At 70.1% G+C, this 56876-nt stretch carries 47 protein-coding genes and 1 pseudogene (1 of these 48 cut by a window edge); 19 read left to right on the top strand and 29 right to left on the bottom strand.

Going from position 1 to position 56876, the window contains the following annotated elements; translation table 11 throughout:
- The first annotated feature begins 475 nt into the window (after positions 1–475).
- Positions 476–1516, top strand: coding sequence for an ABC transporter substrate-binding protein (locus QM782_RS14950; protein ID WP_415203695.1), 1041 nt, complete (start codon positions 476–478; stop codon positions 1514–1516).
- A 110-nt stretch (positions 1517–1626) separates the two neighbouring features.
- On the opposite strand, the gene QM782_RS14945 is transcribed toward QM782_RS14950, so the two are convergent.
- A complete protein-coding gene (locus QM782_RS14945) occupies positions 1627–2481 on the bottom strand; it encodes a LysR family transcriptional regulator (protein WP_415203694.1) in 855 nt (284 codons plus the stop codon).
- Positions 2482–2609: 128 nt separating this feature from the next.
- Here QM782_RS14945 and QM782_RS14940 point away from each other — a divergent pair, with 128 nt between their 5' ends.
- The gene (locus QM782_RS14940; protein WP_415203693.1) at positions 2610–3302 is read left to right on the top strand and encodes a CBS domain-containing protein; all 693 of its coding nucleotides are present in this window, start codon (positions 2610–2612) and stop codon (positions 3300–3302) included.
- Entirely contained in the window at positions 3302–4462 is a 1161-nt protein-coding gene (locus tag QM782_RS14935) for a DUF6306 domain-containing protein (RefSeq protein WP_415203692.1), read from the top strand. Before QM782_RS14940 ends, QM782_RS14935 begins: the two co-directional genes overlap by 1 nt.
- Positions 4463–5034: 572 nt before the next feature.
- Here QM782_RS14935 and QM782_RS14930 read toward each other — a convergent pair.
- The 3 genes from QM782_RS14930 to QM782_RS14920 are packed head-to-tail and all read right to left on the bottom strand — an operon-like array spanning position 5035 to position 10090.
- Positions 5035–5922: a hypothetical protein gene (locus tag QM782_RS14930; protein ID WP_415203691.1), complete on the bottom strand. Its 888-nt coding sequence runs from the start codon at positions 5920–5922 to the stop codon at positions 5035–5037.
- A gap of 25 nt (positions 5923–5947) precedes the next feature.
- Complete coding sequence (locus QM782_RS14925) at positions 5948–7798, bottom strand: hypothetical protein (RefSeq protein ID WP_415203690.1); 1851 nt, start codon at positions 7796–7798, stop codon at positions 5948–5950.
- A gap of 39 nt (positions 7799–7837) precedes the next feature.
- Positions 7838–10090, bottom strand: coding sequence for a hypothetical protein (locus tag QM782_RS14920; protein ID WP_415203689.1), 2253 nt, complete (start codon positions 10088–10090; stop codon positions 7838–7840).
- Positions 10091–10369: 279 nt separating this feature from the next.
- On the opposite strand from QM782_RS14920, the gene QM782_RS14915 reads away from it, so the two are divergent.
- Positions 10370–11257, top strand: coding sequence for a transposase DNA-binding-containing protein (locus QM782_RS14915; RefSeq protein WP_415205654.1), 888 nt, complete (start codon positions 10370–10372; stop codon positions 11255–11257).
- An 11-nt stretch (positions 11258–11268) separates the two neighbouring features.
- On the opposite strand, the pseudogene QM782_RS14910 reads toward QM782_RS14915, so the two are convergent.
- The 6 genes and pseudogenes from QM782_RS14910 to QM782_RS14885 form a co-directional block, all read right to left on the bottom strand.
- Positions 11269–11754: pseudogene (locus QM782_RS14910) on the bottom strand (transposase zinc-binding domain-containing protein); the annotation flags it as partial.
- A gap of 8 nt (positions 11755–11762) precedes the next feature.
- On the bottom strand, positions 11763–12020 hold the full coding sequence (locus QM782_RS14905) for a tyrosine-type recombinase/integrase (protein WP_415203688.1): 258 nt from the start codon (positions 12018–12020) through the stop codon (positions 11763–11765).
- A 20-nt stretch (positions 12021–12040) separates the two neighbouring features.
- Positions 12041–13420 carry a virulence factor family protein gene (locus QM782_RS14900; protein WP_415203687.1) on the bottom strand — a complete coding sequence of 460 codons (1380 nt, stop codon included), beginning with the start codon at positions 13418–13420 and terminating at the stop codon, positions 12041–12043.
- The gene (mprF, locus tag QM782_RS14895; RefSeq protein WP_415203686.1) at positions 13417–16050 is read right to left on the bottom strand and encodes a bifunctional lysylphosphatidylglycerol flippase/synthetase MprF; all 2634 of its coding nucleotides are present in this window, start codon (positions 16048–16050) and stop codon (positions 13417–13419) included. Before mprF ends, QM782_RS14900 begins: the two co-directional genes overlap by 4 nt.
- A 102-nt stretch (positions 16051–16152) precedes the next feature.
- On the bottom strand, positions 16153–17043 hold the full coding sequence (locus QM782_RS14890) for an N-formylglutamate amidohydrolase (RefSeq protein WP_415205653.1): 891 nt from the start codon (positions 17041–17043) through the stop codon (positions 16153–16155).
- Positions 17044–17063: 20 nt separating this feature from the next.
- Positions 17064–18032 carry a Bug family tripartite tricarboxylate transporter substrate binding protein gene (locus QM782_RS14885; protein ID WP_415203685.1) on the bottom strand — a complete coding sequence of 323 codons (969 nt, stop codon included), beginning with the start codon at positions 18030–18032 and terminating at the stop codon, positions 17064–17066.
- A gap of 269 nt (positions 18033–18301) precedes the next feature.
- On the opposite strand from QM782_RS14885, the gene QM782_RS14880 reads away from it, so the two are divergent.
- Positions 18302–19114, top strand: a complete 813-nt coding sequence (locus QM782_RS14880) for a transglutaminase-like domain-containing protein (RefSeq protein WP_415203684.1) — start codon at positions 18302–18304, stop codon at positions 19112–19114.
- On the opposite strand, the gene QM782_RS14875 is transcribed toward QM782_RS14880, so the two are convergent.
- The 5 genes from QM782_RS14875 to purN all read right to left on the bottom strand — a co-directional run bounded on the left by QM782_RS14875 (position 19111) and on the right by purN (position 24161).
- The gene (locus tag QM782_RS14875; protein ID WP_415203683.1) at positions 19111–20067 is read right to left on the bottom strand and encodes a succinylglutamate desuccinylase/aspartoacylase family protein; all 957 of its coding nucleotides are present in this window, start codon (positions 20065–20067) and stop codon (positions 19111–19113) included. The two genes, QM782_RS14880 and QM782_RS14875, sit on opposite strands and share 4 nt — an antisense overlap.
- 345 nt (positions 20068–20412) lie before the next feature.
- Positions 20413–20751: a hypothetical protein gene (locus QM782_RS14870; RefSeq protein ID WP_415203682.1), complete on the bottom strand. Its 339-nt coding sequence runs from the start codon at positions 20749–20751 to the stop codon at positions 20413–20415.
- 189 nt (positions 20752–20940) lie between these two features.
- Positions 20941–22164 (bottom strand): fatty acid desaturase, encoded by a 1224-nt coding sequence (locus tag QM782_RS14865; protein ID WP_415203681.1) that lies wholly within the window; start codon positions 22162–22164, stop codon positions 20941–20943.
- 123 nt (positions 22165–22287) lie between these two features.
- The gene (locus tag QM782_RS14860) at positions 22288–23556 is read right to left on the bottom strand and encodes an RsmB/NOP family class I SAM-dependent RNA methyltransferase (RefSeq protein ID WP_415203680.1); all 1269 of its coding nucleotides are present in this window, start codon (positions 23554–23556) and stop codon (positions 22288–22290) included.
- Between the two features lie 11 nt (positions 23557–23567).
- Positions 23568–24161: a phosphoribosylglycinamide formyltransferase gene (gene purN / locus QM782_RS14855; RefSeq protein ID WP_415205652.1), complete on the bottom strand. Its 594-nt coding sequence runs from the start codon at positions 24159–24161 to the stop codon at positions 23568–23570.
- Positions 24162–24269: 108 nt separating this feature from the next.
- Here purN and QM782_RS14850 point away from each other — a divergent pair, with 108 nt between their 5' ends.
- Together QM782_RS14850 and QM782_RS14845 are read left to right on the top strand one after the other, a co-directional pair.
- Positions 24270–25448 carry an acyl-CoA dehydrogenase family protein gene (locus QM782_RS14850; RefSeq protein ID WP_415203679.1) on the top strand — a complete coding sequence of 393 codons (1179 nt, stop codon included), beginning with the start codon at positions 24270–24272 and terminating at the stop codon, positions 25446–25448.
- 18 nt (positions 25449–25466) lie between these two features.
- Positions 25467–26582, top strand: a complete 1116-nt coding sequence (locus tag QM782_RS14845) for an acyl-CoA dehydrogenase family protein (RefSeq protein WP_415203678.1) — start codon at positions 25467–25469, stop codon at positions 26580–26582.
- A 31-nt stretch (positions 26583–26613) separates the two neighbouring features.
- On the opposite strand, the gene QM782_RS14840 is transcribed toward QM782_RS14845, so the two are convergent.
- Positions 26614–27171: an HNH endonuclease gene (locus tag QM782_RS14840; RefSeq protein WP_415203677.1), complete on the bottom strand. Its 558-nt coding sequence runs from the start codon at positions 27169–27171 to the stop codon at positions 26614–26616.
- Between the two features lie 169 nt (positions 27172–27340).
- Here QM782_RS14840 and QM782_RS14835 point away from each other — a divergent pair, with 169 nt between their 5' ends.
- From QM782_RS14835 to QM782_RS14820, 4 genes are all read left to right on the top strand, one after another.
- A complete protein-coding gene (locus QM782_RS14835) occupies positions 27341–28387 on the top strand; it encodes a bifunctional riboflavin kinase/FAD synthetase (RefSeq protein WP_415203676.1) in 1047 nt (348 codons plus the stop codon).
- A 107-nt stretch (positions 28388–28494) separates the two neighbouring features.
- On the top strand, positions 28495–31323 hold the full coding sequence (ileS, locus tag QM782_RS14830; RefSeq protein ID WP_415203675.1) for an isoleucine--tRNA ligase: 2829 nt from the start codon (positions 28495–28497) through the stop codon (positions 31321–31323).
- Positions 31323–31826 (top strand): signal peptidase II, encoded by a 504-nt coding sequence (gene lspA / locus QM782_RS14825; RefSeq protein WP_415203674.1) that lies wholly within the window; start codon positions 31323–31325, stop codon positions 31824–31826. Before ileS ends, lspA begins: the two co-directional genes overlap by 1 nt.
- A 44-nt stretch (positions 31827–31870) precedes the next feature.
- Positions 31871–33523 carry a Na/Pi cotransporter family protein gene (locus QM782_RS14820; protein ID WP_415203673.1) on the top strand — a complete coding sequence of 551 codons (1653 nt, stop codon included), beginning with the start codon at positions 31871–31873 and terminating at the stop codon, positions 33521–33523.
- A 14-nt stretch (positions 33524–33537) separates the two neighbouring features.
- Here the strand turns inward: QM782_RS14820 and QM782_RS14815 are convergent, their stop codons facing one another.
- Both QM782_RS14815 and QM782_RS14810 read right to left on the bottom strand, forming a co-directional pair.
- Positions 33538–34320: an NUDIX hydrolase gene (locus tag QM782_RS14815; protein WP_415203672.1), complete on the bottom strand. Its 783-nt coding sequence runs from the start codon at positions 34318–34320 to the stop codon at positions 33538–33540.
- Positions 34317–35306 (bottom strand): quinone oxidoreductase family protein, encoded by a 990-nt coding sequence (locus tag QM782_RS14810; RefSeq protein WP_415203671.1) that lies wholly within the window; start codon positions 35304–35306, stop codon positions 34317–34319. The genes QM782_RS14815 and QM782_RS14810 overlap by 4 nt, the downstream gene beginning before the upstream one ends.
- Before the next feature lie 83 nt (positions 35307–35389).
- Here QM782_RS14810 and QM782_RS14805 point away from each other — a divergent pair, with 83 nt between their 5' ends.
- Positions 35390–36301, top strand: coding sequence for a DMT family transporter (locus tag QM782_RS14805; protein ID WP_415203670.1), 912 nt, complete (start codon positions 35390–35392; stop codon positions 36299–36301).
- A gap of 43 nt (positions 36302–36344) precedes the next feature.
- Here QM782_RS14805 and QM782_RS14800 read toward each other — a convergent pair whose 3' ends face one another.
- The 6 genes from QM782_RS14800 to QM782_RS14775 all read right to left on the bottom strand — a co-directional run bounded on the left by QM782_RS14800 (position 36345) and on the right by QM782_RS14775 (position 42824).
- Entirely contained in the window at positions 36345–37142 is a 798-nt protein-coding gene (locus tag QM782_RS14800) for an SDR family oxidoreductase (protein WP_415203669.1), read from the bottom strand.
- An 82-nt stretch (positions 37143–37224) separates the two neighbouring features.
- A complete protein-coding gene (locus QM782_RS14795; RefSeq protein WP_415203668.1) occupies positions 37225–38736 on the bottom strand; it encodes a tripartite tricarboxylate transporter permease in 1512 nt (503 codons plus the stop codon).
- A gap of 15 nt (positions 38737–38751) precedes the next feature.
- Positions 38752–39240 (bottom strand): tripartite tricarboxylate transporter TctB family protein, encoded by a 489-nt coding sequence (locus QM782_RS14790; RefSeq protein WP_415203667.1) that lies wholly within the window; start codon positions 39238–39240, stop codon positions 38752–38754.
- 143 nt (positions 39241–39383) lie between these two features.
- Positions 39384–41174 (bottom strand): GspE/PulE family protein, encoded by a 1791-nt coding sequence (locus tag QM782_RS14785; protein WP_415203666.1) that lies wholly within the window; start codon positions 41172–41174, stop codon positions 39384–39386.
- Positions 41171–41953 carry a spermidine synthase gene (locus tag QM782_RS14780; RefSeq protein ID WP_415203665.1) on the bottom strand — a complete coding sequence of 261 codons (783 nt, stop codon included), beginning with the start codon at positions 41951–41953 and terminating at the stop codon, positions 41171–41173. Before QM782_RS14780 ends, QM782_RS14785 begins: the two co-directional genes overlap by 4 nt.
- Positions 41937–42824, bottom strand: coding sequence for a TatD family hydrolase (locus QM782_RS14775; RefSeq protein ID WP_415203664.1), 888 nt, complete (start codon positions 42822–42824; stop codon positions 41937–41939). The genes QM782_RS14780 and QM782_RS14775 overlap by 17 nt, the downstream gene beginning before the upstream one ends.
- Before the next feature lie 130 nt (positions 42825–42954).
- On the opposite strand from QM782_RS14775, the gene QM782_RS14770 reads away from it, so the two are divergent.
- The 5 genes from QM782_RS14770 to QM782_RS14750 all read left to right on the top strand — a co-directional run bounded on the left by QM782_RS14770 (position 42955) and on the right by QM782_RS14750 (position 47694).
- Complete coding sequence (locus QM782_RS14770) at positions 42955–43863, top strand: S1C family serine protease (RefSeq protein WP_415203663.1); 909 nt, start codon at positions 42955–42957, stop codon at positions 43861–43863.
- A gap of 30 nt (positions 43864–43893) precedes the next feature.
- On the top strand, positions 43894–44901 hold the full coding sequence (locus QM782_RS14765) for an AAA family ATPase (protein ID WP_415203662.1): 1008 nt from the start codon (positions 43894–43896) through the stop codon (positions 44899–44901).
- Positions 44882–45862 (top strand): DUF58 domain-containing protein, encoded by a 981-nt coding sequence (locus QM782_RS14760; RefSeq protein WP_415203661.1) that lies wholly within the window; start codon positions 44882–44884, stop codon positions 45860–45862. The genes QM782_RS14765 and QM782_RS14760 overlap by 20 nt, the downstream gene beginning before the upstream one ends.
- Positions 45863–45882: 20 nt before the next feature.
- A complete protein-coding gene (locus QM782_RS14755) occupies positions 45883–46932 on the top strand; it encodes a VWA domain-containing protein (RefSeq protein ID WP_415203660.1) in 1050 nt (349 codons plus the stop codon).
- Between the two features lie 201 nt (positions 46933–47133).
- Positions 47134–47694, top strand: a complete 561-nt coding sequence (locus QM782_RS14750) for a hypothetical protein (protein WP_415203659.1) — start codon at positions 47134–47136, stop codon at positions 47692–47694.
- A 231-nt stretch (positions 47695–47925) separates the two neighbouring features.
- Here the strand turns inward: QM782_RS14750 and ugpQ are convergent, their stop codons facing one another.
- Genes ugpQ through ugpB form a run of 5 tightly spaced genes read right to left on the bottom strand, consistent with a single transcriptional unit; the run spans position 47926 to position 52780 of the window.
- The gene (gene ugpQ, locus QM782_RS14745; RefSeq protein ID WP_415203658.1) at positions 47926–48684 is read right to left on the bottom strand and encodes a glycerophosphodiester phosphodiesterase; all 759 of its coding nucleotides are present in this window, start codon (positions 48682–48684) and stop codon (positions 47926–47928) included.
- A complete protein-coding gene (ugpC, locus tag QM782_RS14740; protein ID WP_415203657.1) occupies positions 48681–49688 on the bottom strand; it encodes a sn-glycerol-3-phosphate ABC transporter ATP-binding protein UgpC in 1008 nt (335 codons plus the stop codon). The genes ugpQ and ugpC overlap by 4 nt, the downstream gene beginning before the upstream one ends.
- Positions 49689–49694: 6 nt before the next feature.
- Positions 49695–50546 (bottom strand): sn-glycerol-3-phosphate ABC transporter permease UgpE, encoded by an 852-nt coding sequence (ugpE, locus tag QM782_RS14735; RefSeq protein ID WP_415203656.1) that lies wholly within the window; start codon positions 50544–50546, stop codon positions 49695–49697.
- Between the two features lie 3 nt (positions 50547–50549).
- A complete protein-coding gene (gene ugpA / locus QM782_RS14730; protein WP_415203655.1) occupies positions 50550–51431 on the bottom strand; it encodes a sn-glycerol-3-phosphate ABC transporter permease UgpA in 882 nt (293 codons plus the stop codon).
- A 41-nt stretch (positions 51432–51472) separates the two neighbouring features.
- Positions 51473–52780: a sn-glycerol-3-phosphate ABC transporter substrate-binding protein UgpB gene (gene ugpB / locus QM782_RS14725; protein WP_415203654.1), complete on the bottom strand. Its 1308-nt coding sequence runs from the start codon at positions 52778–52780 to the stop codon at positions 51473–51475.
- A gap of 185 nt (positions 52781–52965) precedes the next feature.
- Between ugpB and QM782_RS14720 the strand changes: the two genes are divergently transcribed.
- Positions 52966–56817: a DUF3683 domain-containing protein gene (locus tag QM782_RS14720; RefSeq protein ID WP_415203653.1), complete on the top strand. Its 3852-nt coding sequence runs from the start codon at positions 52966–52968 to the stop codon at positions 56815–56817.
- 2 nt (positions 56818–56819) lie between these two features.
- Positions 56820–56876 carry the 5' end (the start) of a gamma-butyrobetaine hydroxylase-like domain-containing protein gene (locus QM782_RS14715; RefSeq protein WP_415203652.1) on the top strand. Its footprint extends 345 nt past the window's final position, so 57 of the gene's 402 nt are visible here — the first part of the coding sequence; it begins with the start codon at positions 56820–56822; its stop codon lies off the right edge, out of view.

Raw genomic sequence — 56876 nt, 5'->3', positions numbered from 1 at the left:
CAGGGGGAAGTGTGGAACGGAAGAACCGTGCTTGGCGCCAGCCGGCCCAAGCGGCTCATTCGGCCTTTCCTGCCGTTGGATCCACGGCCACAGAGGCCAGCAGGTCGTTCATCAGCTTGAGCACGAGCTCGGACCGGTGCCTGTTCAGGAACCATTGGGCGTACCACTGCGTGGGTAGTGCGGGTCAGCCCCGGGCTCCGGCGACCTCGGCCATGCGCCTGCCGTGCAGCAGTTGCCGGGAGAAGCGCCTTTGTGGATGCACTCCGACGGATGGACTGCGCAAAAAGGATATGACGGTGAGGCAGGTCATCGTCGGCTCCCTGCCAGGCATTCCGGGCATGGCGAGGTCGATGGCCGAGCCCCCCGTCGCGGCCCATTCCATTGCAGCCTCGCACCGGCAGCGCGAGGCATGAACCCCCTCGCGCGCGCCGCACCACAATCCCCGCTTCCACAACCCACAACAGGAGACCCGCCCATGCCCTCGCCCACCCCTCTGCGCCACGCGCTGCTGGCCGCCCTCGCCACCGCCACCGCCGCCGGCATCGGCGCCGCCCACGCCCAGGGTGTCGTCAACGCCCTGTGCAGCACCGACGCCCCCTGGTGCGAGGCCGCCGCGGCCGAGTTCACGCGCCAGACCGGCATCAAGGTCAACCAGGCCCACAAGGGCACCGGCGAGATCGGCGCCCAGCTGCGCGCGGAGGCGCAGAACCCCAAGACCGACATCTGGTGGGGCGGCACCGGCGATCCGTTCCTGCAGGCGGCCGAGAACGGCCTGCTGGAGGCCTACCGGCCCGCGTACATCAACGACCTGCATCCCTGGGCCGTGCGCCAGTACGCGATGAGCGGCAACATGGTCGGCGGCTTCTATACCAGCACGATCGGCTTCGGCTTCAACACCGAGCTGCTGAAGAAGAAGGGCCTGCCCGAGCCCCGGTGCTGGGCCGACCTGATCAAGCCCGAGTACAAGGGCGAGGTCGAGATCTCGCACCCGGCCTCCAGCGGCACGGCCTACACGGTGATCGCCGGTCTGGTGCAGCAGATGGGCGAGGAGCCGGCCTTCGACTACCTGAAGCAGCTGCACCGCAACATCACCAGCTACACGCGCAGCGGCCAGGCCCAGGCGCCCAACGTGGCCAAGGGCGAGGTGGCGATCGGCGTGACCTTCGCGTTCAACTTCGAGAAGTGGAAGCTGGAGAAGTACCCGGTCAAGACCGTGGCGCCGTGCGAGGGCACGAGCTACGAGATCGGCGGCATCGCGCTGGTCAAGGGCGCGCGCAACCGGGCCAATGCGCAGAAGTACTACGACTGGCTGATGAGCCCGGCCGGCCAAGCCATCGGCGCCAAGGTCGGCAGCTTCCAGACGCCGGCCAACCGGACCTTCAAGCCCGATCCGCGCATTCCGCCGATCGACGGCGTCAAGCTGATCAGGTACGACTTCGAGAAATACGGCAAGGCGGCCGAGCGCAAGCGGCTGATCGACCGCTGGACGCGCGAGGTGGAGTCGCTGCCGCGCTGAGCGCCGGCGCCTCCACCCCGCCCCACCCGCCTGCATGCGCAACGCCGTCGCCAAACATGGCGCGACGTGGGACTCCGATATGCATGTCGCGTGACGGCCAAGACAGCTGCTCAGCCGTGCCCGTGCCGGCCGGCGACCTCGCGCAGGCCGGCCAGGCCGGGTTCGACGACGGCGGCGTCGCCCTGCGCGGCATGCACGGCGTAGGCGGGGTACAGGAATTCGGGCGCGCCCGGCACGCGGTGCAGCCGGCCGCTGGCCAGGTGGCTGCGCACGACCGCGAGCCGGCAGTAGCCGGTGCCGCCGGCGGCCAGCAGGTATTCGCGGCCCAGCGGGCCCAGGCCGATGGTGACGCCGGGGTTGGACAGCGCCGGGAACGCCAGGCCGTGCTGCTGCGCGAAGCCGGGGCCCCAGTCGACGTAGACGTAGTCCTGCGGCTGGGGCAGCGCGGCGCCGGGCGTGGACGAGACCATGACCAGCTTTTCCTCGATCAGCAGCTCGATGCGCAGGTCGGGCCGCTGCTGCGGCGCGTAGACGACGGCGATGTCCAGCACGCCGGCGGCCACCTGGTCCAGCAGCTCGCCGGGCGCCAGCACGGCGGTGCGGATCGCCAGCTGCGGCGCGGCGGCGCGCATCCACAGCAGCCAGTCCAGCAGCAGCGGGTCCCACAGGCTCAGCTCGCAGCCGGCCGACAGCACGGCGCGGCGACCGGGCGGCACGGCGACCTGGTGGCGCGCGCGCTCCCAGACCTGCACCAGCGCCCGGGCATGCGGCAGGAACTGCTCGCCGGCCGCCGTCAGCACGGCGCCGGCCTTGTTGCGCACGAACAGCGGGCGGCCGAGCTGGGCCTCCAGCGCGCGCACGCGGGCGCTGACGGCGGTGGGCGTCAGGTGCAACTGCTCGGCCGCGCGCAGGAAGCTGCCGCTGCGCGCGATCTCCAGGAAGGTCGAGGCCAGGGCGAGGTCCATGGCGGGCACTCCCGGTGGCGTGGATGAATGCAGGATTCTTGCATTCATCTGGCAATAAATCTCGTTTTACTTGCCGTCAAACGCCCGGCATCATGGCTGGCACCCATTCGGCAGAAAGGAGTGCAGCCATGCAGGCCCGCGATGTCATGACACGGCAGGTGATTTCGGTGGCGCCCGACGCCAGCTTGCGCGAGGTGGTGGATCTGCTGCTGGCGCACCGCATCAGCGGCATGCCGGTGGTCGAGCGCGGCACGGTGGTGGGGCTCGTCGGCGTCGGCGAGCTGATGCACCGCCACGAGATCGGCACCGACGATCCCGGCGCCGAGCGCAGCTGGTGGCAGCGGCTGCTGGTGGGCGATCCGTCCGCGGCGTCCTACGTGCGCAGCCACGGCACGCACGTGCGCGACGTGATGACGCAGGAGGTGGTCGGCGTGCCGGAAGACGCGCCGCTGGCCCGGCTGGCGCAGATCTTCGAGCAGCGCCGCATCCGCCGCGTGCCGGTGCTGCGCGACGGGCGCATGGTCGGCCTGGTCACGCGGGCCGACCTGGTGCGGGCGCTGGCCCGGGCCTGCACGCCGTCCGCGCCGGCGCTGGACGATGCGCAGATCTGCCAGCGGCTGGCGCGCGAGCTGGAGCGGCAGAGCTGGTGGGACGGCACCTGGTCCACCTTCCAGGTGAGCGGCGGCGTGGTGCGCTTCGCCGGCTACGTGCAGCGCCAGGCCGACAAGGACGCCGCGCGCATCGCGGCCGAGAACATCCCCGGCGTGCGCGCCGTGGAGGACGAGCGCGCGCTGTACGGCGAACTCCAGCCGCTGCTGTGATGCCGCCCGGCGCCGCCACCGCCCGCGTGCTGCACCAGCCGGTGTGCGCGATGCTGGGCTGCCACTACCCGCTGGTGCTGGCCGGCCGCGGCGCGCCGGCCCTGGCCGGCGCCTGGATCGACGCCGCCGCGGGCGCCGGCTGCTTCGCCCTGCTGGCGCCGGATGCGCTGGCGCTCGACCCGTTCGCGCTGCCGGCGCTGCGCGGTGCGCTGGCGCGGCTGTCCACGGCCACCGAGGCGCGCTTCGGCCTGGATCTCGCAGCCTGCGCCGACCCCGATGCGCTGCGCGAACTGCTGGCCCTGGCCGCCACGCTGCGCACCGCGGCCGTGTGCCTGCCGGCCGGCGCACCGGCCGCGCTGTGGGCGCACTGCCAGGCCGCCGGCCTGCCGGCGCTGTGCCGGGTGGCGCGGCCGGACCAGGCGCGCGCGGCGCAACAGGCCGGCGCCGCCATCCTGCTCGCCGAGGGCGTGGAACCGGCGCAGCTGCCCGAACTGGTGGCCGCCGCCGGGCTGCCGCTGCTGGCCGCGCTCGACGACGCATCCGGCGCCGGACTGGCCTCGGCACTCTCGCTCGGCGCGCAGGGCGGCGTACTGGCACTGCACGCGGCGCCGCCGGACCTGAAGCCAGCGCTGGGCGCGCTGCTGGCCGAGGCGGCCAGGCGGCTCGGCGCCGGCCAGTGGCCCGCGCCGCGGCCGCAGCTGTCGTCCCCGGTTTGCTACGCCGAGGAATTCGAGCGCGCCCACCGCGACAGCATCGCCCGCCAGCCGCTGCTGAACGTGCTGGACACGCTGCTGGAGGCCGAGCGCGCCGGCGCCCGCACCGCGCTGGCGCTACTGCGCGGCATGGACGCCGCCGACCCGCTGGCCGCCACGCTGCACACGGTGCACCGCGACGAGGTGCACTGGTGCGGCATGCTGATGTCCGCCATCCGCCACCTGGGTGCCACGCCCGGCACGCGCACCGGCGACTTCTACGCCAAGGTCATGGCCGTGCCCAGCCTGCCGGGCCGGCTGGCGCTGCTGAACCGCGGCCAGGCCTGGGTCGTGCGCAAGCTGCAGGAACTGGCCCCGCGCGTGGACGACGAGGTGCTGCGCGAAGCCCTGCAGAACATGCTGGCCGCGCACCAGCGCAACATCGCGCAGATGGAGGGGCAGCTGTGAGGCCGTGACCTCGGATCCGCATTGCTATCGGCTCTCTCCAATGACCGCTGCCCGCTTGGCCGAACTGGCGCTGCGAGCCCGATGCAGTAGGTCATCTCACGAGTTTCTACGGCAGCAGTAAAGCGGCAATGCCGGTCAGTGCGCCTGCGCCAACGTTGAGCTTCGGCCGGAACTCGTCAGCTGTTAGCGCCGGCCAATGTGTCGGGTTGGTCGCAATCCGAGAGCAACGCCCGGCTGCGACTGTGCTGGAATGTGCTGCGCGAGAGCTTGCCGAGTTCGTGCACACGCTCACCGACTTCAAGCGAACTGTCGTACGCGACAAGGTAGTGCCCCCGTACGACTAGACAATCCATCCCTTACGCCATGGCGCGGTCACGCCCCTCCGGACTGATGTCGCCCAGATGGCTGCGTTTGACCACAGGCTCACGTCCATAAAACCTGGTTGTTTGCCGTCAGTCGGCCCCGGTGTTGCACGGGCACCTTGCTGCGCCGACCAATATTGCGCCACGAAACTTCTTGCTGGCCAAGTGACTTTCAAAATGTCCTGCCGCCAGGCACGTCCGTTCGCGCCTTCAGGGAGCCGTCAATGCATCGTAGATCCGCTTGGCAACCTCTTTGTCGTCCAAATAGCCCACAATCCCATGCTGGTTGTCAGTCCAGTTGTCGACCCGCTCGTGATTGTCGATCGACTTCCCAGTGTTGAAATGCTTGGGGATCAGCGGATAAAGCGCCACCACATCGTCGGGATCCATGGCGTTGTACCAGCTGCCGACCATTGGCGGGAAACCATGGGGGCGCAACCGGCTTCTCACGGCATTGACAGCGAGAGGAGAGCCAAGCGTCACGAACAGGGGCACCTTCGTATCCGGGAATGCGCCCGTGCGCGATGTCAGCACGCTGTACGCCACCACCGTGCCCAGCGAATGCGAGACGATTACGGCGTCCTCGCCAGGCTGTATTGCACTGCGAACGCCATCGTCGATCTTCTTCCTGGTATCCGGGTGAGTGAGATACTTGGCAACATCGGCCGTGACCAGGGAAACAATCGCCTTGGACAGCGGCCTGATTCCGTCCAAGGCCGTAAGGATACCCTGCACCCAACCCCAATTCGCAGGACCCATCTCGATGACATCCTCGGACAACTGCGCGCGGATGTCCATCTCGGCCACACCTTCATGCGCAGCTATCTCGGCAATCATTTCTCTCATCACGGCCTGCTCGGCCGCAGCAGGGGCCGGGCCTTTGACGATCACCTCAGCGGCCTCGTCCGATGACTTGCCTCCGAGCATGTCGATCAGCGTGTTGCCATAATAGGGGAAGCGGATGTCGCCCTCACTCAATGGGTTCCTCAGTCCGTTGGCCTGCAAACCCTTTTCCCAGGCCTCGATCCACTGCTTCTTTAGCACCGCGCCATCCTTGTCTTGTTGCGAACGTCCATGAACGAAGATCAGTTGTCGCATACATCTACCTCCAGGTTGATTCCAATTAGCAAAAGTGAGCCACGAGCCGCTCGTACGCACCAGGCGCGAAATGGGTCCACAACGAAGGCCTGAGCTGACTACGCAGCGGCGCAAGGTGCTCGGGAAGCTTCACCTCCATCGCCGATAGCAGTGACCACCCTTGCGTGAGCATCGGAACACAGGGATACCGCTCGGTGGGAGCCCCGTCGGCCGGCTTGCTGCCGAGCGTGAAAGAGAGCATGGCCACATCGAACAACCGCAGGCCTAGCGCCCGATCCAGATGCTGCTGCATCGCGACGATCTGAGCGCGCATTCGCCTGTCGTGAAAGGCCCAGGCGACATAGACGGCCATGATTGGATCCATGAGCTGCAGGGCTTGCATGCGCGCAAGCATCGCGGCGCCGTGCGATGGGTCATCGAATCGAAAAACTCCGAACGACGAAGCGGCCCCGACGAGCGCACGAAGCTGGTTGGCCTCCTTCGCGACAAGTTGCCATTCTCGATACAGCGCAGCGTTAGCCGATGGCTCGCAGGAGAGATCATCCAGATTGCCTTCGGCGTCGAAAGTGAGGCTCGTGATATAGCCCTTGATCACGGGCACGACGACGGCTGTACGATCCTCAAGGCGAATGAGTACATCCGCGCCTGCGTAGCCGCTCTTCACCTTGATCTGGATGACGTCGGAGCGCCCGCCGATGTTCACTTCCGCCTGCCTGGAGACTGCGTCGTCCATACGCGCGCCGCGAATCTTGAGGCCACATTGGGTTTCGAAGTGATCTGGACCGAATGCTGTTCTTCGCTCGGCGATCGCCCGGTCCAACAGCGCAGACGCTCCAAGGCCGTTGGTGCCGCGCATGGCCGATCGTTTGGAGCTTGAAGGGATCGGCGTCAAGATCTCCGCTAGCTTGTCCCTGGCTTGCAACTCGAGGTCAGCGCCTCTGAAACTCATGCTGCCCAACACGCGGGGAGGGGGTAGAGATGCGTCTTCGTCAACTGCCGCTGCATCGCCGACTCCGGCGCCACGAACTACCGTACGCCGGGGCGCACCTGCGCGTTTCGCCGCAACGTGCACCGGGCGGGTCATAGATGGTGCAGCCGACTTCAACTCGCTGATCCAAGCCATTTCATCAGATACGATGCGAGCATCGGGCTGTTGCGTCAGCCCTCCCTCTAGGCCAAGCGAACTCATGTACTCGGGAACGGCCTGCGCCAAGTACCTCTTAAGTGGCCTCGGCCGTATGAGTCGCAGCCCGCCTCGATCCTCGACGAGGGAAGGCGCCTCGCCCTTCAGGGCTTTCATGAGGACCGTGGAATAGGCCGCACGGTAGCTCTTCACTGCATCTTCGACCAACTTCACTTCGTAGGCGGGGTTACCCACTAGCGTGGCGAAGTATTGGTCCACCGGGTTCTCTGGCCCGCGCCAACTCGGACTTGAGAAGATCTCCCCGCCCGTAATACTCTGAGCTTGGATACTGTCGGCAGCCGTGCGGCACGCATCGGAAACAAAAACCACATGACTGACGCCACAGAAGCGCGCGAGCGCTTCGCTTCCCCGCACATTCACTGCGGCGCCCGGGTCGTCCGGTGCGCGCGACAGAAGCCACTGCTCGTAATGCCCTGAGTTGATGCCATGGCCGGAGAAGTAGATTATTAGCTGCTCCACGAAGCCCAGTTGTAGGAGCTGATCGACCTCGTCGAAGATCCGCTCGCGGCCTACTTTTCCCTTTTCGTCAGTGATGAGCTTGATTCGATCGGCGGGGATCTCTTGGTCTTTCTCCGCCCATTCGGCGAAGCTTGCAGCGCTGCTTTGGGCTGCCATCAATTCCGGCAGGCCCCCGGTCTTGCGGATACCGATGGAGACAACGGCCCTTTGCATAGTTCCTCGACGGTTTGGCTGAGGTGATGAGGTGAATGGCTACTGCCTGAGCCGAGCGCCCAGCGGAAGTGGCGTTACTCCCTGTTCCCGCGCAGTCTTCAGATCAATCATTGAAAGAAAGCGCTCAGACTGTTCGTTGCTGAAGTACTTGCGTGCGTGGACGATAGCCTCCGAAAGGCTCCATCGTCCGCTCAGACCCACCGCCTCCACCGGGATCAGGTGAAAGTTGTCGATAGCATGCCGGATCTGCTTCAGCAGCGCTTCACCCTCGAAGGACCAGGGGACGCCGGGACGCTCGTAGGCGGTGGCAGCCGCCGCGGGCGCCACCCCTTCCGTCCCGTTGATCGATTCGGTGACACTGCGCAGGAACCTAAGGCGTGCCGAATCGGTTCGCCAGTAACCAGGGAATGCATGGTCGTTCAATAGGAAAACTACCGCATGGATCTCCACGGCCTCAAGGCACGCAGCCAGCATCAGTGCGAGGTCGATGCAAGTACCGTACCCGCCACCGGTGACCTCGCTCGGAGTCCGAATACGCTGTGAAGCGAGGGCATAGGTCGGAGGGGGGTTGATATACGAGGCCGGGACCTTGTAGACGATCGAATACCAAAGGGCCTGGACCTGAAAATCAACGTTGGCGGCTGGATCGGTCGCATCCTGGTCGATCGATTGATAACCGTCGAAACCAGCGCGGGGATCGTCGCGTAGCGCGGTTACGAAGTGCTCGCCGTGGCGCAGTACCGCAGCGATCGCGCCATCCCTCGGAAACACAAAAGAGGGCAGAAACATCCGATCTGCATTCGTGTCTGCCCACTGGTCCACTGGTGCCATGGTGACCGGAAATGTCTCGCTAAAGACCTCGTGGGGACCCCATTTCACGCGCACGTAAAGACTGGTACGCAAAACCTCGTCCAGCGTGCGAGCCAGATTTGAAGTGAGAGCAAGCCTAACCTTGCGCGACAGGTCAAGCACGGGGTCATTCAGCGAGAAGGTCTGACGCCACGGGTAGGTTCCTTCGTTCGAATGCAGCTCCACGAAGACCTCAAGCCCGCGCAACGGGGCATTTTTGAGGTTCATGATGAGGAAACGACGAAACAGATCTCGGTTGTTGTGTAGCAGCCCATAGCTGAACTGCGGCTCGGGATCGACAGCAACCGAGATGAAGCTGGCTAGCTCGTGTGCACCAATGTTTGCTGCCAGCGGCACCTCGCAAGCCTGTGAGGCTAGCTGCTTTCCAGAGCTTTGTCGCTGAATGTGCAGGCGGTCACTCTTGCCTCCGCTCCACAACACAATGCCAGTGCCACGAAGGGGCTTGCGCTGCGGTTGCAATGCGCTCCAGCCCGCGTCGAAACCGGCCTGGAGATCGCCCGCTGCGCCGAAAGACCGATAAAAGCTACCCAGGAATATCTCGGCAAGTGCATCATCCATGCCGTCTTGAAAGCCGATGGCCGCAGACGCACCTGCAGCGGTGATCGCCGAGGCCAGGCGGGCAGCCGAGTTCCAGAAGTTGAAGAAGACGAACGTCGGCGCGTAGCCCTTCAAAGTCACTGCTTCAACGAGCCGTGTGGCATTGACCGGATCGACACCGCTTGTGGAAGAGAGGAGGTAGCCATCCGCCTGCTCTTCGTTCCGGGAGTCCTTCAACAGTTCCAGGCCCTGGTGAGTATCAAATCCGGCTAGGTGGATGATCGCAGGCTTGAACCGGATCACGGTCTCCCGCAGCTGGTCTAGCGTCGGCGATTTCAGATGCTCAAACTTCTTTGCATTGGAATAGGTTCTGACGAGCCGGCATTCGTCCGTGAAGTCCCATTCATGCGCGAGTCGTCCAGGTGCGCTCTCGACGAACAGCAGCTTGCTAAGGTCCGTCATCACCCGGTTCCCACCGCGTTCAAGCCACCGCGTGACCGTAAGCGGCCCAGCGCGCAAGGAGCGCGTCGCAGCCGACAAGATGAATTCCCAAGGCAGGATACGCGCCTCCCAACCGAACTCCTCGTTCACGAACGAGATGTTGACCCGAACCTTACCGGCCTGCGCAATCTGGCTGAGCTGCGTCTGGTCGAGGCCCCGAGCGATCAGGAAGTCGTGCACCTTAGCGTCTTGATCTGCTGCACCTGCCGCCGACCGGATCCAGCGGGTTCGGTTGCGAAGCACGTGGGTCCAGGCGATGGCTTCGCGCTGGACTTCGCGGAGCTCACGAGATCCGAGAAGCGGCCATGCGAGGGGAAAGAGGCCCGCGCGGGTTTCCAGCGAAACCTTGAAGAACTTTACAGGTTCAGCTACTCGGCTCGGCACGGCATCCTCTTCTAGGCGCTCTTGCAGATGAACTGAATGAAAGCCATCTTCTCCCCATCCTCGGCAAGCTGGTTACAGACGTCTACGCGACTTGTGGACTGACGCAAACCATTGGATGGCATCTGCGGCACACAGTCAACCTCAAATCGAAGGATGCACCAGATCGAATTGAGCCTTGCCAGGAAAGGGCGCAGTGCAAAAAACTGCGGCCAGCCTTGAGCGCATCCCATTACACACAAGTTGAAGTGGATTCCACAACCTATTGAATCGATTGAGATTGTGGGTGAAGAGTGGGCTGAGCTGCAGAGGAATAAGACGCTGGACCTGGGCGATAGGCGGTTGGACGCACGCGCGGTGTTGCTGGTCGAGCGGCTGGCCGGTAAGCCCACGGAGAGCATTCCGAGTGCCTGCAGCGGCTGGGCCGAGACGCAGGGAGCCTACCGGCTCCTGTCCAACACCAAGACCGACTGGCAGGCGCTGCTCGAGCCGCACTGGGCGTGCAGCGAAGAGCGCATGCGCGCGCACGCGGTGGTGCTGAACATCCAGGACACCACGGAACTGGACTTCAACGGCCGCACCACGGCGGGGCTGGGCCCGCTGAGCTATGAAGCGCAGCGCGGGATGTACCTGCACCCGACCTACGCGGTGAGCCCGGCGCGCGAGCCGCTGGGCGTGCTCGACGCGTGGATGTGGGCGCGCGAAGCGAAAGGCAAACACGGCAAACGCGGCAGGATCGTGGAGAGCGCGCGCTGGATCGAAGGCTACGAACGCGTGGCCGAACGGGCGTTGGCGCTGCCGCAGGTGCGCCAGGTGTGCGTGGCCGACCGGGAGGCCGACATCCTTGCCTTGCCGCGTCGGGCCCAGGAACTGCAGCATGCGGCCGACTACCTGATCGCTGCCAGCACAACCGGGTACTGCCCAACGATGGCAAGCTGTGGGAGCAAGTGGCGCAGGCGCCGGTGCTGGGCAAAGTGCGTTCGAGCTGCCGGGCGGACGCGGCAGAGTAACCCGGCCGGTCACGCAGAGCCTGCGGGCACAGGTCGTCGAACTGTCCGATGGCAAAGCAGGCAGCTTGCACGTGACCTGCCTGCTGGCGCAGGAGATCGACCCGCCGGCCGGCGTCAAGCCTGTCGTATGGCGTCAAGCCTGTCGTATGGCGGCTGCTGAGCAACCGGCCGGTGCACACGCTGCAGCCGGGCGAGGTCCTGCGTCCAGGTGTGCAGCACCAGGCTGAAGGCCGGCGTGCCGCCGGCGATTCCCATCCCGCGCGCGTTGGCGGCGACCGCATGCAGCGTGGCGGCGGTGCTGGCGAACAAGGTGTCGATGACCCAGCGCGGGTGCGCGCCGTACAGCGCGTCGAGCTCGTGCGGCAGCGTGAAGACCAGGTGCACGTAGGGCACCGGCAGCAGTTCGGCCAGCCGGCCCTGCAGCCAGGCGTCCCTGGCGCGCGCGCCGCACTGCGGGCAGTGGCGGTTGCGGCAGGAGTGGTACTGCCAGTAGTGGCTGTGGCCGCAGGCGTCGCAGGCCATCTGCTGGCCGCCCAGGGCCGCGGTGCGGCAGGCCACGATGGCGCGCCAGGCCTTGGCCTGCGGCACGCTCAGGGCGTGGCGTGCCAGGTGCGCCGGCCCATGGCGGCGCAGCACCTCGGCCAGCGTGGCGACCATGGCGGGGATCAGGCCAGGCGCAGCGCGGCCAGCAGGTCCAGCGGTTCGGTGTCCTTCGGGGGGCGCAACTGCGGGCTGACCAGGTGCAGGTAGCGCGCCGTGGTGCTGATGTGGCCGTGGCCGAGCAGCTTGCCGATGGTGTACAGGTCCACCCCGCCTTCGAGCAGATGGGTGGCGAAACAGTGGCGCAGGGCGGATGCTGGTCCAGGGGGCCGTGCCGGTGGCAACCTGGCGGCGTGTACGCGGGCCGAAACGATGGAGGTCACGCAACGGCTGACCAGCAGCCTCAGCGCGGCACGGCCTGCAGGATGCGCCGGGCCAGGGCCGGGTAGTCGCCGTCGAAGTGGTGCTCGCCCGGCAGCGGCAGCAGTTGCGCGTGCTGCGCGCCGAGCTGCGGGCACAGCGAGGCGCGCTCGCGCGTGCCGTAGACGCACAGCGTGCGCTGCGGGTCGAGCCGGCGCGCCTCGGGCAGCACCGGGCGGTCGCCGCTGGGGCCGAGCCAGTTGGTGACGTGGAATTCGAACGAGGCTTTCTCGCCCGGCGCCAGCAGCGCGGCCAGGCGCACGCTGGTGCGCGTGCGCTCGGGCAACCGGTTCAGCGCGAACGGCAGCACGTCGGCGCCCTGCGAGTAGCCGATCAGGAGGACCTCGGGCCGCTGCCAGCGCGCGGCGTAGAAGCGCACGATGCGGTCCAGGTCGGCCGCCAGGCCCTCGGGCGTGCGCGCACGCCAGAAGTAGCGCAGCGAGTCGAAGCCGACCACCGGCACGCCGTGGCCGGCCAGCGCGGCGGCGAGGTCCTTGTCGATGCCGGCCCAGCCGCCGTCGCCGGACAGCAGCACGGCCAGGCGCGTGCCCTGCTGCCCTTTGGCCGTCCCGTCCACCGGCACCTCGACCAGCGGCAGGTCGGCCAGGCTGGCGGGCGGCGGCGCCAGCGCCAGGGGCTGGGCGGCCAGGCGGGCGACGGCATCGTCCAGGCGCGCCGCCCACTGCGCCTGCGGCACCTGGCCGGCGAAGGCGCGCGCGGCATCGGCACCGCAGGCCGGCGCCGGGCCGGGCGCCGGCGCGGCGACCCAGGGCACGCCGGGGTCGGCCGGCTGCAGGGCCACGGTGCGGCCGTCGTCCGGCCCCAGGGCCAGGCGGTTCAGCGCGCAAAGCGGCGGGCGCAGCGCCATGCGCGGGCACAGGCCGCCCGTCAGCAGCGCGCCGAAGGACTGCGGCGGCGACTGCGCGACCAGCCCGTAGGCGTAGGCCGCGGCCTCGCCCAGGCCGGCGACCACCGGCTCGAAGTAGCCGGGCAGCTGCAGCCGCGCCTGCACGTGGCGCGCCAGGTTGTCGAAGTCGCCGGCCGCATAGCCGCACTTGGCGCCCTGGGCCCGCACCTTGGCCTGGTAGTCGGCCAGCGGCACCTCGGCCACCATGGCGCCGCGCGCCAGGAAGTCGCGGCGCAGCGCCTGCTCCTCGTCCGACGGCGCGCGGCCCTGCACCAGCAGCAGCACGAACTGGCGCACCGGGCCGGACGGCGCGTGCACCTGCACGGCGTCGAATAGGCCGTGCGCGACGGTCTGCACCGCCGCCAGCGGCGGTGCGCCGGTCTGCGCCTGCGCGCCCGGCAGCGGCAGCGCCAGCGCCGCGGCCAGCAGCAGGCCGCGCCAGTCGATCGCCCTCATTTGCCCACCATGCCTTTCACACCGCCGCCGATCAGCGTGGCCACGTCGGCCAGCACGAACAGCGGCTCCACGCCGCCGGCGGCGGCGAGGTAGCGCGCCTCCCAGACCGGCTGGAACTTGTCCTTGAAGCTGTACAGCCCGCGGAAGTTGTAGAAGCGCTCGCCGTGCTCGAACAGCAGCCGGCCGATGCGCTGCCAGCGCGGCGCGCGGCGGCGCTCGGCCATGCCGGCCATCGGCGCCATGCCCAGGCCGAAGCGCGCGTAGCCCTCGGCCTGCAGGTGCAGCATGGTCTTGGCGAACAGGTAGTCCATGGTGCCGGGCGGGGCCTCGGGCCCGTAGCGCATCAGGTCGATGGCGGCCTCCTCCTTGGCGGCGGTGGTCTGCAGGTTGGCGAAAGCGATGATCCGGCCCTCGCGCCGCACCACGGCCAGCGGCAGGCGCTGCAGGTAGGCCTCGTCGAAGCGGCCGACCGAGAAGCCCTTCTCGCGCGCCTGCTGGCGGCGCAGCCAGGCGTCGGACACGGCGCGCAGCTGCGGCAGCAGCGGCGCCACGTCGGCGGGCGCCAGCACCTCGAACTGCAGGCCCTCGCGCTCGCCGCGGTTGACGCCGGAGCGCAGGTCGGCCCGCCGGGCGCCCTTGAGGCTGAACTCCGGCAGCGGCACGTGGGCGTATTCGCCGAGCTTGAAGGCCTGCAGCCCGCAGTCCAGGTACAGCGGCAGCGCGGCCGGGCGCACCTGGTAGAACGCGGCGCGCCCGCCGTGCGCCTGCGCGTGCTCGATGAAGCGCCAGACCAGGTCGGCCCACTCGCGCCGCTCGCCGAACGGGCCGAACAGCGAGATCCACGAGCGGCCCTGCTTGCCGTACATCAGGAAGCTCCTGCCCGAGGGCGAGAACATCAGTTGCTTGTCGCCGACGAGCGCGTAGCAGCCCTCGGCGCTGGCGCCGGCCTGCACGATGGCGGCGGCGCGCGCCAGCTCCTCGGCCGTGGCGGGCGCCACCTCGCCGGCAGGCGGGCGCAGCAGCTGCCACAGGCCGACGGCCAGCGCCGCCAGCGCGATGCCCAGCAGCGCACGCAGCGAGCGCGGGGCCTGGGCGTCGAGCTCGAACTGCCACCACAGCCGGTGGCTGTAGGCCACCTCCCGGTAGGCGAAGAACAGGATCCACAGGCAGGCCGCCAGCACGCTGGCGAGCGCCAGCAGCCAGCCGGGCTCCAGCCGCAGCGCGAACAGCGAGGAGCGCCGGTCGAACTGCCGGCGCGAGAGCGCCAGCAGCAGCGCCAGCACCGACAGGAAGGCCGCCTCGTTCCAGGCGATGCCCTTGGGCAGCGCCAGCAGCGCGGCCAGCACCGACAGGCCGATGCCGGCCCACCAGGCGCCGTCGAGCCGGTGCAGCAGCCCGCGCGCCACCAGCAGCAGGCCGAGCCCCGCCACGCTGCCGAGGAAGTGCGCCGCCTCCACCAGTGGCAGCGGCACGTTCAGCGCCTGCAGCAGCAGCTGCGCGTCTTCCGTGAACGGGGTGACGCCCGAGACCATCAGCCAGATGCCGGCGACCAGCGTCAGCGCGGCCAGCAGCCGCGGCGCCAGCCGGCCGGCGGCGCGCACCGCCGGCGCGGCAGCCCGGCCGACCGAGACGCCGACGCCGGCACGCAGCTCGAAGCCGGCCAGCAGCAGCGCCGCCACCGCCAGCGGCACCACGTAGTACAGGCCGCGGTACAGCAGCAGCGCGCCCAGCATGTCCTGGGCGCCCAGCGCCGGGCCGGCGGCCAGCAGCATCACCGCCTCGAACACCCCGAGGCCGCCGGGCACGTGGCTCAGCAGGCTGGCGCTGATGGCGATCGCGTAGAACGCCAGGAAGCCGGGCAGCGGCAGCCGCTCGCCCGGCAGCAGCACCCACAGCGCCAGCGCGGAGGCCGTCAGCTCCACGGCCGAGATCAGCAGCTGGCGCAGCGCCAGCTGCAGGGGCGGCAGCCGCAGCGTCCAGCGGCCCGCCAGCCGCAGCACGCGCCGGTGGCGGCACTGCCACAGCAGCGCGCACACGCCGGCCAGCACCAGCGCCGACGCGGCGCGCAGCAGCGCGGCCGGCAGGTGCAGCGGCGCGGCGACCTGGGGCGCCGCCCACAGCAGCGCCGCCGCGCCGAACACCGCCATGCCCAGCATGAAGGCCGCCGCGTTGAAGGCCGTCACCCGGGCCACCTGCTGCGGCGCGACGCCGGCCGCGGCGTACAGCCGCATGCGCACCGCGCCGCCGGTCAGCATGCCCAGGCCGACGGTGTTGGCCAGCGCATAGGCGACGAACGAGGTCAGCAGCAGCATGCCGCGCGAGACGCTGGCCTGCGCGTAGCGCAGCGCGGAGGCGTCGTAACCCGCCAGCGCCAGGTAGCTCAGCGCCGTGGCCAGCAGGGCCAGCCCGATCTGCCAGGCCGAGGTGCGCCCGGCCGCCTGCATGACATCGGCGTACCGCACCTCGCGCAGCAGGCCGTGCAGCACCAGGCCGACCGCCAGGATCAGCAGCGCCGCCAGCGCGCCGGTGGCCCAGGGCTGCCAGCGCGGCCAGGCTTCGCGCACCCAGCGCGCCGGCACGGCCGGACCGGCCTGCTGCGCGGGATCGGTGGAGGAAGAGGCAGGCTGCATGGGCGCGGGTGGCGATGCTCGGGCGGCCGACTATAGGCGCGTGCGCCACCCGCGCCGAACGCCGGCCCTCCCCTCGCCCATGCCGGCCGTGGCCGGCGACCCTCAGCGCCGCGGGTCGACGGCCAGCAGCAGGCCGGCCAGGTCCCGCAGGTCGCGCTGCAGGCGCTCGAAGCCGCGGGGCTCGATTGCCAGCGTCTGCTCGTCCATGTAGAGCTTGCGGTTGATCTCGACCTGGATGCTGTGGCGGTGCTGCGCCGGGTGGCCGTAGCGGCGCACGAGTTCCACGCCCTTGTAGGGGTGGTTGTAGTCCACGCTGTAGCCCCGCGCCCGCAGGAAGTCGCAGATCCGGCGCGACAACGCCGGGTCGGCCGTGCTGCCGTCGCGGTCGCCGACCACGAAGTCCGCATGGTGCAGGCCCGGATGCAGCGTGGCGTGGCTCGCCGCCACCGCGGGCATGGAATGGCAATTCACGTGGATGCTGTAGCCGTGCCGCGCGTGGGCCGCATCGATCTCGGCGGCCACGGCCGCGTGGTACGGGCGCCAGCAGCGCTCGATGCGCGCCTGGACCTCGGCCACGGACAGCAGGCGGTCGTAGATGGACGCCCCCTCGTCGGTGAACTTCCAGATCAGGCCCTTGCCCAGGCGCACCTTCTGCAGCACCACGGGGTCGGTGGTGATGGGGCCGGGCCAGGGCGCGTCCAGCAGGGTGTCGTCGAGTTCGGTGGTGTCGCGGTTGGCGTCCAGGTAGATGCGCGGGAAATGCGCCTCGACCCAGCCCGCGCCCAGCTCGGACGCGAAGCCGTAGAGCTTCTCGACGTGGGTGTCCTCGGCACGGCGCAGCACCGGCAGCGGCAGGGCGGCACCGAAATCCTCCGGGTAGACCGTCCCGCTGTGCGGCGAGTCCAGCACCAGCGCCGTGCGCCCCGGCACGCGGGTGACCATGGGCTGGGCCGGCGCATACTGGCCGTGGATCAGTTGCAGCACTGTCTGCATGGGCACGTCACTCCTGGTAGTCAGTCGAGCTTGATCTGCGCGTAGGCCGCCACGCGCTTCATCTTCTCGACCTCGCGCTCGATCTGCGCCGAGAACTCGGCCGGCGTGGTGCCCGAAGCGTACAGCCCCTGCGCGGCCAGGCGCTCGCGCACGGCGGGCTCGGCCAGCGCCTGGGCGATGGCCTGCTGCACGCGCTGCACCTGGGCGGCCGGCGTGGACTTCGGCGCCACGAGGCCGAACCAGGACGCATCGTTGGCCTGCGGGTAGCCCAGTTCCGCATAGGTGGGCACGTCGGGCAGCACGTCGAGCCGCTCGTGCCAGGACACGGCCAGCGCCTTGAGCTTGCCGGCCTTCACGTGCGGCAGCGACGAGGCGACCTGGTCGAAGTAGACCGGCACCTGCCCGCCGAGCACGTCGTTGATGGCCGGGCCCGCACCGCGGTAGGGAATGTGCACGAGCGTGGTGCCGGTGGAGATCTTGAACAGCTCGCCCCACATGTGGCCGATCGTGCCGTTGCCGGGCGTCGCGTACTCCACCTTGTTGGGATGGGCCTTGAGGTACGCGACGAGGTCGGCGAAGTTCTGGACCGGCAGCGACTTGGGATTGACCGCGATGAGGCCGGGCGCCTTGACGATCTCGGTCACGCCGGCGAAGTCCTTGACCGGGTCGTAGGGCAGCTTGGCGAACACGGCGGGGTTGACGCCGTGCGTGGACAGCGTGGCCACGCCGAAGGTCAGCCCGTCCTTCGCGCGCGCGACCTCGGCCATGCCGATGGAGCCGCCGGCGCCGGCGCGGTTCTCGATCACGATGGGCTGCTTGAGCAGGCGCTGCAGCGGTTCCTGCAGCGAGCGGCCGGCGACGTCGGTACTGCCGCCCGGCGGGAACGGCACGATCAGGCGCAGGGGCTTGCTGTCCAAGCCCTGCCCATGGGACAGGCCCGGGACGGCGGACATGGCAGCCAATGCGGCGAGCACTTTGCGGCGTTGCATGGGATCACTCCTCGGTGGGGAAAGGAAAGACACGGGTTGCAGGTCCTTCGAAAGAGCAATCGCTGTGCCTCTTGCCATGCACGAAGGAATGGCCGCGCAGGGGCCTGCACCTCCGCCCGCCACGGTCCGCAGGCGGCCATCGTCGCGGCAGGGCCGGCATCTGCACCTACGCGCGAATGCGCCGGCAGGCCCCGCAGGCCGGCCTGGCACGGGCCTAGCATGCATGGCTTCACCCACGCCCTCTCCGCCCCGCCCCGACTGGAGCTCCCATGCTGATCCGCATCGGCTACGACATCGAACTGCAGGTCAACGCACCCACGCTGGTGGTCTACCTGCTGCAAGTGCACCCTTCGCGTGCAGGCGACCTGGTGGCGCCCGAGCACATCACGCTGAGCCCGCCGCTGTTCACGGACTACTACCAGGACGTGTTCGACAACCACTGCGCACGGGTGCACGTGCCGGCCGGCACCAACCAGGTGCGCCTGCGCAACGAGGCCGTGGTGCGCGACAGCGGCCTGCCCGATCCGGTGGACTGGTCCGCCCGGGAGCATCCGCTGACCGAACTGCCGCCGCAGACTATGCAGTTCCTGCTGCCCAGCCGCTACTGCGACTTCGACGGCGAGCTGCTGGCCTTCGCCTGGAGCCGCTTCTCCAACCTGGGGCCGGGCTGGGGCCGGGTGCAGGCGATCTGCGACTACGTGCACCAGCACCTGCGCTTCGACTACGGCAGCGCGCGCCCCACCCGCACCGCGCGCGAGGCCTGGAAGGAAGGCCTGGGCGTGTGCCGCGACTTCGCGCACCTGGCGATCTCGCTGTGCCGCTGCATGAACATCCCGGCGCGCTACGCCACCGGCTACCTGGGCGACATCGGCGTGCCGCCGGTGCCGTATCCGATGGACTTCAGCGCCTGGTTCGAGGTGTACCTGGGCGGGCGCTGGATCACCTTCGACGCCCGGCACAACGTGCCGCGCATCGGCCGCATCCTGATCGCGCGCGGGCGCGACGCGGCCGACGTGCCGATCACCATGGTGTTCGGCGAGCACCAACTGGTGCGCTTCGACGTGGTGACGGAGCTGGCCTAGGCGTCCAGCCGGCGGTCGCTGTCGATGGCGAAGTAGAACCACTCGCTGGCCGGCAGCGCCTCGGCGTTCGGGAACACGATGCAGCCGTCGCAGGGCGCCGGCACCGGCGTGCCGTCGGCGCGCAGCGCGATGGTTTCGCCGGCGCGCACGCGGTCGAAGCTGGCCCAGGCGCGCACGAAGCGGTCGCCGGGCGCCGCGCGGTCGGTCACGTCCACCAGGCGCAGCACGCGCGGGTGCGCTGGTGCCGGCGCCGGCCCGTCGGCCATGCCGAGCAGTCGCAGCGCCGCGCGGATGGCCTGGTAGGCGACCTCGGGCGCCTGCGGATCGCGGTGCTGGCCGCACTCCAGCGTGACAGCGTAGCCGCCCTGGCTGCGCATGTACTCGTTGGTGCCCCAGCCGAAGGCCAGGGCCTCGGCATCATCGGCGCGGCCCAGGCGGGCCAGCCGTGCGGCGTACACGTCCAGCCAGGCTTCGACCACGCAATCGGTACCCAGGTGCCAGGCCAGGCGCCCCTCCTCCACCGCACGCGCGAACGGCTCCAGCGGGCCGGCGTTGTCGCGCGGGCCGATCATCGCGAACGGCGCGCCGGCGCTCTGGAACGAATGCAGGTCCAGCAGCACGTCGTGCCGGGCCAGCACGGGACACAGCAGGTTGGTCAGGCGGGCTTCGTGGTCGGCCGGCCGGGCGCTGGGCTGGAACGAGCGGTTCAGGTTGCGCTCGCCCTCGCGCCGGCCCAGCCGGCGGGCCAGCGGGTTGGCGACCGGCACCAGGGTCAGCTCGCCGGCCGACAGCGCCAGCCGGCCGCCGTCGAGTTCGGCGCGCAGCCGCTCGACCGCGGCGGTGCCGCAGGTCTCGTCGCCGTGCACGCCGCCGAGCACGAGCAGGCGCGGACCGGGCCGCAGCGCGGCGAAGCCGTGCAGGCGCAGCGTCTCCTCATCGTTGGGGAAGCGCATAGCGGTTCTCCTGAATGCTCAGCCCACGACACCGGGTCGCGCGCACGGGTTCGAAAGGCCGCGGAGCAGGCCACGACAGCGGCCGCCGCGGAACGGGCTGGGCCCGGCCGCAGGCGGCGCCCCTTGGCAGGGGTTGGCGGCGCGGAGACTGGGGGTGTTTCACCCTGGAAACGGCAGTTGGCTGGTCGGAACGCAGGCAGGTGCTTGCCGCACCCTGGAATGGAGCGACTTTGCGACTTGCCCCTTCGGAACTGCTCCGCAGTTGCCGATAACGGCCGTAACCTCTTGCCATCACTTGATTCTGTTTGTTTTCGACATCACCCGGCTGCCGTTTCCAAGTCCACGTCAGTTCGCCGGGGCGGAAGCGGGCGGCAGCGGCTGCTGCGCCCGTTCCAGCAGCAGCGCCCGTTCGCCGGGATTGCGTGGCGCGCTGGCCGCGAGGTCGGGCCGCTCGCCCAGCAGCTCCTGCGCCTGCCGCCGCGCCCGCGGCCCGACGATCGCGCCGCTGCCCGACGGATGGCCCAGCTCCAGGTTCGCGGCGCCGCCGTTGGCGGAGGTGCTGCCGCCTGCACCGGCTGCGGCCGCGGCCTGCGCCGGCGTCGGCTGCGCCGCGGCCGGCCCGACCTGCAGTCCGCCGGCCAGCAGGACCGCCATCGCCACCATCCACTGTCGTGCCTGTGCCATCACGCTGCTCCTCCGATGAAAGCATGGTCGCTACGAGTATGCGGCGCACCGGTCCGTGCCGGCCCCCGGCCCGGCAGAAATAGGCGGCGGCTGACAGCGGCCACCGGCGCCCCACCGACAGGCGCAGCAGCGCCCGGAAACGAAACACCCCGCACGCGGCGGGGTGTCGGCGTACGGCGTGGCGGACGCTCAGGCGTGCACGGACCGTACCGAGCGCAGGCGCAACGAGAAGTCGCGCAGCGCCTGGATGCCGCTGCTTTCGGCCTGGTGGCACCAGGCCTGCAGGTTGGCCGTCAGCTGCTCGCGCGTCAGGGACGTGGACATCCACATCTGGCGCAGTTCCTCGCGCATGGTGACCATCTTGTCCAGCACCGGGTGCGCGGCGCGGGCCTGCGCGATCTTGGTCTGGGCCGCGGCCGGCAGGCGGTCGTCGTCGCGGTGCAGCCAGCGGCGCGCGGCCACCAGCGCCGAGACGTCGGCCTGCTTGGCCTTCAGCACGGCGATCTCCTGCTGGCAGGCGCGCTTGAGTTCGCGCGCATAGCCGGCCATCACCTCGTAGCGGTGGGCGATGACGGCCTCCAGCGTCTTCTCGTCGGCCACGGGCTGGATCTGGCCCAGCCGCATGCGCGGCGGCGTCTTCTTCACCTTGGCGAGGCCGAGGCGCTGCAGCACGGAGATGTAGACCCAGCCGATGTCGAACTCGTACGGCTTGACCGAGAACTTGGCCGAGGTCGGATAGGTGTGGTGGTTGTTGTGCAGTTCCTCGCCGCCGATGATGATGCCCCAGGGCGAGATGTTGGTGCTGGCGTCCGGCGCCTCGAAGTTGCGGTAGCCCCAGTAGTGGCCGATGCCGTTGACGACGCCGGCGGCCCAGAACGGGATCCAGGCCATCTGCACGGCCCACACCGCCAGGCCGGCGGCGCCGAACAGCGCCACATTCAGCACCAGCATCAGGCCCACGCCCTGCCAGCTGTAGCGCGTGTACAGGTTGCGCTCGATCCAGTCGTTCGGGCAGCCCAGGCTGAACTTGTTCAGCGTCTCCTGGTTGTGGGCCTCGGCGCGGTACAGCTCGGCGCCCTTCCAGAACACGGTCTCGATGCCGTGGGCGTGCGGGCTGTGCGGATCGTCCTTGGTCTCGCACTTGGCGTGGTGCTTGCGGTGGATCGCCACCCACTCCTTGGTCACCATGCCGGTGGACAGCCACAGCCAGAAGCGGAAGAAATGCGACGGCAGCCAATGCAGGTCCATGGCCCGGTGCGCCTGGTGGCGGTGCAGGTAGATCGTCACGCTGGCGATCGTGATGTGCGTGGTAACCAGCGTGTACAGGACGATCTGCCACCAGGACAGGTTCAGCAGGCCATTGGCGAGCCAGTCCACGGTAGCGTTCAGCACGGGCCAATCGGGTAGCAACATAAGGAAATCAGTCCCTTTCTCCGTTCTTCGCGCACGCGCACATAGCACAGATGGCACGGCCGAAAAACGGCGTATTGTAGGACGGTACCCCGTCGCGGGCTATGGCGAGAAAACAACCTTTGCTCAGCCCTGCCTTTGCCAGAGGGCGGCGAAGAAGCCGTCGGTACCGTGGCGGTGCGGCCACAGCCGCAGGAACCGCCCGTGCGGCCCGCTGCATAGGCCGGCCGCGTCGGGCAGCTTGAGCCGCGCCGCTTCAACGGCCGCCGGCAGCGGCTGGAAGTCGGCATGGGCGGCCGCGAACGCCTCGGCGATGGCCTCGTTCTCGGCCGGCAGCAGGCTGCAGGTGGCGTAGACCAGCCGTCCGCCGGGCTTGACCAGCCGCGCCGCGCTGGCCAGCACGGCCGCCTGCGTGGCGGCCAGCGCCTGCAGCGCCGCGGGCGACTGGCGCCATTTGAGGTCCGGATGGCGCCGCAGCGTGCCGGAGCCGCTGCAGGGCGCGTCCACCAGCACCCGGTCCATCTTGCCGGCCAGGCGCTTGATGCGCTCGTCGCGCTCGTGCGCGATCGCGACCGGATGCACGTTGGACAGGCCGCTGCGGCCGAGCCGGGGCTTGAGCGCCTCCAGCCGGTGGGCCGAGGTGTCGAAGGCGTAGAGCCGGCCGGTGTTGCGCATGGCCGCGCCGATGGCCAGCGTCTTGCCGCCGGCGCCGGCGCAGAAGTCGGCGACCATCTCGCCGCGCCGGGCGTCCAGCAGCAGCGCCAGCAGCTGCGAGCCCTCGTCCTGCACCTCGACGGCGCCGCGGACGAAGGCGTCCACGCGCTGCAGCGCCGGCTTGCCATCCACGCGCAGGCCCCAGGGCGAGTACGGCGTGGGCTGGGCGTCGATGCCGGCGGCGGCCAGTTCCCGCTGCACCTCGGCGCGCTTGGCGGCCAGCAGGTTCACCCGCAGGTCCAGCGGCGCGGGGCCGAGCAGTGCCTCGGCCAGGGGCCAGAAATCCTCGCCGAGCTGCGCGCGCAGCGGCCCGGCCAGCCAGTCGGGCAGGTTGTGGCGATGCGGCTCCAGCGGTTCCGCGGGCGGCACGGCGTCGCAGCGGTGCAGCCAGTCCTGCTCCGGCAGCGACAGGGCGGCGACCAGGAAGTCGCGCGGCCCGGCGAAGCCCAGGATCGCCAGCCGGCGCTCGCGCGGCCCCGACCCCGAGCGGGCCAGCTGTTCGAACAGCAGCTTGCGGCGCAGCACCGCATACAGCGTGTCGGCGAGCAGCGCGCGCTCGCGCGGGCCGAACTGCCGGTGCTCGCGGAAATACCGCGCCGCCACCGCGTCGGCCGGGTGTTCGAACGCCAGCGCGCGCCGCAGCAGCTCGGTGCAGGCGTCCAGCAGGGCTCCGGGATGCATGGGCGACTCCCTCAGGCGGCCTGCAGCAGCCGCTCGACCACGCGCGGGTACATGCCGTGCTCCTGCGTCAGCACGCGGGCAGCCAGGCTGTGCTCGTCGTCGCCGGGCAGGATCGGCACGACCACCTGGCCCAGGATCGGGCCGTGGTCCAGCGCCTCGGTCACCCGGTGCACGGTGGCGCCGGCCACGCGGCAGCCGGCCTCGATCGCGCGGCGGTGCGTGTGCAGGCCCGGGAAGGCCGGCAGCAGCGAAGGGTGGATGTTGACCAGCCGGCCGGCATAGCGCCGCACGAAGCCCGGCGTCAGGATGCGCATGAAGCCGGCCAGCAGCACGAGGTCGGGCGCATGGCGGTCGACCGCCTCGGCCAGCGCGGCATCGAACGCGGCGCGCGGGTCGGCCGCGTGCTGGAAGGCGCGGTGGTCGATCGCCTGCGTGGCGATGCCCAGCGCCTGCGCCCGGCGCAGGCCGGCGCAGTCGGGCCGGTTGCTCAGCACCGCCGCCACGCGGGCGTTCAGCCGGCCGGCCCAGTCGCGCTGCTGCGCGGTGCGTACCAGGGCCTCCATGTTGGAACCGCCACCGGAAATCAGGATCACGAGGTTCTTCATCAAGGCGCAGGATTATCCCCGCGCACCGTGGGCCTGCCGGCGCAGGCCGGCGTGCTACAACCGCCATCCGGCCGCGCCTCGCAGCGCCCCGGATCCGAGGAGACCGTCATGGATTTGGCTTTCACGGCCGAGGAGCAGCAGTTCCGGGAAGAGGTCCGCGCCTGGGTACGCGCGCACCTGCCCGCGGACATCGCCGCAAAGGTGCACGACGGGCTGCACCTGACGCGCGACGACATGCAGCGCTGGGCCAGGATCCTGGGCGCCAGGGGCTGGCTGGGCTACGGCTGGCCCAGGCAGTTCGGCGGCCCGGGCTGGAACGCCGTGCAGAAGCACCTGTTCGAGGAAGAGTGCGCGCAGGCCGGCGCGCCGCGCATCGTGCCGTTCGGGCCGGTGATGGTGGCGCCGGTGATCATGGCCTTCGGCACGCCGGAGCAGCAGCGGCGCTTCCTGCCCGGCATCGCCAGCGGCGACGTCTGGTGGAGCCAGGGCTACAGCGAGCCGGGCGCGGGCTCGGACCTGGCCTCGCTGAAGACGCGCGCGGAGCGCCGGGGCGACAAGTACGTCGTCAACGGCCAGAAGACCTGGACCACGCTGGGCCAGTACGGCGAGTGGATCTTCTGCCTGGTGCGCACCGACCCGCAGGCCAAGAAGCAGCAGGGCATCAGCTTCCTGCTGATCGACATGAAGAGTCCCGGCATCACGGTGCGGCCGATCATCATGCTGGACGGCGGCCACGAGGTGAACGAGGTGTTCTTCGACGACGTCGAGGTGCCGGCCGAGAACCTGATCGGCGAGGAAAACCAGGGCTGGACCTACGCCAAGCACCTGCTCAGCCACGAGCGCACCAACATCGCCGACGTCAACCGCGCCAAGCGCGAGCTCGAACGCCTCAAGCGCATCGCCGCCGCCGAGGGCGTCTACGACGACCCGCGCATGCGCGACCAGATCGCCTTGCTGGAGGTCGACGTCGTGGCGCTGGAAATGATGGTGCTGCGCGTGCTGTCGGCCGAGAAGTCCGGCAGGAACCCGCTGGACGTGGCCGGCCTGCTGAAGATCCGGGGCAGCGAGATCCAGCAGCGCTATACGGAGCTGATGATGCTGGCCGCGGGCCCCTACAGCCTGCCCTTCATCCCGGAGGCCATGGAAGCCGGCTGGCAGGGCGACCACGTGGGCGCGGCCCATTGCGCGCCGCTGGCCGCGACCTACTTCAATATGCGCAAGACCACGATCTACGGCGGCTCCAACGAGGTGCAGCGCAACATCGTCGCCCAGACCGTGCTGGGCTGAACGCAGCAGGGGACCGCCATGGATTTCGACTTCAGCGACGAGCAGGAACAGTTGCGCGAGGCCGTGCGCAAGTGGGTGGACAAAAGCTACGGCTTCGAGCACCGGCGCGCGCTGGTGCGGGCGGGCGGCTTCTCGCGCGAGGCCTACGCCGGGCTGGCCGGCCTGGGCCTGGCGGGCCTGTGCATCGCCGAGGAACACGGCGGCCTGGGCATGGGACCGGTGGAGGCCATGGTGGCCCTGGAGGAACTTGGCCGCGGCCTCGTGCTGGAGCCGCTGGGCCAGACGCTGATCGCCGGCGGCGTGCTGTCGGCCCATGCCGACGCCACGCTCCGGGCCGACTGGCTGCCGCGCATCGCGTCCGGCGCGGCGCTGGTGGTGCTGGCCCACCAGGAACGCGCCGCGCGCTACCGCCTGGACCGCTGCGCCGCCGCGGCCCGCCCGGCCGGCGGCGGCTGGCGCGTGACCGGCCGCAAGAGCATCGTGCCGGCCGGCGACCAGGCCGACGCCCTGCTGGTGCCGGCCACGGTGGACGGCACCCTCGCGCTGTTCCTGGTCGAGCGCGTGGCGGCCGGCGTGTCCGCGCGCGGCTACGTCACGCAGGACGGCTCGCGCGCCGCCGAGCTGGAGCTGCAGGACGCGCCGGCCCGCCTGGTCGCGGCCGACGGCCTGCCCGCGCTGGAGCACGCGGTGGACATCGGCATCGCCGCGCTGTGCGCCGAGGCCGTGGGCGTGCTGGACCGGACCATGGCGCTGACGGCCGAGTACCTGAACACGCGCAGGCAGTTCGGCGTCGTCATCGGCAGCTTCCAGGCGCTGCGCCACCGCATGGCCGACATGAAGATGCAGCAGGAGCTGGCGCGCTCGATGAGCTACTACGCCACGCTGAAGCTGAACGCCCCGGCCGACGAGCGCCGCCGCGCCATGGCGCGCGCCAAGGTGCAGCTCGGCCAGTCCATGCGCTTCGTCGGCCAGAACGCGGTGCAGCTGCACGGCGGCATCGGCGTGACCGACGAGTACGCGGGCAGCCACTGCTTCAAGCGGCTGACGCAGATGGAAATGCAGTTCGGCGACACGTTGCACCACCTGGGCGAGGTCTCGGCCCGCATGCAGCCCAAGGCTGGCGTGTTCGCCTGAGTTCCTCGCCCGGCCTGCCAGCGGCTCTTCCTCAGGCCAGCAAGCGCGAGGATCGCGGCACGTGCGCCATCAGGAACTCCATCTGGTCCGCCAGGATGCGGCGGTTGCGCAGGATGAAGTCCTCCCACAGGCTGGGCACGTAGGGCGCGTACAGCAGCGGCATGCGCGCCTGCTCGGGCGTGCGGTTGCTCTTGCGGTGGTTGCAGCTGCGGCAGGCCGTGACCACGTTCATCCAGTGGTCCCGCCCGTTCTGCGACAGCGGCACGATGTGCTCGCGCGTCAGGTGCTCCTCGTAGCAGCGCTGGCCGCAGTAGGCGCAGACGTTGCGGTCGCGGGCGAACAGCTTGGCGTTCGTCAGCGCCGGGCGCAGGCGGAACGGGTTGATGTTCGGCTGGCCCTTGGTGCCGATGATGCTGCTGACCGCGATGCGCGACTGGCAGCCGGTCACCGCGTTGTGGCCGCCGCGGAACACCGCGATCTCGGCGCCCGACTCCCAGCGCACCTCGTCGGCGGCATAGTGCAGCACCGCCTGTTCCAGCGAGATCCACGACTGGGGCAGCCCTTGCCCCGACAGCTTCAGCACCTTCAAACGACGCCTCCTGAACGACGAAACGCGCGCGAACGGAACCGCAGACAACCGGACGTCGGCGCCCCTTGGAAGCATGGTGCGCCGCGTCACAATATACAGGTTTCCACCCCCATCCACGTGACGGGCGCCAAGGGCCTGCGCCAGGCGCTATCGAAACGCTAACAGCCAAATGAAGATCTTCCGGGGCTTCCACTACCGCGGCATCGCGCCGGCGTGCGCGCTGACGATCGGCAATTTCGATGGCGTGCACCGCGGCCACCAGGCCATGCTGGCACTGCTGCGCAACGAGGCGCAGCACCGCGGCGTGGCCAGCTGCGTGATGAGCTTCGAGCCGCATCCGCGCGACTACTTCGCCCAGGTCACCGGCCGGCCCGAGCTCGCGCCGGCCCGCATCGGCACGCTGCGCGACAAGCTGATCGAGCTGGCCCGCTGCGGCGTGGACCAGACCATCGTGCTGCCGTTCCGCAGCGCACTGGCCAGCCAGCACCCGCAGGCCTTCATCGAGGACGTGCTGGTGCGTGGCCTGTCGGTGCGCTACGTGCTGGTCGGGGACGACTTCCGCTTCGGCGCCAAGCGCGCCGGCGACTACGCGATGCTGGCCGCGGCCGGCGAGGCGCTGGGCTTCGAGGTCGCGCGCATGAACAGCTACGAAGTCGCGCTGCCCGACCCCGCGGCCGAGGGCGGCCGCCGCAGCGTGCGCGTGTCCAGCTCGACCGTGCGCGAGGCGCTGGCCGCCGGCCGCATGGACGACGCGGCCCGTCTGCTGGGCCGGCCCTACGGCATCAGCGGCCACGTGGTGCGCGGGCGCAGGCTCGGCCGCGAACTGGGCTTTCGCACGATCAACATGCGCTTTTCGCACTGGAAGCCGGCCGCCTCGGGCATCTTCGTGGTCGAGGTGCACGGCCTGGCGGACCAGCCGCTGCCCGGCGTGGCCAACCTGGGCGTGCGCCCCTCGCTGGACCCGGACGACGTCAACGGCGGCCGCGTGCTGCTGGAGACGCATTGCCTGCAATGGCCGGCGAGCCTGGGCGCCGAGGGGGGCTACGGTAAGATCGTCCGCGTGGAACTGCTGCACAAACTGCACGACGAGTTGAAGTACGACAGCCTGGATGCCCTGAAGGCCGGCATTACCCGGGACTGCGACGACGCCCGTGCCTGGCTCGCAGCCGGCCATGCGCAGACGCGCCGGCAGACCACGCGCGACCGAATTCAGTAGCCGTCCAGGCCCCTCCCTTCCCGCCTCGCGCGTGCCCGGCCCCGTTGCCGGGCGCATCGTTCCTCCCCGTTCTGCAGCACCGCCATCGACGGTGCCCGCCCCGCACCATGACCGCACCGACCGACTACCGCAGCACCCTGAACCTGCCCGACACGCCCTTCCCCATGCGCGGCGACCTGCCCAAGCGCGAGCCGGGCTGGGTCCAGGCCTGGAACGACCAGGGCCTGTACAAGCGCCTGCGCGCGGCCCGCGCCGGCCGCCCCAAGTTCATCCTGCACGACGGCCCGCCCTATGCCAACGGCCAGATCCACATGGGCCACGCGGTCAACAAGATCCTCAAGGACATGATCGTCAAGGCGCGCCAGCTCGCCGGCTTCGACGCGCTGTACGTGCCGGGCTGGGACTGCCACGGCCTGCCGATCGAGAACGCCATCGAGAAGAAGCACGGCCGCAACCTGAGCCGCGACGACATGCAGGCCAGGAGCCGTGCGTTCGCCACCGAGCAGATCGCGCAGCAGATGGCCGACTTCCAGCGCCTGGGCGTGCTCGGCGAATGGGACCACCCCTACAAGACCATGAACTTCGCCAACGAGGCCGGCGAGCTGCGCGCGTTCAAGCGCGTGATCGAGCGCGGCTTCGTCTACCGCGGGCTGAAGCCGGTGTACTGGTGCTTCGACTGCGGCTCCTCGCTGGCCGAGTTCGAGATCGAGTACGCCGACAAGAAGAGCCAGACGCTGGACGTGGCCTTCCGCGCGCACGACCCGGCCGCGCTGGCCGCCGCCTTCGGCCTGGACGCGCTGGACAAGGACGCCTTCGCCGTCATCTGGACCACCACCGCCTGGACGATCCCGGCCAACCAGGCCCTGAACCTGAACCCGGAACTGGAGTACGCGCTGGTCGACACCCCGCGCGGCCTGCTGGTGCTGGCCGCCTCGCTGGTCGAGCAGTGCCTGGCCCGCTACGGCCTGCCGGGCCAGGTGCTGGTCACGGTGCGCGGCGAGCGCCTGGGCGGCCTGCAGTTCGAGCATCCGCTGTACGACGCGGACCCGGGCTACCGCCGCCTGTCGCCGGTCTACCTGGCCGACTACGCCACGGCCGACGACGGCACCGGCATCGTGCACTCGGCGCCGGCCTACGGCCTGGAGGACTACAACTCCTGCACCGCCCACGGCCTGAAGAACGAGGACATCCTGAACCCGGTGCAGGGCAAGGGCAGCTACGCGGCCGACTTCCCGCTGTTCGGCGGCCAGAACATCTGGAAGGCCGTGCCGGTGGTGCTGGACGCGCTGAAGGCCGCCGACCGTCTGTTCGCGACCGCGACCATCAGCCACAGCTACCCGCACTGCTGGCGCCACAAGACGCCGGTGATCTACCGCGCCGCGGCCCAGTGGTTCATCCGCATGGACGAGGGCGAAGGCGTGTTCACCAAGGACAAGGCGCCGCAGACGCTGCGCCAGACCGCGCTGCAGGCCATCGAGCACACCGGCTTCTACCCCGAGAACGGCAAGGCCCGGCTGCACGACATGATCGCCAACCGGCCCGACTGGTGCATCTCGCGCCAGCGCAGCTGGGGCGTGCCGATCCCGTTCTTCCTGCACAAGGACACGGGGGCGCTGCACCCGCGCACGATGGAGATCCTGGACCAGGCCGCCGACATCGTCGAGAAAGGCGGCATCGAGGCCTGGAGCCGCGTGACGGCCGAGCAGATCCTCGGGCCCGAGGACGCACAGCACTACGCCAAGAGCACCGACATCCTGGAGGTCTGGTTCGACTCCGGCTCGACCTTCTGGCACGTGCTGCGCGGCACGCACGCGCCGGGCTTCCACGACCAGGGCCCCGAGGCCGACCTGTACCTGGAAGGCCACGACCAGCACCGCGGCTGGTTCCACAGCTCGCTGCTGCTGGCCTGCGCGATCGAGGGCCGCGCGCCCTACCGCGGCCTGCTGACGCACGGCTTCACGGTCGACAGCCAGGGCCGCAAGATGAGCAAGTCGCTGGGCAACGGCATCGACCCGCAAGAGGTCAGCAAGAAGCTGGGCGCCGAGATCATCCGCCTGTGGGTCGCGGCCAGCGACTACTCGGGCGACATCGCCGGCGACGACAAGATCCTCGCGCGCGTGGTGGACGGCTACCGCCGCATCCGCAACACGCTGCGCTTCCTGCTGGCCAACACCAGCGACTTCGACCCCGCGCAGGACGCGGTGCCGGCCGAGCAGTTGCTGGAGATCGACCGCTACGCGCTGGCGCGCGCCGCGCAGTTCCAGGCCGAGGTGCTGGCGCACTACGAGGTCTACGAGTTCCACCCGGTCGTCGCCAAGCTGCAGGTCTACTGCTCGGAAGACCTGGGCGCCTTCTACCTGGACGTGCTGAAGGACCGGCTCTACACCACCGCGCCCAAGTCGCTGGCGCGCCGCAGCGCGCAGACCGCGCTGTGGCAGATCACCCAGGCCATGCTGCGCTGGATGGCGCCGTTCCTGAGCTTCACGGCCGAGGAAGCGTGGAAGCTGGTCGGCCGCTCCGAATCGATCTTCGTCGAGACCTTCAGCGCCCTGCCCGCGCCGGACGACGGCCTGCTGGCCAAGTGGTCGCGCATCCGCGCGATCCGCGACCTGGCCAACAAGGAGATCGAGGCGGTGCGCACCACCGGCGCCGTCGGCTCCTCGCTGCAGGCCGAGTTGACGCTGGCCGCGCCGCCCGAGGACCATGCGCTGCTGGCCTCGCTCGGCGAGGACCTGCGCTTCGTGTTCATCACCTCCAGGGCCGAGCTCGCAGCGGCCGAGGCGCTGGACGTGCGCGTGACGCCCTCGGCGCACGCCAAGTGCGAGCGCTGCTGGCACTACCGCGACGACGTGGGCCGCGACGCCGCCCACCCCACGCTGTGCGGCCGCTGCACCGACAACCTGTTCGGCGCGGGCGAAACCCGCCGCGTGGCCTGATGGCCGGCCGCCGCACCTTCGGCGAGGCGCCGCCGCGCTGGTGGCCCTGGCTGCTGCTGGCGGCCGTGCTGTTCGCGGCCGACCAGGCGACCAAGCAGTGGATCCTGGCCGCCTACCAGCTCGGCGACGCCACGCCGGTGACCGGCTTCTTCAGCATCGTGCGCGCCCACAACCCGGGCGCGGCGTTCTCGTTCCTGGCCGGCGCCTCGGGCTGGCAGCGCTGGTTCTTCACGGCCATCGGCGCCGCGGCGGCGGTGTTCATCGTCTGGATGCTGCGCGCGCACGCGGGCCAGCGGCTGTTCTCGTTCGCGCTGGCCTGCATCCTGGGCGGTGCCGTCGGCAACGTGGTGGACCGGCTGCAGCACGGCTACGTGGTGGACTTCCTGGACTTCCACTGGGCCGGCTGGCACTTCCCCGCCTTCAACCTGGCCGACAGCGCGATCACGCTGGGCGCCGTCCTGCTGATCCTGGACGAGATCCGCCGCGCACGCCGGCGGCGCTAGCCGGCAGCGGCCGCCGCGGGCCGTCGTATAGTGGCCGGCCACCCATGAAGCATCTGCTGAACTTGTTGGCAGCGGTCGCGCTGCTGGTATGGGGCACCCACCTGGTCCGGACCGGCGTGCTGCGGGTGTTCGGCGTCAATCTGCGTCGCTTCCTGCAACGCAGCCTGTCCAGCCGCCTGTCCGCGGTGCTGGCCGGCATCGGCGTGACCGCCCTGGTGCAGTCCAGCACCGCCACCTCGCTGATGACCTCGTCCTTCGTCGGCCAGGGCCTGATCACGCTGCCGGCCGCGCTGGCCGTCATGCGCGGCGCGGACATCGGCACCGCGCTGATCTCGGTGCTGTTCTCCACCGACCTGTCCTGGCTGTCGCCGCTATTCATCTTCAGCGGCGTGGTGCTGTCGATCACCCGCCCCGCCAGCGCCGCGGGCCGCTTCGGCCGGGTGCTGATCGGCCTGGGGCTGATGCTGCTGGCGCTGCAGCTCGTGGTCGCCGCCACCGGGCCGCTGTTCGAAGGCCAGGCCATGCGCGCCGTCGTCATGTCCATCAACAGCGACATCCTGCTGGAGATCACGGTCGGCGCCGCACTCGCGGTGGTGGCCTATTCGAGCCTGGCCGTGGTGCTGCTGGTGGCCGCGATGGCCAGCTCGGCGGTGGTCCCGCTGGACGTGGCGCTGGGCCTGGTGCTCGGCGCCAACCTGGGCAGCGGCGTGCTGGCCGTGCTGACCACGGCCAAGTCGCCCGTGGAAGTGCGGCAGGTCACGGTCGGCAACCTGCTGTTCAAGCTGCTGGGCGTCGCCATCGCGGCGCCCTTCGTGGGCCTGTGGCTGCGCTACGTGCGGCCGCACCTGGACAACACGACCCAGCTGGTGGTGCTGTTCCACCTGGCCTTCAACGTGGTGGCCAGCGCCGCCTTCATCGGCCTGACCGAGCTGGTCGCGCGCCTGACCGTGCGGCTGCTGCCGGCGCCGCCGCCGCCCGCCAACACGCGGCCCCGCCACCTCGACCCGTCGGCCCTGAGCACGCCCTCGCTGGCCATCTCCTGCGCCGCCCGCGAGGCGCTGCACCAGGCCGACGTCGTGGAAACCATGCTGAGCGGCGTGCTGGACGTGATCGTGCGCAACGACCTGCGCCTGGCCGAGGAGCTGCGCAAGCTCGACGACACCGTGGACGAGCTGTACTCCGCGATCAAGTACTACCTGACCCAGATCTCGCGCGAGGCCCTGGGCGAGGACGAAAGCCGGCGCTGGACCGACATCATCAGCTTCACGATCAACATGGAGCAGATCGGCGACACCATCGAGCGCGTGCTGATCGACATCGAAGACAAGAAGATCCGCCCGGGCCGCAGCTTCTCCGACGCCGGCATGGCCGAGATCCGCGAGATGCACGAGCGGCTGCTGGCCAACCTGCGGCTGGGCATGAGCGTGTTCCTGAACGGCAACGTGCACGACGCCCGCAAGCTGCTGGAGGAGAAGGCGCGCTTCCGCGACCTGGAGCGCGCCTACTCGCGCACGCACCTGGCGCGGCTGTCCGAGAAGACCATGCCCAGCATCGAGACCAGCTCGCTGCACATCGACCTCCTGTCCGAGCTCAAGCGCATCAACTCGCACATCTGCTCGATCGCCTACCCGATCCTGGATTCGGCCGGCGCGCTGGCGCCGAGCCGCATCCGCGAGTCCAAGCTCGACCAGCTCTGACGACCGGGCGCCGGCTACAGCCCCAGCGCCTGGAGCAGGACCAGCGCCGCCTCGTCGGTGAACAGGTCCTGCTGCAGCCGCGCCACGACCTCGGCCGGCGCCACGCATTCGAAGCGCTCGACCTCGCCGTCCTGGTTGCGCGGCTGCACGCCGTCCGGCAGCACGCAGCGGCTCCACAGCGTGGCCTCGACCAGGTAGCCGTGGCGCGTGCCGTCTTCGGCCGGGCGGCGCTGTTCCAGCCAGCCGCCGGCCTGCAGGTCCAGCAGCTGTTCCAGCCGCAGGCCGGCCTCCTCCCAGGTCTCGCGCTCCAGCGCCGTCTCCAGCGTGTCGCGGGCGCCGACCATGCCGCCCATCAGCGTGTCCCACTTACCCGGGTCGTTGGCCTTGCTCGACGCGCGCAGCTGCAGCCAGACCCGGCCGCGCGCGTCGAAGCCGACCAGGTGCACGGCCCGCGTGGCGATGCCCAGCACGCGCACCACGGCACGCTCCACGCTCGCCAGCGGCACGCCGTGGGTGTCGCAGACGGCCAGCTGCTCGTCGCGCCAGGCATGGGCCAGCCCGGCCGCGCGCAGCGCCAGGGCCAGCCGTTCCAGTCCGGTGGAGAGATCGCCCGGCACCGCGTAGCCGCCCCCTTCGCGGCACAGCAGCGCGCCGCCCAGCGCCAGCGGCACGGCCGGCTCGACGGAACCGATGGTGCGGCCGTCCCAGGTCAGCGGCACGCGCGGCGCGCGCGGCGGCTGGTTCGTCCGCGCCAGCAGTGCGGCGCGCCATCCGGCGTCCAGCCGCGGCGCGCTCACAGCGTCAGGATCGTGCAGCCGGTGGTCCTGCGGGCTTCCAGGTCGCGGTGCGCCTGCTGCACCTGCTCCAGCGGATAGCGCTGGTCGATCCGGATCTTCACGTCGCCGCGCACCACCGCGTCGAACAGGTCGTCGGCCATGGCCTGGGTGCTCTCGCGCGTGGCCATGTGCGCGAACAGCGTGCAGCGCGTCAGGTACAGCGAGCCCTTGGTGCCGAGAATGCCCGGCGCGATCGGCGGCACCGGGCCCGAGGCATTGCCGAAGCTGGCCATCAGCCCGAACGGGCGCAGACAGTCCAGCGACTTCTCGAAGGTGTCCTGGCCGATCGAGTCGTAGACCACCTTGACGCCGGCGCCGCCGGTGATCTCCTTCACGCGGGCCACGAAGTCCTCGCGCTTGTAGTCGATCGCATGGGCCGCGCCGTGCTCCAGCGCCAGCCGGCACTTCTCCGGGGAGCCGGCCGTGCCGATCAGCTGCAGGCCCAGCGCACGCGCCCACTGGCAGGCGATCAGGCCCACCCCGCCTGCCGCGGCATGGAACAGCACATGGTCGCCCGGCTGCAGGCCGCCCTGCGGCAGCGTCTTCTTGAGCAGGTACTGCGCCGTCATCCCCTTGAGCATCATCGCCGCACCGGTCTCGAAGTCGATCGCGTCGGGCAGCCGGCAGACGTTCCGGGCCGGCATCACGCGCAGCTGGCTGTAGCTGCCGGGCGGCTGGCTGGCGTAGGCGGCCCGGTCGCCCGGCTTCAGGTGCGAGACACCCTCGCCCACCGCCTCGACGATGCCCGAAGCCTCCATGCCCAGCTGCAGCGGCATCGGGAACGGGTACAGCCCGGTGCGCTGGTAGACGTCGATGAAGTTCAGGCCGATCGCCTGGTGGCGGATGCGGATCTCGCCCGGCCCGGGCTCGCCGACCTCGACCTGCACCAGTTGCATTTCCTCCGGTCCGCCCGGGCGTTCGATGCGGATGGCCTTGCTCGTCGTCATGTCGTCCTCTCGGTGTACGTGGTCGAAACTGCGCATGCTGCCAGAAAACGCGGCCGCCATTCGGCAGGTACAGTGCCGCCCCTATGTCCGAGCAACGCCTCACGCCGGCCACCGCCGCCCTGCTCACGATCCCGCCGCTGCTGTGGGCCAGCAACGCCATCGTCGGCCGGCTCGTCGTCGGCCTGATCCCGCCGGTCATGCTGAACTTCCTGCGCTGGACGCTGGTGTTCGCGCTGCTGCTGCCGCTGGCCTGGCGCGTGTTCCGGCCCGGCAGCGGGCTGTGGCGCCAGCGCCGGCACCTGGCGCTGCTGGGCCTGCTGAGCGTGGGCAGCTACAACGCACTGCTGTACCTGGCGCTGCAGACGTCCACGCCAATCAACGTGACGCTGGTCGGCTCCAGCATGCCGGTCTGGATGCTGGCCATCGGCCTGCTGTTCGGCGCGCGCGTCATGCCGCAGCAACTGCTCGGCGCGGCGCTGTCCGTCGCCGGCGTGCTGGTCGTGCTGAGCCGCGGCGACGCGCACCAGCTGCTGCAGCTGCGCCTGGTGACGGGCGACCTGCTGATGGTGCTGGCCACGGTGGTCTGGTCGCTCTACAGCTGGCTGCTGACCCGGCCCGGCGTGCCGGAGCCGCTGCGTGCGGACTGGGCCAGCCTGCTGATGGCGCAGGTGGTGTTCGGCACGCTGTGGGCCGGCCTGTTCGCCGGCGGCGAGGCGCTGCTGCTGGACCCGGCGCCGATCGCGTGGAGCTGGCCGCTGGCGGCGGCGCTGCTGTACGTCGCAGTCGGGCCCTCGCTGCTGGCCTACCAGTGCTGGGGCGCGGGCGTGCGCCGTGCAGGCCCCAGCACGGCCGCCTTCTTCGCGAACCTGATGCCGCTGTTCGCGGTCCTGATGTCCGGCCTCGTGCTGCACGAGTCGCCGCAGCCCTACCACGCGCTGGCGTTCGGCCTGACCGTGGGCGGCATCCTGGTCTCGTCCCGGCGCCGGGGCGCCTGACACCCTGCGGCGCGACCCGCCGCAGGGTGGTGCTCCTGCTCCTCTAGTGGGTGCCGGGGTAGGCGCCGCCGTCGATCAGGATGTTCTGGCCGGTGATGTAGCCCGCATGCCGGCTGCACAGGAAGGCGCAGGCAGCGCCGAACTCGGCCGGGTCGCCCAGGCGGCGCGCCGGCACGGGCTTCTTGCGCGCCTCGACGATGGCCTCGGGCGGCTCGCCCGTCCTGGCCGACTGCGCGGCCGCCATGCTGCGTATGCGGTCGGTGTCGAACACGCCGGGCAGCAGGTTGTTGATGGTCACGCCGGCCGAGGCCAGGCTGGGAATGCGCGCGACGCCGGCCACGAAGCCGGTCAGCCCGCTGCGCGCGCCGTTGGACAGCCCCAGCACGTCGATCGGCGCCTTCACGGAACTCGACGTGATGTTGACGATGCGGCCGAAGCCGCGCGCGGCCATGCCGTCCACGGCCGAGCGGATCAGCTCGACCGGCGTCAGCATGTTGGCGTCCAGCGCCTTGATCCAGGCCTCGCGATCCCATGCGCGGAAATCGCCGGGCGGCGGGCCGCCGGCGTTCGTGACGATGATGTCGAACTCCCTGCGCAGCGCGAACACCGCCGCGCGGCCCGCGGGCGTGGTGATGTCGGCCGCCACGCTCTCGACCTGCGCGGCCGGCGGGCGCTGCGGATCGGCCAGCAGCCGCTCCTTCGCGGCCTGCAGGGCCTCGGCGCCGCGCGCCACGATCAGCACGTGCACGCCCTCGCGCGACAAGGCTTGCGCGCAGCCGAAGCCCAGTCCCTTGCTGGCGCCGCACACCAGCGCCCACTTGCCTGCGATTCCCAGGTCCATGCGATCTCCCTTGGTTGTCGATGCGGGCTGCATCATAGAAAACGGCGCCCGAGGGCGCCGTTTCGACGAAGCGAGAGCCGTGTCAGTCCTCAACGAACGCTTCCTCGCGCTTGTTCTTGATGGCCGGCATCGTCACGATGATGAGCAGCAGCAAGGCAGCGCCCAGCAGACCGGCGGAGATCGGCCGCGTGACGAACACGCTCCAGTCGCCGCGCGACAGCAGCAGCGCGCGGCGCAGGTTCTCTTCCATCATCGGGCCCAGGATGAAGCCCAGCAGCAGCGGGGCAGGCTCGGTGCCCAGCTTGTGGAAGAGGTAGCCGATCACGCCGAAGGCACCCACCAGCCACACGTCGAAGGTGTTGTTGTTGGTGGAATACACGCCCACCGCGCAGAACAGCACGATGGAGGGGAACAGCCAGCGGTAGGGCACGGTCAGCAGCTTGATCCACATGCCGATCAGCGGCAGGTTCAGGATCACCAGCATCAGGTTGCCGATCCACATCGAGGCGATCAGGCCCCAGAACAGCTCGGGGTTGCTGGTCATGACCTGCGGGCCGGGCTGGATGTTGTGGATGGTCATGGCACCGACCATCAGCGCCATCACCGCGTTGGGCGGGATGCCCAGCGTCAGCAGCGGGATGAAGGAGGTCTGCGAGCCGGCGTTGTTGGCCGATTCCGGCGCGCACACGCCGCGGATGTTGCCCTGGCCGAACGGCACTTCGCCGGGCTGCAGCTTGGTCTTCTTCTCGATGGTGTAGGCCGCGAAGGCCGACAGCAGCGCACCGCCACCGGGCAGGATGCCCAGTGCCGAACCCAGCGCCGTGCCGCGCATCATGGCAGGCAGCATGCGCTTGAAGTCCTCCTTGGTGGGAAACAGGCCCTGCACCTTGCCCGTGAAGACCTCGCGCTCATGCTCAGGCACGGCCAGGTTGGCGATGATTTCGCCATAGCCGAACACACCCATCGCGATCACGGTGAAGTTGATGCCGTCGGTCAGCTCGGGGATGTCGAAGCTGTAGCGCGCCACGCCCGAGTTCACGTCGGTGCCCACCAGGCCCAGCAGCAGGCCCAGCACGATCATGCCGATCGCCTTGAGCAGCGAGCCCGAGGCCAGCACCACGGCGCCGATCAGGCCCAGCACCATCAGGCTGAAGTATTCGGCCGGGCCGAACTTGAATGCCACCTCGGTCAGCGGCGGCGCGAACGCGGCCAGGATCAGCGTGCCGACGCAGCCGGCGAAGAACGAGCCGATGCCCGCCGCCGCCAGTGCCGGCCCCGCGCGCCCCTTGCGGGCCATCTGGTAACCGTCGATCACAGTCACCACGGACGAGGACTCGCCGGGCAGGTTCACCAGGATGGCGGTGGTGGAACCGCCGTACTGCGCGCCGTAGTAGATGCCGGCCAGCATGATCAGCGCGGCCACGGGCGGCAGCGCGTAGGTGGCGGGCAGCAGCATGGCGATCGTGGCCACGGGCCCCACCCCGGGCAGCACGCCGATCAGCGTGCCCAGCAGGCAGCCGATGAAGCAATAGATCAGGTTCTGGAACGTGAATGCAACGCCAAAACCCATCGAAAGGTGTTCGAACAACTCCATGGTCTCTCCTCCCGATCAGCCCACGATGAAACTGGGCCAGACGGGGAACTGCAGGTTCAGCCCCCACACGAAGGCCACGTAGCTGCCCACGGCCAGCACGGTGGCCAGCACGAAGGTCTCCAGCGCATGGAAGCGGTCGCCGGCCAGGCTGGCCACGAAGGTCAGGCCGTAGATCGCCACCATCAGGCCCATGGCGGGAACGCCCAGGCTGGGCAACCCCGCGAGCAGCACGCCGAACAGCAGGTTGGCGGCGATGATGAAGAACAGCGGCTTCCAGGCCCATTTGCCGATCTTGTCGCCGGTGGGCGTCTCGATGACCATGGCCTTGAAGGTGACTACCGCGCCGATGATGGCCAGCAGGATGCCCAGCAGCAGCGGGAAGTAACCCGGCCCCATGCGGGCGCCGCTGCCCACCGTGTAGGTCGTGGCGCCCCAGGCGAATCCCACACCGACCACGATGAACATGAGCCCGGAAAAAAAGTCTTTCTGACTTTTGATGTTCACAAGAACGCCTCCTCGAACAAAAGGTGGCGCGATTGTGGAGGCATTCGAAGCGCCCCTGGATGTGGATTCCACCTACAGGAAAACCACCCCCGGCAGCGCATCCGCTGCCCGTAGACCCTACGGACAACGGCGGCATCCGGGTGCTACTCGCCGGCCGCGTGCGCCAGCGGCGGCGTGGCGCCGAGCACCTCGGCCAGCGTGGTCAGGCCTTCGGCCACGCGCAATGCACCGGCCAGGCGCAGCGGGCGCATGCCGTCGGCCACGGCCTGGCGCCGCAGCGCGGCGAGCTGGGTGCCGCCCTGCTGCACGCGCTCGCGGAACGCGTCGCTGACGGTCAGCAGTTCGTACAGGCCCATGCGGCCCATGAAGCCGGTCATGCGGCATTCCACGCAGCCCACGGGCCGGTACGGCGTGCAGCCGCCGTTGATGCGCCAGGGCTGGACCATGCGGTTCAGCGCCTCGGCGCCCGTCGACTCGTCGGGCTGGCGGCAATGGCGGCACAGGGTGCGCACCAGCCGCTGCGCCAGCACGCCCAGCACGGTCGCGTTCAGCAGGTAGGCGGGCACGCCCAGCTCCATCAGCCGGGTCAGCGCCGAGGGCGCGTCGTTGGTGTGCAGCGTGGAAAACACCAGGTGCCCGGTCAGCGCGGCCTGCACCGCCATCTCGGCCGTCTGCAGGTCGCGGATCTCACCGACCATGATCACGTCCGGGTCCTGCCGCATCAGTGCGCGCAGGCCCTCGGCGAAGTCGAAGTCCAACTGCGGCTGCACCTGGGTCTGGTTGAACGCCGGCTCGATCATCTCGATCGGGTCCTCGATGGTGCTGACGTTCAGTTCCTCGGTCGCCACGCGCTTGAGCGTGGAATACAGCGTGGTGGTCTTGCCCGAGCCGGTCGGCCCCGTCACCAGGATCACGCCGTGCGGCTGGCGCACCAGCGACTCCCAGCGCGCCGCATCGTGCGGCGTGAAGCCCAGCGCGTCCAGGTCCTTGACGGCCGTGTCGGGGTCGAAGATTCGCATGACCAGCTTCTCGCCGAAGGCCGTGGGCAGCGTGGACAGGCGCATCTCGACCTCGTCGCCCCGGGGGTTGCGGGTCTTGATGCGGCCGTCCTGCGGCCGGCGCCGCTCCACCACGTCCATGCGGCCGAGCAGCTTCACGCGCGCGACCATCGCGTTCATGACGCCCATGGGCATCTGGTAGACCGTGTGCAGCACCCCGTCGATGCGGAAGCGGATCACGCCCTGCTCGCGCCGCGGTTCCATGTGGATGTCGCTGGCGCGCTGGTTGAACGCGTACTGCCACAGCCAGTCCACCAGCTGCACCACGCCCTGGTCGTTGGCGTCCAGCGTCTTGTTGGACCGGCCGAGCTCGACCAGTTGCTCGAAGCTGGCGAGCCCCGCGCTAGCGCCGGCCTTCTGGGCCGCCCGCACGGACTTGGCCAGCGCGAAGAATTCGGCCGTGTAGCGCTGGATGTCCTGGGGATTGGCCAGCACGCGGTGCACCCGGCGGCGCGACTGGCGCTCGACCTCGGCCACCCAGTCGGTCACGAAGGGCTCGGCCGTGGCGACCACGATCTCGCCGGCGCCGATCTGCAGCGGCAGCACCTTGTGGCGCTCGGCGTAGACCGCGCTCATGGCCTCGGCCACCTTGCCGACCTCGACCTTCAGCGGATCGATGCGCAGGTAGGCCAGGCCGGCGCGGCCGGCCAGCCATTCGGTCAGCATCTCGATGTCCAGCGGCTTGCCGTCGCGCGCGCGCGCCATGGCCACGCTGGCCAGGCGCACCAGCGCCGGCTGCGCGCTCTCGGCCTGCGAGCAGCGCGCCACGGTGCGCTGGCGCTCCTCGGCCGAGATGACGCCGTCCTCGGCCAGCCAGTCCACCACCAGCCGCCAGGTCAGCGGGCCGGCGTGCGGCGCGGGCGGCCGCGCCGTCATGGCACCACCGGCTTGAACACGCGCAGCCACTTGGGCGCGGGCAGGCCGAAGCGGGCCTGGATCTGCGCCGCCTGCTCCAGCAGCGCGGCACGCGGCGGGCGGCTGGCGCTGCGCTGGGCCAGCACCACGGTGTTGCCCTCGCGCGTCGGGCGAAAGGCCCAGACCGCCGGCTCGCCGAAGGCCTCGGCGATGCGCTGCAGGCTGGCCGCATAGCTGGACGTGCGGCCGAACAGGTTCACCGTCATCGCGCCGTCGTCGGTCAGCAGGCGGCGGCAATCGGCGTAGAAGTCGGCGCTGTCCAGCACCGGGGAGGCGGCCTGCTCGTCGTACAGGTCGACCTGCAGTGCGTCCACCGTGCCGTGCAGCGCGGCCTCCTGCACGGCCAGGGCCGCGTCGGCCAGCCGCACGGTGAGCCGCGCGTCGTCCGGCGGCAGCTTGAACCAGCCGCGGCAGGCCGCGATCACCTGCGGGTTCAGCTCGATCGCCGTGGTGCGCATGCGCAGCCGCTTGTGGCAGAACTTGGTCAGCGCGGCCGCGCCCAGGCCCAGCTGCATGGCGTGGCGCGCGCCCAGCCCGTCCAGCGGCACGAACAGCAGCCAGGCCATCATGCGCTGCACGTATTCGAGCTCGATGTCGAAGGGCGCGTCGACCAGCATCGAGCCCTGCACCCACTCGGTGCCCAGGTGCAGCGTGCGCACCACGCCGTCGTCGGCGAACTGCACCTCGGGCAGCGCGGTCCGGGCGCGCCGCGCCGCGGTGGATCTAGCGGTCTTGGTCATCGGGCGCGATTGTGGCCTGCGCCGGCAGCAGCGCGGCCAGCCGCGGCAGCGCGGCCAGCGCGTTGCGCGTGGTGACGGCCTGGACCTCGGCCAGCGGCAGCCCGCGCAGCGCGGCCAGCGTCGCGGCGATGCGCGGCAGCTCGGCCGGCGTGTTCAGGCCCTGCGGCCGGCCGGCGGCGCGCTCGGCCGCGCGCACGTACAGCCACTGCGGCGGAATGTCGGGCGCGTCGGTCTCCAGCACGATGGCGTCCGGCGGCAGCCGCGCCGCCAGCAAACGCAGCTGCCGGGCCGCGTCGAAGGTCATCGCGCCGCCGAAGCCCAGCTTCAGGCCCAGGGCCAGCATGGCCCGTGCCTGCTGCAGGCTGCCGTTGAACGCATGGGCGATGCCCCGCCAGCCGCCGGCCGGCGCCAGTTCGCGCAGCTGGCGCAGCACCGTGTCCACGCTGCGGCGCGTGTGCACGATCACCGGCAGGCCGTGCCGGCGGGCCAACTGCAGCTGGCGGCGGAAGAAGAACAGCTGGCGCGCGCGCATCGCGGGCGCGGCCAGCTCCGGCGCGAACAGGTCCACGCCGATCTCGCCGACGGCCACCAGGCGCGCGTCGCCGGCCTGGGCCGCCAGCATCGCGTCCAGCCGGTCCAGGTCGGCCTCGCCGGCCTGCGGCACCAGCAGCGGGTGGATGCCCAGCGCGTAGGCGTCGCCGCAGCGCGCGGCCAATGCGCGCACGGTATCGAAGTCGCATGCGCCGACGGCCGGCAACACGCACAGCGCCACGCCGCGCTCGGCCGCCAGCCGGCGCGCAGCCAGCGCCAGCGCATGGTTCCGGCCGAACTCGGGCGCATCCAGGTGGCAATGCGTGTCGATCCAGGGCATGGCACCACTGTAGCGCGCGGTGCACCCCGGCAGGGCCCGTGGCCCCTCCGGACGGGCGGTGCGCGCCTGGATGAACCGTGGTACTGTTGTTGCGTAGATCCGTACAACGTTCCATCACAGGGGATTCCCGATGCGTAGGCCGGCTCTTTACAGCAGTGCGTCCCGGGCCCGGCCGCAGCCGGAAGAAGCGCCCGCGGCCCCCTCGCCCCCGCCCCCGGCCGCCGCCGAGACCACCGCCCCGGCCCGGCGGCGGCGCTGGCGGCGCGATCCGCGCCTGCTGTGGGCCGCCATCGTGCTGCTGGCCGCCGCCACGCTGGCGTCGGGCACGCTGGCGCTGCGCCCGGTGGCGCGCCTGCCGACGCAGAAGGACATCGACGCCGCCGTCCTGCACACGCTGGAACACAAGGTACTGCCCTCGCCCGCCACGCGCGCCTACGGCGCGGTGATCCCCTCGGTCGTGCGCGTGATGGGCTTCGGCAAGGGCAAGAACGGCAAGGAAGAGGAACTCGGCGTCGGCACCGGCGTGGTCATCGTCGACAAGGGCACGATCCTGACCAACCTGCACGTCGTCTCCGGCGCGCCGACCATCAAGGTCACCTTCATGGACGGGCTGGAGACCACGGCCAGCGTGACCGGCACCCAGCCCGAGAACGACCTCGCCGTGCTGCAGGCCCACAAGATCCCGGACGACCTGCTCGCCGCCACGATGCGCTCCACCGACGACCTGGCGCCGGGCGACCAGGTGCTGGCCGTGGGCTTTCCGTTCGGCATCGGCCCCTCGGCCTCGGCCGGCGTGGTGTCCGGCCTGGGCCGCTCGTTCCGCTCGCCCGAGGGCAAGCACATGATGACCAACCTGATCCAGTTCGACGCGGCGGCCAATCCCGGCAATTCCGGCGGCCCGCTGGTCACCATGGACGGCCACGTGGTCGGCATCGTGACTGCCATCCTGAACCCCTCGCAGCAGCGCACCTTCGTCGGCATCGGCTTCGCCGTGCCGATCGAGAACGCCGCCTCCGCCGTCGGCCTGCACCCCTTCTGACCACCCCGCCCCCCATTGAGGACTCCGCCCATGAGCGACGCCAGCACCCCGAGCACCGACACCGCCCAGCTGATGGAGCAGATCCTGTACGAGGTCAAGCGCGTCGTGGTCGGGCAGGACCGCTTCCTCGAACGGGTCATGGTGGCGATGCTGGCGCAGGGCCACCTGCTGGTCGAAGGCGTGCCGGGGCTGGCCAAGACGCTGACGGTCAAGACGCTGGCCGACACCATCCAGGGCCGCTTCAAGCGCATCCAGTTCACGCCCGACCTGGTGCCGGCCGACCTGGTCGGCACCCGCATCTACAACCAGAAGACCGGTGAATTCACGACCGCCCTGGGCCCGGTGTTCGCGAACCTGCTGCTGGCCGACGAGATCAACCGCGCGCCGGCCAAGGTGCAGAGCGCGCTGCTGGAGGTGATGCAGGAGCGCCAGGTCACGATCGCCGGCGAGACGCACCCGGTGCCGCGGCCGTTCCTGGTCATGGCCACGCAGAACCCGATCGAGACCGAGGGCACCTACCCGCTGCCCGAGGCCCAGGTCGACCGCTTCATGATGAAGGTGCTGGTGGACTATCCGACCGACGAGGAGGAGTTCGTGATCGTGACGCGGGTGACCGGCCCGGCCGTGCAGGTCGCGCAGGTGGCGACGACCGTGCAGCTCGCCGCGCTGCAGCAGGAATGCCGGCGCGTCTACGTCGATCCCTCGCTGGTGCAGTACGCCGTGAAGCTGGTGTCGGCCACGCGCCGGCCCGAGGCCCACGGGCTGAAGGAGCTCGGCCGCTTCATCACCTTCGGGGCCAGCCCGCGCGCCACCATCGGCCTGACCGAAGGCGCCCGCGCGCTGGCCATGCTGCGCGGGCGCAGCTACGCGCTGCCCGAGGACATGCGTGACCTCGTGCCCGACGTGCTGCGCCACCGCGTGGCGCTGTCGTACGAGGCGCTCTCCGAAGGCATGGACGCCGATGCGCTGATCGGCAGGATCATGGCCCGCATCCCGCCCCCGCCCAAGCCGCTGGAACATGAAAAACTCGCCGCCTGAAACCGCCGCGCCCGCCCCGGCCGGCCGCGCCGAACAGCTGCTGCGCCGGCTGGAATGGACGGTGCTGCGCCGGCTCGACGGCCTGCTGCAGGGCGACTACCGCACGCTGATGCGCGGCGCCGGCATGGACCTGGCCGACCTGCGCGAGTACCAGCACCACGACGATGTGCGCCACATCGACTGGAACGTCACCGCCCGGCTGCAGCAGCCGCACGTACGCGTGTTCACCGAGGACCGCGAGATGGCCGCCTGGTTCCTGCTGGACCTCTCGCCCTCGGTGGACTTCGGCTCGGGCGCGCAGCCGAAGCGCGAGGTCTCGGCCGCCTTCGTGGCCGTGCTGGCGCGGCTGCTCACGCGCCACGGCAACCGCGTCGGCGCCATGCTGTACGGCACCGGGCTGGACCAGGTGCTGCCGCCGCGGGCCAGCCGGCTGCACGTGCTCGACCTCCTGCACCGCATGCTGCCGGCCGCCGGCCAGCCGCGCGAGAGCGGCCGCATCACCCACCTGCACGAGCTGCTGCAGGCCGCGGGCGCGCTGATGCGCCGGCGCGCCACCGTGTTCGTGGTGTCGGACTTCATCAGTGCGCCGGGCTGGGAACGGCCGCTGGCCCAGTTGGCGCAGCGCCACGAGGTACTGGCCGTGCGCCTGCTCGACCCGCTGGAGCTGGAGCTGCCCGACCTCGGCCTGATCCCGATCCGCGACGCCGAGACCGGCGAGCAACTGCTGGTCGACACCTCGGACGCCGGTTTCCGCAAGCGCTTCGCGCGCATCGCCGCCCAGCGCGAGGCCGAACTGCGCCAGGCGCTGGCCACCGCCGGCGTCGATGCGCTGGAGCTGTCCACCGGCGACGACCTGGCCGACGCCATCGTGCGCTTCACCGACCTGCGCCGGCGCCGCGCCCGGCTGACGGGCGCCGGCGGCGGACTGCCCACCCACCTGCGCAGCGCCATGGCGGCGTGAATGTCCACGGGGAGCGTGCGATGAACTTCCTCTGGCCCCAGTTCCTCTGGCTGCTGCTGCTGGTGCCGGCGCTGCTGCTGTTCTACCTGTGGCTGCTCCGGCGCCGCCGCCAGGGCGCGCTGCGCTACGCCAGCCTGTCCATCGTGCGCGAGGCCATGGGCGCGCGCCAGGGCCTCAAGCGGCATCTGCCGCCGTTCCTGTTCCTGCTGGCGCTGGTCGCGCTGATCGTGGCGGCCGCGCGGCCCATGGCCGTGATCAGCCTGCCCTCGCAGCAGGAGACCATCATCCTGGCCATGGACGTCTCGGGCAGCATGCGCGCGGCCGACGTGCAGCCCAACCGCCTGGTCGCCGCGCAGAACGCGGCCAAGGCCTTCATCGCCGAGCTGCCGCGCCACGTGCGCGTGGGCATCGTCGCCTTCGCCGGCACGGCCCAGGTGGTGCAGCCGGCCACGACCTCGCGCGAGGATCTGGTCAAGGCCATCGACAAGTTCCAGCTGCAGCGCGCCACCGCGATCGGCAGCGCCATCGTGGTCGCGCTGGCCGAGCTGTTCCCCGACGCCGGCATCGACGTGGGCGCCATGACCTTCGGCCGCGACCGCATGCGCGGCAGCCCGCTGGACCGGGCGCCGGCGGCCGCCGGCGAGAACCGGGAATTCACGCCGGTGGCGCCCGGCTCCTACGACTCGGCCGCCATCATCCTGCTGACGGACGGCCAGCGCACCACCGGCGTGGACACGCTGGAGGCGGCCAAGATGGCGGCCGACCGCGGCGTGCGCGTCTACACCGTGGGCATCGGCACCGTGGACGGCGAGACCATCGGCTTCGAGGGCTGGTCCATGCGCGTGCGGCTGGACGAGGACACGCTGAAGGCCGTGGCCGCGCGCACCCAGGGCGAATACTTCTACGCCGGCACCGCCGAGAACCTGCGCAAGGTCTACCAGACGCTGGGCTCGCGGCTGATGGTCGAGAAGAAAGAGACCGAGGTCTCGGCGCTGCTGGCGCTGGCCGGCGGCCTGCTGGCGCTGATCGCGGCCGGCCTGTCGCTGCTCTGGTTCGGCCGAATTCTCTGAACCTGCGCGGCACCGCGCGTGCCGGCCACACGCCCGGCAGAAGCAGCTCCACGCGGCTGCCCGGCCCCTCCTGTGCGCTACGGCATCCTGCCCCGAGCGGGTAGAGGGTGAATGAATTTGGTCACTTTCCAATGCTCTTCAGAAAACTACGATGGAACCGGGAGTAGCGAATCTGCCCGCTCCCGTTCCAAGGAGCACATCATGGAAAAAACCAACCGGGTGGTCACCACGCCCAAGGCCATGGCCGCATTCATCAGGGGGGCGCAGGCAATGCCTGCGCCGGGTGGGCCTGACTTCGATCCCCGGGGGCCCATCGGCCCCATCGCCTACGGCCTGTACCGGCGCCTGGCCGGCCGGCTGGACGCGATCGCGCTGAATCCACAGCCGCTTCCGCCGCAGGAGGTGGCGGCGCGCATGATCGCGCAGGAATTCGTGGCCAGCGTGGTGCAGCTCGGCAATCTCACCGCGGCACTGCCGCGCGAGAGCGCCGAGGCCGCAGGCAAGCATGTGGCGAGCCGTATCGCGGACTTCGAAGAATGGTGCGGCACGGGCCGCTTGCACGAGAAGATCGCCGAGATACTGCGCAAACTGGGCCCCCGTCCCATTGGCGGCGGCGACCCGCCGCCCCACCCGAATGAACTGGCGAACGGCATCTTGCTGGCGACCATCGGTGCGGAACTCTACGCGGCCGGCAGTGCCGTGCAGGGGCTGGCAGCGGCGGGCGAGAAGATGATGCAGCAGGGCCTCAGCCAGCTGGGCTGAGAAGGGGTGAACGAACCGCTCACGCCCACGCGAAGCCCGATGACCACCTGCTTCTCGCACCGCCGACGCTTTTCGGGCCTCGCCCTTTGGGCCGGGGCACGCCGGACCGCACGCGGGCGTTGCAGTCCTTGCCCTGGCACCAGCCAGGGCGGCCTGCGCCTACGCCTGCGGCCCGCCGCACCCCGTCGTGGCCGCGATCGGTCCATTCACCCCTTCTGAGACATCGACGGATCAATCCCCGGGCGCAAACAGGTCCACCCGGTCGGTGATGATGCTGTCCGTGCCCAACGCGATCAGGTGCCGCGCGGCCCGTTCGTCGTTGACGGTGTAGCTCGCGCAGCGCAGGCCGGCGCCGTGCATCTTGGCGACCAGCGGGGTGTTCCACAGCGCATGGTTGAGCACCATGGCGATGCAGCCCAGCTTCAGCGCGGTACACAGGTCGACGTCGCCGGCGGCGTCGGCCAGCCGGTCCGCCAGCAGGGCACGCGGCAGTCGCGGCGCGGTATCGCGCGCACCGGCCAGTGATGCGGGCTGGAACGAGCTCAGGAGCGGCGGCACGGCATCCTGGGGCCAGAGCGCGCCCAGCAGTTCGCCGACGGCGCGGCCGGTGGCGGCTTCCTGGCCGGGCGTGGGCTTGATCTCCACGTTCAGGCACAGGTGGTTGGCCAGGCACCAGCGAACCAGTGCCTCCAGCGTGGGCAGGGGCTCGCCGGCGTAGGCACGCGAATGCCAACTGCCCGCATCCAGCTGCGCCAGTTCGCCCATGGTGCGGTCGCCGCCGGTCCCCCGGGCGTTGGTGGTGCGCTGCAGGTCGGTGTCGTGCATCAGGAAGAGCACGCCGTCGCGCGAAAGCTTGGCGTCGCATTCGAACATGCGGTAGCCGTGGCGGGCGCCCAGGCGGAAGGCACTGAGCGTGTTCTCGGGCGCGAGCTTGCCTGCGCCGCGGTGGGCGATCCAGCGGGGATAGGGCCAGGGGGCGAGGTCGGTCATGCGCGCTGGCCCGTCTCGGCGTGGAACCAGTGCAACCGGTCGGGCCGGGGCAGCACGCGCAGCGTGCCACCGGGCTGCGGGGACGGCTTGCCTTCCTCGATGCGCACGATGAGGGCGTCGCCGCCCACGGTGCCGTAGACCAGGCGCTCGGCGCCCAACAGTTCCACGGTCTGCACCTGCATTTCCCAGCCGCCTTGCGCGACCACGTCGATGTGCTCGGGGCGGATGCCGAGGATGCGCCCGGCCTGGCCGCCGGGGACACTCCTCAGCAGGTTCATCGGCGGCGAGCCGATGAAGCTGGCCACGAAGGTGGACGCGGGCCGGTGGTAGACCTCCTCGGGCGTGCCGAACTGCTCGACGTGGCCGGCGTTCATCACGATCATGCGCTGCGCCAGCGTCATGGCCTCGACCTGGTCGTGGGTGACGAACAGGCTGGTGATGCCCAGGTCGCGGTGCAGCTTCTGGATCTCGATGCGCGTCTGCGCGCGCAGCTTGGCGTCCAGGTTGGACAAGGGCTCGTCGAACAGGAACACCTGCGGCTGGCGCACGATGGCCCGGCCCATGGCCACGCGCTGGCGCTGGCCGCCGGACAGCTCGCGCGGCTTGCGCTCCAGCAGGTGCGTGAGCTCCAGGATCTTCGCCGCCTTGTCCACGCGGCGGCGGATCTCGTCCTTGGGCACCTTGGCGATCTTCAGGCCGTAGGCCATGTTCTCGAAGTTCGTCATGTGCGGGTACAGCGCGTAGTTCTGGAACACCATGGCGATGTCGCGCTCGGCCGGCTCCACGTCGTTGACCACGCGCGCGCCGATCGCGATCTCGCCTTCGGAGATTTCCTCCAGGCCGGCCACCATGCGCAGCAGCGTGGACTTGCCGCAGCCCGAAGGGCCGACGATGACGACGAACTCGCCGTCGCGGATCTCGGCGTCGACGCCGTGGATGACCTGGTTGGCCTTGGCGCCGTGGCCGTAGCGCTTGACGACGCGGCGCAGCGAGATGGATGCCATGCGTTCCTATTTCTCGGTATCGACCAGGCCCTTGACGAACCAGCGCTGCATCAGCACGACGACCAGCGCCGGTGGCAGCATCGCCAGGATGGCCGTGGCCATGATGATGTTCCAGTCGGTGGCGGCGTCGCCGCTGGCGATCATGCGCTTGATGCCGATCACGATGGGGTACATGTCCTCGGTGGTGGTGGCCAGCAGCGGCCACAGGTACTGGTTCCAGCCGTAGATGAACTGGATCACGAACAGCGCGGCGACCGAGGTCTGCGACAGCGGCACCAGCACGTCCTTGAAGAAGCGCATCGGCCCGGCGCCGTCGATGCGCGCGGCCTCGACCAGCTCGTCCGGCACCGTCAGGAAGAACTGGCGGAACAGGAAGGTCGCCGTGGCCGAGGCGATCAGCGGCACCGTGAGGCCGGCGTAGCTGTTCAGCATGCCCAGGTCGGAGACGATCTTGTAGGTCGGCAGGATGCGCACCTCCACCGGCAGCATCAGCGTGATGAAGATCGCCCAGAACACCAGCTTCCTGAACGGGAAGCGGAAGTAGACGATCGCGAATGCCGACAGCAGCGAGATCGCGATCTTGCCGAGCGCGATGACCAGCGCCGTGACCAGGCTGACCCACATCATGCGGCCGACCGGCGCCGCCGAGCCCTGGGTGGAGCCGGTGCCAGCCAGCGCGGCCAGGTAGTTCTCGGCCAGGTGGCCGCCCGGCACGATGGGCATCGGCACCTGCACGATCGCCTCGCGCGTGTGGGTGGAGGCCACGAAGGCCAGGTAGATCGGGAACGCGACGATCAGGATGCCCAGCACCAGCACCAGGTGGGACAGCAGCGTCAGCAGCGGGCGGCGTTCGACCATGGTTCAGTAGTTGACCTTCTTCTCGACGTAGCGGAACTGGATCACCGTCAGCGCCACCACGATCGCCATCAGCACCACCGACTGCGCGGCCGAGCCGCCCAGGTCCAGCGCCTTGAAGCCGTCGTGCCAGACCTTGTAGACCAGGATCGCGGTGTCGCGGCCGGGCCCGCCCTCGGTGGTCGCGTGCACGATCGCGAAGGTGTCGAAGAAGGCGTAGACCACGTTCATGACCAGCAGGAAGAAGGTGGTCGGCGACAACAGCGGCAGCTGGATCGTCAGGAAGCGGCGCACCGGGCCGGCGCCGTCGATCGCGGCGGCCTCGATCAGCGCCTTGGGGATGGACTGCAGGCCCGCCAGGAAGAACAGGAAGTTGTAGGAGATCTGCTTCCAGACCGCGGCGACCACGATCAGCGCCAGCGCCTGGCCCGAGTTCAGCAGGTGGTTCCAGTCCACACCCAGCTGGCGCAGGCCGTAGGCCACGATGCCGATGGACGGCGAGAACATGAACACCCACAGCACGCCGGCCACGGCCGGCGCGACCGCGTAGGGGATGATCAGGAAGGTCTTGTAGACCAGCGCGCCGCGCACGATGCGGTCGGCGAACACGGCCAGCACCAGCGACAGCGCGATGCCGATGCCGGCCACCAGCACCGAGAACACCGCCGTGACCTTGAAGGACTGCAGGTAGGCCTCGTCCTGGAACAGCGCGGCGAAGTTGTCCAGCCCGACCCAGACGGTGGAGGTGCCGAACGCGTCCTCCGTCTGCAGCGACTGCACGATGGCCTGGCTGGCCGGCCAGAAGAAGAACACCAGCACCACCACCATCTGCGGCGCGACCAGCAGCCACGGCAGCCAGGCGGAGCGGAACAGCACGCGTTTTTCCATGGCGGCGCGGCGGCCGGCTCACGCCGGCCGCTTCCCTGCGATCAGCCCTTGGTGGCGCGCTGGAAGCGCTCGAGCTGCTCGTTGCCGCGCTTCACGGCGTTGTCCAGCGCCTGCTTGGCGCTCTGCTTGCCGGCCCAGACCTGTTCGGTCTCCTCGTCCACGATGGTGCGGATCTGCAGGAAGTTGCCCAGGCGGATGCCGCGCGACTTGTCGGTGGTCTTGCGGATCATCTGCGTCACGGCCACGTCGGTGCCGGGGTTCTGCTTGTAGAAGCCGGACTTCTCGGTCAGCTCGTACGCCGCCACCGTGACCGGCAGGTAGCCGGTGCGCTTGTGGCTGTCGGACTGCACCTGGGCATCGGACAGGAAGCCGAAGAAGGCCGCCACGCCCTTGTACTCGGCCGGCTTCTTGCCGCCGATGGCCCACAGGCTGGCGCCGCCGATCACGGTGTTCTGCGGGGCGCCGGGCACGTCGGGATAGTAGGGCAGCGGCGCGATGCCGTAGGCGAACTTGGCATCCTTGGCCACGCGCGCGTACAGGCCGGAGGAACCGGTCATCATCGCGCACTCGCCGGCCGGGAAGGCCGCATCCGGCGTGTTGTTGCGGCCCTTGTAGACGAACAGGCCCTGCTGCGCCATGTTGGCCAGGTTCTCGAAGTGCCGCACGTGCAGCGGCGAGTTGAAGGCGAGCCGGGTGGCCGTGCCGCCGAAGCCGTTGCCCAGCGTCGCGTACAGCGTGTTGTGCCAGGTCGAGAAGCTCTCCAGCTGCGTCCAACTCATCCAGCTCGTCGTGAACGGGCACTTGTGGCCGCTGGCCTTGAGCTTGGCGGCGGCGGCCACGACCTCGGGCCAGGTGGACGGCGCCTTGTCCGGGTTCAGCCCGGCGGCCTTGAAGGCGTCCTTGTTGTAGTAGAACACCGTGGTCGAGCTGTTGAACGGAAAGCTCAGCATCTGGCCGTTCGGCGCCGTGTAGTAGCCGGCCACGGCGGAGATGTAGGCGTTGGGGTCGAACTTCGCGCCGGCCTCCTTCATGATCTCGCCGACCGGCTTGACCACGCCCTTGGACGCCATCATGGTCGCGGTGCCGACCTCGAACACCTGCAGGATGTGCGGCGCGTTGCCGGAACGGAAGGCGGCCACGCCGGCCGTCAGCGTCTCGTCGTACTGGCCCTTGTAGGTCGGCACGACCTTGTACTGGCTCTGGCTGGCGTTGAACTGCTTCGCCAGGTCGTTGACCCATTCGCCGAGCGGCCCGCTCATGGCATGCCACCACTGGATCTCGGTCTGGGCCCGGGCCGGCAGCGCGACGACGGCCGCGGCCAGCGCCGCCAGGACAAAGCTCTTCTTCATGAACACTCCCTTGTGAGGAAATACGGCAGGCTAGCCCCGCGATGTGACGGGGCGATTTAAGCGCGGCGGCCGGCGCGCGCCCATGCGGGCTTTCCATGGGCCGGAGCGGACGGCAAGGATTGTTGCGCTGCGGTAACATCCACGCCCGCCGGCGCCGGGCCGGCGGGCCCCAGCACGACCCCCCGATGAATGCCCCGAACACGCTGAACCAGCTGCTGGCCCCGCGCGAGGACACGCAGCGCCTGCGCGAGATTCCGTACAACTACACCTCGTTCTCCGACCGCGAGATCGTGGTGCGGCTGCTCGGCGCGCGCGCGTGGGAGCTGGTGCAGTTGCTGCGCGGCGAGCGCCGCACCGGCCGCTCGGCCCGCATGCTGTACGAGGTGCTGGGCGACATCTGGGTGGTGCAGCGCAATCCCTACCTGCAGGACGACCTGCTGGACAACCCGAAGCGCCGCGCGCTGCTGGTGCAGGCGCTGCAGCACCGGCTGGCCGCGGCCGAGGCGCGCCGCACGCCGCAGGCCGACCCGGCACGCGACGCGCTGGTCGGCGAGCTGCTGGGCCTGGCGCGCCAGGCCGTGGCCCGCTTCGACGCGGACTTCGGCGAGATCGCCACGCTGCGCCGGCGCGCCCGGCGCAGCCTGCAGAAGCTGACGGCCAAGGACAACATCAAGTTCGACGGCATGGCCCGCGTGGCCCACGTGACCGACGCGACCGACTGGCGCGTGGAATACCCGTTCGTGGTGCTGACGCCGGACACCGAGGCCGAGATGGCCAGGCTGGTCAAGGCCTGCATCGCGCTGGGCCTGACCATCATCCCGCGCGGCGGCGGCACCGGCTACACCGGCGGCGCGATCCCGCTGACCAGCCGCAGCGCCGTCATCAACACCGAGAAGCTGGAGGCGATGACCGAGGTGCAGATGGTCGCGCTGCCCGGCGTGGAGCAGCCGGTCGCCACGATCTGGACCGAGGCCGGCGTGGTCACCCAGCGCGTGGCCGACGCGGCCGAGCGCGCCGGCTACGTGTTCGCGGTGGACCCGACCTCGGCCGAGGCCTCCTGCATCGGCGGCAACATCGCGATGAACGCCGGCGGCAAGAAGGCCGTGCTGTGGGGCACGGCGCTGGACAACCTGGCCTCCTGGCGCATGGTCACGCCGCAGGCGCTGTGGCTGGAAGTCACCCGCCTGGACCACAACCTCGGCAAGATCCACGACGTGGAGGTGGCCAGCTTCGAGCTGAAGACCTACGAGCCCGACGGCCGCACGCTGATGCGCACCGAGCGGCTGGACATCCCGGGCCGCGTGTTCCGCAAGGAGGGGCTGGGCAAGGACGTCACGGACAAGTTCCTCTCCGGCCTGCCCGGCGTGCAGAAGGAAGGCTGCGACGGCCTGATCACCAGCGCGCGCTGGATCGTGCACCGCATGCCGGCGCACACGCGCACCGTGTGCCTGGAGTTCTTCGGCAACGCCCGGGACGCCGTGCCCAGCATCGTGGAGATCAAGGACTTCATGTTCGCCGAGCAGAAGCGCTCGGGCGTGGTGCTGGCGGGCCTGGAACACCTGGACGACCGCTACCTGAAGGCCGTGGGCTACGCGACCAAGTCCAAGCGCCACGGCGGCGGGCTGCCGAAGATGGTGCTGTTCGGCGACATCGCCGGCGACGACGCGGACGCCGTGGCGCGCGCCACCTCGGAGGTCGTGCGCCTGGCCAACTCGCGCAGCGGCGAGGGCTTCGTCGCCATCAGCCCGGAGGCGCGCAAGAAGTTCTGGCTGGACCGCAAGCGCACGGCCGCCATCAGCCGCCACACCAACGCCTTCAAGATCAACGAGGACGTGGTGATCCCGCTGCCGCGCATGGCCGAGTACACCGACGGCATCGAGCGCATCAACATCGAGCTGTCGCTGCGCAACAAGCTGGCGCTGTGCGATGCGCTGCTCGACTTCTTCGGCAATGGCGACCTGCCGCTGGGCAAGGAGGACGACGCCTCGGAGATCGCCACGGCCGAGCTGCTGGAAGACCGCGCGGCCCAGGCCGTGGCGCTGATCCGCGAGGTGCGCATGCAGTGGCAGGGCTGGCTGCACGACGTGGACGCGCTGTTTCCGCAGCTGCAGGACCACAGCCTGCGCGCGAGCTGGAAGGCGCAGATCCGCGCGCCGCTGCAGCAGTTGTTCCCGGGCGCGGCTTTCCGGCCGCTGCTGGCCGAATGCAGCGCCATCCACCGGCGCGTGCTCAAGGGCCGCGTCTGGGTCGCGCTGCACATGCACGCCGGCGACGGCAACGTGCACACCAACATCCCGGTCAACAGCGACAACTACGAGATGCTGCAGACCGCGCACGAGGCCGTGGCCCGCATCATGGCGCTGGCGCGCTCGCTGGACGGCGTGATCTCAGGCGAGCACGGCATCGGCATCACCAAGCTGGAATTCCTGGGCGAGAACGAGCTCGGGCCGTTCGCCGACTACAAGCGCCGCGTGGACCCCGAGGGCCGCTTCAACAAGGGCAAGCTGCTGCGCGACCCGGCCCTGCCGGCCGACCTGACCAATGCCTACACGCCGAGCTTCGGGCTGATGGGGCACGAGTCGCTGATCCTGCAGCAGTCCGACATCGGCGCCATCGCCCACAGCGTGAAGGACTGCCTGCGCTGCGGCAAGTGCAAGCCGGTCTGCGCCACGCACGTGCCGCGCGCCAACCTGCTGTACAGCCCGCGCAACAAGATCCTGGCGACCTCGCTGCTGGTCGAGGCCTTCCTGTACGAGGAGCAGACGCGCCGCGGCGTGTCGATCAAGCACTGGGCCGAGTTCGAGGACGTGGCCGACCACTGCACGGTCTGCCACAAGTGCCTGACGCCCTGCCCGGTCAAGATCGACTTCGGCGACGTGACCATGAACATGCGCAACCTGCTGCGCAGGATGGGCAAGAAGAGCCTGCGGCCCGGCAACGCGGCCGCGATGCTGATGCTGAACGCGACCAGCCCGCGGACCATCAAGTTCATGCGCACGGCCATGGTGGACGTGGGCTTCAAGGCCCAGCGCCTGGCGCACGACCTGTTCAAGGGCCTGGCCAGGGCGCAGACCGCCGCGCCGCCGGCCACGGTGGGCCCCGCCCCGCTCAAGGAGCAGGTGATCCACTTCGTGAACAAGAAGATGCCCGGCGGCCTGCCCAAGCGCAGCGCGCGCGCGCTGCTGGACATCGAGGACAAGGACTACGTCCCCATCATCCGCGACCCCAAGGCGACGAGCGCGGACTCGGAGGCGGTGTTCTATTTCCCCGGCTGCGGCTCGGAGCGGCTGTTCAGCCAGGTCGGGCTGGCCACGCAGGCCATGCTGTGGCACGCTGGCGTGCAGACCGTGCTGCCGCCGGGCTACCTGTGCTGCGGCTACCCGCAACGCGGCTCGGGCCAGTTCGACAAGGCCGAGAAGATCATCACCGACAACCGGGTGCTGTTCCACCGCGTGGCCAACACGCTGAACTACCTGGACATCAAGACCGTGGTCGTCAGCTGCGGCACCTGCTTTGATCAGCTGCAGGGCTACCAGTTCGACAAGATCTTCCCCGGCTGCCGCATCGTCGACATCCACGAGTACCTGCTGGAAAAGGGCATCACGCTGGGCCAGGCCGGCACCTACCTCTACCACGACCCCTGCCACACGCCGATGAAGCAGCGCGAGCCGATGAAGACCGTGCGCGCGCTGCTGGGCGACGGCGTGGCGAAGAGCGAGCGCTGCTGCGGCGAGTCCGGCACGCTGGGCGTGACCCGACCCGACATCTCCACGCAGATCCGCTTCCGCAAGCAGGAGGAGCTGCGCAAAAGCGAGACGGCGCTGCGCGCCCAGGGCACGCAGGGCGACCTGAAGATCCTGACCAGTTGCCCGAGCTGCCTGCAGGGCCTGTCGCGCTACCAGGACGACCTGCAGAGCGGGCTGCTCGAAGCCGACTACATCGTCGTCGAGATGGCGCGCAAGCTGCTGGGCGAGGACTGGATGCAGAACTACGTGGCCGCGGCCAACCAGGGCGGCATCGAGCGCGTGCTGGTCTGACCATGGCCGCCACGCCCTCCCGCCCCACCGAGATCACCGTGCACGGGCAGTCGCGCGTG

Source organism: Pseudorhodoferax sp., assembly GCF_047601025.1.
In the GTDB taxonomy this organism is placed as follows: Bacteria; Pseudomonadota; Gammaproteobacteria; order Burkholderiales; family Burkholderiaceae_C; genus Pseudorhodoferax.
This window is presented reverse-complemented; position numbering and strand designations above follow the sequence as displayed.

Excerpts from the sequence above, each read along its gene's own strand:
- QM782_RS14885 (WP_415203685.1), bottom strand. The coding sequence starts at position 18,032 with ATGCAACGCCGCAAAGTGCTCGCCGCATTGGCTGCCATGTCCGCCGTC.
- QM782_RS14785 (WP_415203666.1), bottom strand. The coding sequence starts at position 41,174 with ATGACGGCGCGGCCGCCCGCGCCGCACGCCGGCCCGCTGACCTGGCGG.
- QM782_RS14755 (WP_415203660.1), top strand. The coding sequence starts at position 45,883 with ATGAACTTCCTCTGGCCCCAGTTCCTCTGGCTGCTGCTGCTGGTGCCG.
- QM782_RS14770 (WP_415203663.1), top strand. The coding sequence starts at position 42,955 with ATGCGTAGGCCGGCTCTTTACAGCAGTGCGTCCCGGGCCCGGCCGCAG.
- ugpQ (WP_415203658.1), bottom strand. The coding sequence starts at position 48,684 with ATGACCGACCTCGCCCCCTGGCCCTATCCCCGCTGGATCGCCCACCGC.
- QM782_RS14820 (WP_415203673.1), top strand. The coding sequence starts at position 31,871 with ATGAAGCATCTGCTGAACTTGTTGGCAGCGGTCGCGCTGCTGGTATGG.
- QM782_RS14765 (WP_415203662.1), top strand. The coding sequence starts at position 43,894 with ATGAGCGACGCCAGCACCCCGAGCACCGACACCGCCCAGCTGATGGAG.
- QM782_RS14940 (WP_415203693.1), top strand. The coding sequence starts at position 2,610 with ATGCAGGCCCGCGATGTCATGACACGGCAGGTGATTTCGGTGGCGCCC.
- QM782_RS14800 (WP_415203669.1), bottom strand. The coding sequence starts at position 37,142 with ATGGACCTGGGAATCGCAGGCAAGTGGGCGCTGGTGTGCGGCGCCAGC.
- ugpE (WP_415203656.1), bottom strand. The coding sequence starts at position 50,546 with ATGGTCGAACGCCGCCCGCTGCTGACGCTGCTGTCCCACCTGGTGCTG.
- QM782_RS14810 (WP_415203671.1), bottom strand. The coding sequence starts at position 35,306 with ATGACGACGAGCAAGGCCATCCGCATCGAACGCCCGGGCGGACCGGAG.
- QM782_RS14845 (WP_415203678.1), top strand. The coding sequence starts at position 25,467 with ATGGATTTCGACTTCAGCGACGAGCAGGAACAGTTGCGCGAGGCCGTG.
- QM782_RS14835 (WP_415203676.1), top strand. The coding sequence starts at position 27,341 with ATGAAGATCTTCCGGGGCTTCCACTACCGCGGCATCGCGCCGGCGTGC.
- QM782_RS14950 (WP_415203695.1), top strand. The coding sequence starts at position 476 with ATGCCCTCGCCCACCCCTCTGCGCCACGCGCTGCTGGCCGCCCTCGCC.
- mprF (WP_415203686.1), bottom strand. The coding sequence starts at position 16,050 with ATGCAGCCTGCCTCTTCCTCCACCGATCCCGCGCAGCAGGCCGGTCCG.
- QM782_RS14945 (WP_415203694.1), bottom strand. The coding sequence starts at position 2,481 with ATGGACCTCGCCCTGGCCTCGACCTTCCTGGAGATCGCGCGCAGCGGC.
- purN (WP_415205652.1), bottom strand. The coding sequence starts at position 24,161 with ATGAAGAACCTCGTGATCCTGATTTCCGGTGGCGGTTCCAACATGGAG.
- QM782_RS14880 (WP_415203684.1), top strand. The coding sequence starts at position 18,302 with ATGCTGATCCGCATCGGCTACGACATCGAACTGCAGGTCAACGCACCC.
- QM782_RS14870 (WP_415203682.1), bottom strand. The coding sequence starts at position 20,751 with ATGGCACAGGCACGACAGTGGATGGTGGCGATGGCGGTCCTGCTGGCC.
- QM782_RS14760 (WP_415203661.1), top strand. The coding sequence starts at position 44,882 with ATGAAAAACTCGCCGCCTGAAACCGCCGCGCCCGCCCCGGCCGGCCGC.
- QM782_RS14860 (WP_415203680.1), bottom strand. The coding sequence starts at position 23,556 with ATGCATCCCGGAGCCCTGCTGGACGCCTGCACCGAGCTGCTGCGGCGC.
- QM782_RS14900 (WP_415203687.1), bottom strand. The coding sequence starts at position 13,420 with ATGAGGGCGATCGACTGGCGCGGCCTGCTGCTGGCCGCGGCGCTGGCG.
- QM782_RS14805 (WP_415203670.1), top strand. The coding sequence starts at position 35,390 with ATGTCCGAGCAACGCCTCACGCCGGCCACCGCCGCCCTGCTCACGATC.
- QM782_RS14930 (WP_415203691.1), bottom strand. The coding sequence starts at position 5,922 with ATGCGACAACTGATCTTCGTTCATGGACGTTCGCAACAAGACAAGGAT.
- QM782_RS14720 (WP_415203653.1), top strand. The coding sequence starts at position 52,966 with ATGAATGCCCCGAACACGCTGAACCAGCTGCTGGCCCCGCGCGAGGAC.
- QM782_RS14925 (WP_415203690.1), bottom strand. The coding sequence starts at position 7,798 with ATGCAAAGGGCCGTTGTCTCCATCGGTATCCGCAAGACCGGGGGCCTG.
- QM782_RS14865 (WP_415203681.1), bottom strand. The coding sequence starts at position 22,164 with ATGTTGCTACCCGATTGGCCCGTGCTGAACGCTACCGTGGACTGGCTC.
- QM782_RS14750 (WP_415203659.1), top strand. The coding sequence starts at position 47,134 with ATGGAAAAAACCAACCGGGTGGTCACCACGCCCAAGGCCATGGCCGCA.
- lspA (WP_415203674.1), top strand. The coding sequence starts at position 31,323 with ATGGCCGGCCGCCGCACCTTCGGCGAGGCGCCGCCGCGCTGGTGGCCC.
- QM782_RS14890 (WP_415205653.1), bottom strand. The coding sequence starts at position 17,043 with ATGCAGACAGTGCTGCAACTGATCCACGGCCAGTATGCGCCGGCCCAG.
- QM782_RS14935 (WP_415203692.1), top strand. The coding sequence starts at position 3,302 with ATGCCGCCCGGCGCCGCCACCGCCCGCGTGCTGCACCAGCCGGTGTGC.
- QM782_RS14795 (WP_415203668.1), bottom strand. The coding sequence starts at position 38,736 with ATGGAGTTGTTCGAACACCTTTCGATGGGTTTTGGCGTTGCATTCACG.
- QM782_RS14780 (WP_415203665.1), bottom strand. The coding sequence starts at position 41,953 with ATGACCAAGACCGCTAGATCCACCGCGGCGCGGCGCGCCCGGACCGCG.
- QM782_RS14875 (WP_415203683.1), bottom strand. The coding sequence starts at position 20,067 with ATGCGCTTCCCCAACGATGAGGAGACGCTGCGCCTGCACGGCTTCGCC.
- ugpC (WP_415203657.1), bottom strand. The coding sequence starts at position 49,688 with ATGGCATCCATCTCGCTGCGCCGCGTCGTCAAGCGCTACGGCCACGGC.
- ugpA (WP_415203655.1), bottom strand. The coding sequence starts at position 51,431 with ATGGAAAAACGCGTGCTGTTCCGCTCCGCCTGGCTGCCGTGGCTGCTG.
- QM782_RS14850 (WP_415203679.1), top strand. The coding sequence starts at position 24,270 with ATGGATTTGGCTTTCACGGCCGAGGAGCAGCAGTTCCGGGAAGAGGTC.
- ileS (WP_415203675.1), top strand. The coding sequence starts at position 28,495 with ATGACCGCACCGACCGACTACCGCAGCACCCTGAACCTGCCCGACACG.
- ugpB (WP_415203654.1), bottom strand. The coding sequence starts at position 52,780 with ATGAAGAAGAGCTTTGTCCTGGCGGCGCTGGCCGCGGCCGTCGTCGCG.
- QM782_RS14775 (WP_415203664.1), bottom strand. The coding sequence starts at position 42,824 with ATGCCCTGGATCGACACGCATTGCCACCTGGATGCGCCCGAGTTCGGC.